The 57,671-nt window shown below is 35.1% G+C and carries 51 protein-coding genes (1 of these 51 running past the window's edge); 44 read left to right on the forward strand and 7 right to left on the reverse strand.

Features of this window, described 5'->3' with window-relative positions; genetic code table 11:
* The 29 genes from BLP68_RS15610 to BLP68_RS15750 form a co-directional block, all read left to right on the forward strand.
* The coding region (locus tag BLP68_RS15610) for a phosphopantetheine-binding protein (RefSeq protein ID WP_143003111.1) at positions 1-1,528 on the forward strand (1,528 nt) is incomplete at its 5' end.
* Between the two features lie 61 nt (positions 1,529-1,589).
* Positions 1,590-1,847 carry an acyl carrier protein gene (locus tag BLP68_RS15615; RefSeq protein ID WP_091545605.1) on the forward strand — a complete coding sequence of 86 codons (258 nt, stop codon included), beginning with the start codon at positions 1,590-1,592 and terminating at the stop codon, positions 1,845-1,847.
* Between the two features lie 24 nt (positions 1,848-1,871).
* Positions 1,872-3,482, forward strand: coding sequence for a B12-binding domain-containing radical SAM protein (locus tag BLP68_RS15620; RefSeq protein ID WP_091545606.1), 1,611 nt, complete (start codon positions 1,872-1,874; stop codon positions 3,480-3,482).
* 12 nt (positions 3,483-3,494) lie between these two features.
* A complete protein-coding gene (locus BLP68_RS15625) occupies positions 3,495-5,048 on the forward strand; it encodes an NHL domain-containing protein (RefSeq protein ID WP_176759067.1) in 1,554 nt (517 codons plus the stop codon).
* Between the two features lie 39 nt (positions 5,049-5,087).
* Complete coding sequence (locus BLP68_RS15630; RefSeq protein ID WP_091545609.1) at positions 5,088-5,339, forward strand: acyl carrier protein; 252 nt, start codon at positions 5,088-5,090, stop codon at positions 5,337-5,339.
* A 22-nt stretch (positions 5,340-5,361) separates the two neighbouring features.
* A complete protein-coding gene (locus BLP68_RS15635) occupies positions 5,362-6,276 on the forward strand; it encodes an SDR family NAD(P)-dependent oxidoreductase (RefSeq protein WP_091545611.1) in 915 nt (304 codons plus the stop codon).
* 52 nt (positions 6,277-6,328) lie between these two features.
* Positions 6,329-7,516 (forward strand): thiolase family protein, encoded by a 1,188-nt coding sequence (locus BLP68_RS15640; RefSeq protein ID WP_091545613.1) that lies wholly within the window; start codon positions 6,329-6,331, stop codon positions 7,514-7,516.
* Between the two features lie 14 nt (positions 7,517-7,530).
* Positions 7,531-8,865 (forward strand): coproporphyrinogen-III oxidase family protein, encoded by a 1,335-nt coding sequence (locus BLP68_RS15645; RefSeq protein WP_091545615.1) that lies wholly within the window; start codon positions 7,531-7,533, stop codon positions 8,863-8,865.
* Positions 8,866-8,891: 26 nt separating this feature from the next.
* Complete coding sequence (locus BLP68_RS15650; protein WP_091545617.1) at positions 8,892-9,884, forward strand: NHL repeat-containing protein; 993 nt, start codon at positions 8,892-8,894, stop codon at positions 9,882-9,884.
* Between the two features lie 21 nt (positions 9,885-9,905).
* Positions 9,906-10,889, forward strand: a complete 984-nt coding sequence (locus BLP68_RS15655; RefSeq protein ID WP_091545619.1) for a hypothetical protein — start codon at positions 9,906-9,908, stop codon at positions 10,887-10,889.
* Between the two features lie 24 nt (positions 10,890-10,913).
* On the forward strand, positions 10,914-11,201 hold the full coding sequence (locus BLP68_RS15660; RefSeq protein WP_091545621.1) for an acyl carrier protein: 288 nt from the start codon (positions 10,914-10,916) through the stop codon (positions 11,199-11,201).
* A complete protein-coding gene (locus BLP68_RS15665; RefSeq protein WP_091545622.1) occupies positions 11,198-12,835 on the forward strand; it encodes a B12-binding domain-containing radical SAM protein in 1,638 nt (545 codons plus the stop codon). The genes BLP68_RS15660 and BLP68_RS15665 overlap by 4 nt, the downstream gene beginning before the upstream one ends.
* Positions 12,836-12,912: 77 nt before the next feature.
* Positions 12,913-13,746 carry an O-methyltransferase gene (locus tag BLP68_RS15670; protein WP_176759068.1) on the forward strand — a complete coding sequence of 278 codons (834 nt, stop codon included), beginning with the start codon at positions 12,913-12,915 and terminating at the stop codon, positions 13,744-13,746.
* Between the two features lie 112 nt (positions 13,747-13,858).
* Positions 13,859-14,386 carry an O-methyltransferase gene (locus tag BLP68_RS15675; protein WP_242877005.1) on the forward strand — a complete coding sequence of 176 codons (528 nt, stop codon included), beginning with the start codon at positions 13,859-13,861 and terminating at the stop codon, positions 14,384-14,386.
* Between the two features lie 48 nt (positions 14,387-14,434).
* A complete protein-coding gene (locus BLP68_RS15680) occupies positions 14,435-16,054 on the forward strand; it encodes a B12-binding domain-containing radical SAM protein (protein ID WP_091545626.1) in 1,620 nt (539 codons plus the stop codon).
* Positions 16,055-16,172: 118 nt separating this feature from the next.
* Positions 16,173-16,682, forward strand: a complete 510-nt coding sequence (locus BLP68_RS15685) for a GyrI-like domain-containing protein (RefSeq protein ID WP_091545628.1) — start codon at positions 16,173-16,175, stop codon at positions 16,680-16,682.
* 63 nt (positions 16,683-16,745) lie between these two features.
* Positions 16,746-17,897, forward strand: coding sequence for a condensation domain-containing protein (locus BLP68_RS15690; protein ID WP_176759069.1), 1,152 nt, complete (start codon positions 16,746-16,748; stop codon positions 17,895-17,897).
* A gap of 29 nt (positions 17,898-17,926) precedes the next feature.
* The gene (locus BLP68_RS21840; protein WP_176759070.1) at positions 17,927-18,070 is read left to right on the forward strand and encodes a hypothetical protein; all 144 of its coding nucleotides are present in this window, start codon (positions 17,927-17,929) and stop codon (positions 18,068-18,070) included.
* A 67-nt stretch (positions 18,071-18,137) separates the two neighbouring features.
* On the forward strand, positions 18,138-19,250 hold the full coding sequence (locus BLP68_RS15700; RefSeq protein WP_091545633.1) for a U32 family peptidase: 1,113 nt from the start codon (positions 18,138-18,140) through the stop codon (positions 19,248-19,250).
* Between the two features lie 78 nt (positions 19,251-19,328).
* Positions 19,329-20,273: a phosphopantetheine-binding protein gene (locus BLP68_RS15705; RefSeq protein WP_091545635.1), complete on the forward strand. Its 945-nt coding sequence runs from the start codon at positions 19,329-19,331 to the stop codon at positions 20,271-20,273.
* A gap of 57 nt (positions 20,274-20,330) precedes the next feature.
* Positions 20,331-23,867 (forward strand): condensation domain-containing protein, encoded by a 3,537-nt coding sequence (locus BLP68_RS15710; RefSeq protein ID WP_091545637.1) that lies wholly within the window; start codon positions 20,331-20,333, stop codon positions 23,865-23,867.
* Between the two features lie 49 nt (positions 23,868-23,916).
* Positions 23,917-24,570, forward strand: coding sequence for a 5'-methylthioadenosine/S-adenosylhomocysteine nucleosidase (mtnN, locus tag BLP68_RS15715; protein WP_091545639.1), 654 nt, complete (start codon positions 23,917-23,919; stop codon positions 24,568-24,570).
* A gap of 28 nt (positions 24,571-24,598) precedes the next feature.
* Complete coding sequence (locus BLP68_RS15720; protein ID WP_091545640.1) at positions 24,599-25,522, forward strand: NHL repeat-containing protein; 924 nt, start codon at positions 24,599-24,601, stop codon at positions 25,520-25,522.
* 11 nt (positions 25,523-25,533) lie between these two features.
* Positions 25,534-26,844 carry a B12-binding domain-containing radical SAM protein gene (locus BLP68_RS15725; RefSeq protein WP_091545642.1) on the forward strand — a complete coding sequence of 437 codons (1,311 nt, stop codon included), beginning with the start codon at positions 25,534-25,536 and terminating at the stop codon, positions 26,842-26,844.
* Between the two features lie 132 nt (positions 26,845-26,976).
* A complete protein-coding gene (locus tag BLP68_RS15730; RefSeq protein ID WP_242877006.1) occupies positions 26,977-27,813 on the forward strand; it encodes a bifunctional 3-deoxy-7-phosphoheptulonate synthase/chorismate mutase in 837 nt (278 codons plus the stop codon).
* A gap of 105 nt (positions 27,814-27,918) precedes the next feature.
* Positions 27,919-29,013 (forward strand): DUF362 domain-containing protein, encoded by a 1,095-nt coding sequence (locus BLP68_RS15735; protein WP_091545644.1) that lies wholly within the window; start codon positions 27,919-27,921, stop codon positions 29,011-29,013.
* Positions 29,014-29,072: 59 nt separating this feature from the next.
* Positions 29,073-30,878: an ABC transporter ATP-binding protein gene (locus tag BLP68_RS15740; RefSeq protein ID WP_091545645.1), complete on the forward strand. Its 1,806-nt coding sequence runs from the start codon at positions 29,073-29,075 to the stop codon at positions 30,876-30,878.
* Positions 30,872-32,623 (forward strand): ABC transporter ATP-binding protein, encoded by a 1,752-nt coding sequence (locus BLP68_RS15745; protein WP_091545647.1) that lies wholly within the window; start codon positions 30,872-30,874, stop codon positions 32,621-32,623. Before BLP68_RS15740 ends, BLP68_RS15745 begins: the two co-directional genes overlap by 7 nt.
* Positions 32,624-32,885: 262 nt before the next feature.
* Positions 32,886-33,413, forward strand: a complete 528-nt coding sequence (locus BLP68_RS15750) for a hypothetical protein (RefSeq protein WP_091545648.1) — start codon at positions 32,886-32,888, stop codon at positions 33,411-33,413.
* A 95-nt stretch (positions 33,414-33,508) separates the two neighbouring features.
* On the opposite strand, the gene BLP68_RS15755 is transcribed toward BLP68_RS15750, so the two are convergent.
* From BLP68_RS15755 to BLP68_RS15775, 5 genes are all read right to left on the reverse strand, one after another.
* Positions 33,509-34,453, reverse strand: coding sequence for an ABC transporter ATP-binding protein (locus BLP68_RS15755; protein WP_091545650.1), 945 nt, complete (start codon positions 34,451-34,453; stop codon positions 33,509-33,511).
* A gap of 18 nt (positions 34,454-34,471) precedes the next feature.
* Entirely contained in the window at positions 34,472-35,260 is a 789-nt protein-coding gene (locus BLP68_RS15760) for an ABC transporter permease (protein ID WP_091545652.1), read from the reverse strand.
* A 225-nt stretch (positions 35,261-35,485) separates the two neighbouring features.
* Positions 35,486-35,701 carry a MerR family transcriptional regulator gene (locus BLP68_RS15765; protein ID WP_091545714.1) on the reverse strand — a complete coding sequence of 72 codons (216 nt, stop codon included), beginning with the start codon at positions 35,699-35,701 and terminating at the stop codon, positions 35,486-35,488.
* A 98-nt stretch (positions 35,702-35,799) separates the two neighbouring features.
* Positions 35,800-36,843 carry an oxidoreductase gene (locus tag BLP68_RS15770; RefSeq protein ID WP_091545654.1) on the reverse strand — a complete coding sequence of 348 codons (1,044 nt, stop codon included), beginning with the start codon at positions 36,841-36,843 and terminating at the stop codon, positions 35,800-35,802.
* Positions 36,844-36,987: 144 nt separating this feature from the next.
* Positions 36,988-37,896 (reverse strand): LysR family transcriptional regulator, encoded by a 909-nt coding sequence (locus BLP68_RS15775; protein ID WP_091545655.1) that lies wholly within the window; start codon positions 37,894-37,896, stop codon positions 36,988-36,990.
* Between the two features lie 267 nt (positions 37,897-38,163).
* Here BLP68_RS15775 and buk point away from each other — a divergent pair, with 267 nt between their 5' ends.
* From buk to BLP68_RS15835, 12 genes are all read left to right on the forward strand, one after another.
* Positions 38,164-39,240 (forward strand): butyrate kinase, encoded by a 1,077-nt coding sequence (gene buk, locus BLP68_RS15780; protein ID WP_091545657.1) that lies wholly within the window; start codon positions 38,164-38,166, stop codon positions 39,238-39,240.
* A gap of 266 nt (positions 39,241-39,506) precedes the next feature.
* A complete protein-coding gene (locus BLP68_RS15785; RefSeq protein WP_091545658.1) occupies positions 39,507-39,710 on the forward strand; it encodes an indolepyruvate ferredoxin oxidoreductase subunit alpha in 204 nt (67 codons plus the stop codon).
* Positions 39,711-39,735: 25 nt separating this feature from the next.
* The gene (gene vorB / locus BLP68_RS15790; protein WP_091545660.1) at positions 39,736-40,806 is read left to right on the forward strand and encodes a 3-methyl-2-oxobutanoate dehydrogenase subunit VorB; all 1,071 of its coding nucleotides are present in this window, start codon (positions 39,736-39,738) and stop codon (positions 40,804-40,806) included.
* 3 nt (positions 40,807-40,809) lie between these two features.
* A complete protein-coding gene (locus BLP68_RS15795) occupies positions 40,810-41,562 on the forward strand; it encodes a thiamine pyrophosphate-dependent enzyme (RefSeq protein WP_091545662.1) in 753 nt (250 codons plus the stop codon).
* Positions 41,559-42,098, forward strand: coding sequence for a 2-oxoacid:acceptor oxidoreductase family protein (locus BLP68_RS15800; protein ID WP_091545663.1), 540 nt, complete (start codon positions 41,559-41,561; stop codon positions 42,096-42,098). Before BLP68_RS15795 ends, BLP68_RS15800 begins: the two co-directional genes overlap by 4 nt.
* Before the next feature lie 146 nt (positions 42,099-42,244).
* On the forward strand, positions 42,245-43,507 hold the full coding sequence (locus BLP68_RS15805) for an MFS transporter (protein WP_091545665.1): 1,263 nt from the start codon (positions 42,245-42,247) through the stop codon (positions 43,505-43,507).
* A gap of 232 nt (positions 43,508-43,739) precedes the next feature.
* Positions 43,740-44,792 (forward strand): DNA polymerase IV, encoded by a 1,053-nt coding sequence (locus tag BLP68_RS15810; RefSeq protein ID WP_091545666.1) that lies wholly within the window; start codon positions 43,740-43,742, stop codon positions 44,790-44,792.
* A gap of 218 nt (positions 44,793-45,010) precedes the next feature.
* Positions 45,011-46,600 carry a DcuS/MalK family sensor histidine kinase gene (dcuS, locus tag BLP68_RS15815; protein ID WP_091545668.1) on the forward strand — a complete coding sequence of 530 codons (1,590 nt, stop codon included), beginning with the start codon at positions 45,011-45,013 and terminating at the stop codon, positions 46,598-46,600.
* Between the two features lie 11 nt (positions 46,601-46,611).
* Complete coding sequence (locus tag BLP68_RS15820) at positions 46,612-47,286, forward strand: response regulator (RefSeq protein ID WP_091545670.1); 675 nt, start codon at positions 46,612-46,614, stop codon at positions 47,284-47,286.
* 256 nt (positions 47,287-47,542) lie between these two features.
* Complete coding sequence (locus BLP68_RS15825) at positions 47,543-48,715, forward strand: NAD(P)-dependent malic enzyme (protein ID WP_091545671.1); 1,173 nt, start codon at positions 47,543-47,545, stop codon at positions 48,713-48,715.
* 139 nt (positions 48,716-48,854) lie between these two features.
* Entirely contained in the window at positions 48,855-50,162 is a 1,308-nt protein-coding gene (locus BLP68_RS15830) for a 2-hydroxycarboxylate transporter family protein (RefSeq protein WP_091545673.1), read from the forward strand.
* 448 nt (positions 50,163-50,610) lie between these two features.
* The gene (locus tag BLP68_RS15835; protein ID WP_091545675.1) at positions 50,611-52,059 is read left to right on the forward strand and encodes a flavocytochrome c; all 1,449 of its coding nucleotides are present in this window, start codon (positions 50,611-50,613) and stop codon (positions 52,057-52,059) included.
* Between the two features lie 51 nt (positions 52,060-52,110).
* Here the strand turns inward: BLP68_RS15835 and BLP68_RS15840 are convergent, their stop codons facing one another.
* Together BLP68_RS15840 and BLP68_RS15845 are read right to left on the reverse strand one after the other, a co-directional pair.
* Positions 52,111-52,767 carry a carbon-nitrogen hydrolase family protein gene (locus tag BLP68_RS15840; protein ID WP_091545676.1) on the reverse strand — a complete coding sequence of 219 codons (657 nt, stop codon included), beginning with the start codon at positions 52,765-52,767 and terminating at the stop codon, positions 52,111-52,113.
* Positions 52,768-52,922: 155 nt separating this feature from the next.
* Positions 52,923-53,858, reverse strand: coding sequence for a Na/Pi cotransporter family protein (locus BLP68_RS15845; RefSeq protein WP_091545678.1), 936 nt, complete (start codon positions 53,856-53,858; stop codon positions 52,923-52,925).
* 456 nt (positions 53,859-54,314) lie between these two features.
* On the opposite strand from BLP68_RS15845, the gene BLP68_RS15850 reads away from it, so the two are divergent.
* The 3 genes from BLP68_RS15850 to BLP68_RS15860 form a co-directional block, all read left to right on the forward strand.
* On the forward strand, positions 54,315-56,255 hold the full coding sequence (locus BLP68_RS15850; RefSeq protein ID WP_091545679.1) for an endonuclease MutS2: 1,941 nt from the start codon (positions 54,315-54,317) through the stop codon (positions 56,253-56,255).
* Between the two features lie 623 nt (positions 56,256-56,878).
* Entirely contained in the window at positions 56,879-57,217 is a 339-nt protein-coding gene (locus BLP68_RS15855; RefSeq protein WP_091545681.1) for a DUF4234 domain-containing protein, read from the forward strand.
* Between the two features lie 98 nt (positions 57,218-57,315).
* Positions 57,316-57,671 carry the 5' portion of a DUF2752 domain-containing protein gene (locus tag BLP68_RS15860; protein WP_091545682.1) on the forward strand. Its footprint extends 22 nt past the window's final position, so only the first 356 of its 378 coding nucleotides appear in the window; its start codon is at positions 57,316-57,318; its stop codon lies beyond the right edge, outside the window.

Below are 57,671 nucleotides of genomic sequence, written 5' to 3' on the forward strand. Positions count from 1 at the left end.
AACTGCGGCAGCAGTGGTGGATAAAGGAGAGGGAAGTGAAGAGAAGTACATCTGCGGATATATTGTATCAGAAATAGAAGAGGCGTCAGCAGAGGTAAGAAAATATCTGATGGAACACCTTCCCCACCATATGGTGCCGGCAAAAATTATACAGTTGAAGGAGCTTCCCACAACAGTCAATGGAAAAATAGATAGAAAAGCATTAAGAAGGCTGGAGGAAGAAAGAGAATATATAGCTCCACGAAATGAAATGGAAAGAAAAATAGCCCAAATATGGCGGGAGCAATTGAAGGTAGACAGAGTAGGAATAGATGAAAGCTTCTTCCAATTAGGGGGCAATTCCATAAGTGTTTTTAATTTCATCCTATGCTTAGAAGCCTACGATATAAAAATAAAAGCATCAGACCTATTTCAATATCCTACTGTCAGAGATTTAAGCCGTTTTATAATGGGAGATTTGAACATTAACAATTCCTCCCCTTCTAATTCTATAAATAAGATAGAGGAGATAAAGATTAAAAATAGTAACCTTCTGGGACAGATGGAGCCCTTTAACGATATATTTTATAAAAATTGCTTCTATAACTCCCTTTTCCCAGTTTTAAAATATTTTAATTTAAGCATAATGCCGGTGCTTATAAATGACATTATTGTTTACGACTTCCACAGAGAAAAAAGAGATGTTATCTCCTACTTACCAACCCAAAGTATAGAAGAGGTCATCAGGGACATGAATATTGAAGTGGGTTTTATGACAGACAGTGATGACATTGTTAAGGATATAATCAAGGCATTATCCAGCCATAAGCCTGTAATAATATGGATCGATTGCTATTATAGTCCCATAAGACATGATGAGTATAAAAAGAAGCATTTACCTCATACATTGCTTATTTATGACTATGATGAAGCTGAAAGGGTCTTTTATACCATTGAGCATACCAATCAGTATAGTTTCAACTATAAAAAGAGGACAATTAGCTATACAGCTGCTGCCAAAGGATTTTATGGCTATCAGAGGTACTATAACAGTGAAGGCTTTAATGCATATTACGACTTCTCCTATGGAGGGAAGGTCAATTTTATGCTTAATGCTGTTGACCAAAGCCATATAAGGAATACATTCAAAAGCAATTTTGACAAAAATAAAGAAAAAATTTACTCAGGACTAGATGGTATAAAAGAGTTTAGAGAATACTTTTTAAGCATTTGTAATTCAGAAGCAACTCTTTTTACTAATATTGATGAAACTATAGAAAAAATTAATAGTGTTATAAATGCAAAAAAGGTGGAGGAATATCGTAACAGAATATTATTTGATGATTTAAAAGGTCCTTTAAGGCTTATGGAAACTATACTTGAACAATGGACCTTAATCAGAATGATTTTATTAAAATCTAATTACCATAAAAACTATGATAAAACCCAGCTTGACTTATGTTCAAGGCAATTTAATCAAATATACAGCCTTGAATATATATACAATGATCTATTGGAGACAACCTTTAAGGGTATATTTTTTCCTTAATAGCCAATACAAGGGCTACTGAAACAGTACATTTCCTAAACATAAAAAAGGAGGTGAAACAGTGGAGATAAAACAGGTAATTCTCAAAATACTCAGTTCTAATACTGAAATAGGGGAAAAAATTCACAATATAAAAGAAGATGAAAGCTTACTGGATTATGGAATGGATTCATTACAGATGATGCGTACTGTGGTGGAAATAGAAAAAGCCTTAGATTTTAAATTCTGTGATGAAGATTTGCTTACTGCAAATTTCACCAGTATAGGCTCTATTTTAGCTTCAGTTAAATCTGTATTATCAGACACAGAAAATAATTAATTAATACTGAAGGAGGTATTGCTGTTGGATATTGTATTAGTATTTCCTCCTCTTGGCAATCATGAGCATGCACATATTGGGCTGCCCTTACTTAAAGCATACTTAAATAAGTATGGACACAGCTCGTCCATAATAAAGGATTATAATGTTGAGATAATGGACAAGCTCATACGAGATTTTATGTCGGGGGATACAAAAACACTGTTTAGTAAAAATAGTAAAAATGTTAGTAAAAACTATACATTAGCACAGGAGATTTTGCGGGGACGTAATCAGTCTGACAAGCTGAAGACCAGCTGGGCCACAGATATGATTTATAAGTATATGGCAGTTGCCGGAGACTGTATATCCACCGTTGGCTTTGATCCCATATCCTTTAAGGCAGTTGAAGAGGAATTTTTAAATGTTAATGAAGAAGCAGAAAATAATCCAGTATATAAATATATAAGAGAGGCTATAGTACCAGACATTATAGAAAAAAAACCTTCAATTGTAGGATTTTCTCTAACCTATGCCAGTCAGGTTTTATATACCATGAGTATATGTCGACAGGTGCGAAAAATTAATCCCAATATCAAATTCTTTTTTGGAGGGCCTATAGCATCAATATTTTGGCGTGCATTTATGAAGAGCTCAGCCTTTGCTCCATATTTTGATGGAATTATTAGAGAGCAGGGAGAAGTAGCAGTATTGAAGCTATGCGATTATTGGATAAAGAAAAAAGGTAGAATGGATGAAATTCCCAATTTAGCATATCGAGATGAAGAGGGCATAATAAAAGAAAATCCAATTGGAGAAAATTGCCCTATGGATGACATTCCAATGCCAGACTTTAGTGATATGCCGTTAGAGCTTTATGCATATCCCAAATTACCCTTTCAAATGACCCGGGGTTGTTATTGGGGAAGATGTGCTTTTTGTGGACATAGAGGATGCAATAGCAAATATATGGTGGCAAACAAGAAAAAAGTAGTAGATGAAATAAAAGCATTAAAGGAGCAACACGATATAAGGATGTTTCATTTTGCCGATGATGCTATTTTACCTAAGTATTTTGTTGACGTGGCTAAGCTGATAACAGATGAGGGATTGGATATAGTTTATTCTGTTTTCTTAAGAACAGAAAAGGGCTTTAGCAAGGAAAACTGCCAGATTCTTTTTAAGAGTGGATTACGTTCAGTGCTGTTCGGTATTGAATCTGCCAACACACGTATTTTGAATTTAATGGAAAAGGGTATGGATACCAACACCATGAAGCAGGTGCTGAGGAATTTTATGGAGGCAGGTATTTCTAACCATCTCAGCTGTATTATTGGTTTTCCAACAGAGGAAAAGCATGAAGCATATGAGACTTTACAATTTCTTTTAGATAATAAAGACATATATCACAAGGCATATATAACTCCCTTTGGGCTTTTTTCCGACATGGTTGATCAAACAGAAAGGTTTTCTATTGAGAAAGTTGATATCTACAATCCTTTACGTCATGATATAGATGGATATGTAGCCTTTGAGTATTCCTACAATAGAAATCAGGGAATGTCTGTTGAAGAATATCTTGAAGTCTTAAAGGAGGCTAGAAAGCTGATAGATTCAGTCCCTCCAGGGGCAAACTATTTCAGCAAAAGTCTTTAAGGGGGTATGACAATGATATGGCCCATAGATGAAATTACCAATATAGCAGTTAAAAGTGCACATAACAACAAGCCTTATGGTATTGCAGTAATAGATATTGATTATATGATAAGGTTTTGTCGGGCATTTACAAATGAAGAATTAAACATGATAAAAGAGAATTTTCTTTGTTTTTTTAAGGAGATGTTCCCTAATAATTCTAAAATATGGCAGTCCAGTGGAGATGAGTTTCTGATTCTCATTCCAAAGATAGCTAAGGCCGATGCATTTCAATTGACAGACAGAATAAGAAGGGTCTTTAAAAGAAATAAGTTCGCAGTTAACACCGACAGGGCCTTTAAAAATATTACCTTCTCCTTTAGTGCTGGAGTTGCAGCATATCCACAGGATGGAGACAATGTTGAAGAAATAATTAGAAGAGCTACAATAGCTCTTTTTCTGTCTAAGGCTTTTAGACGAAATAGGGTATACCCTGCCCCAGATGAAGGTCAACAGGGAGTGGATAGAATCCTTGCAATGCCCGATGGGAAAATTCATGTGCTGGCAGGTAAGTATGGAGAAATAGGAGATTTTAGTGTACCGATAAAATGCCAAGAAGCACGTTTTTGGGAGCCTCAGGCCATTGATATTGATGAGGAAGGAAACCTATATATCTTGGATCAGAATAATCATACTGTGCTTAAGTATAATGGAGAAAATGTATACAGAGTAGCAGGTGATGGCTATTATGGATATACTGGCGATGGTGGAGATGCTGCACTGGCAAGGCTTAATAAACCAACAGGATTAGCAATTTCTAAAAGAAGACTCTATATAACCGATACAGGAAACGATGCGGTGAGGGTGGTTGAGTTAGATAGTGGAATTATAAAAACAATAGCAGGTACAGGCGAAACCGGCTACTCAGGTGATGGGGCTGCTGGGTATTTAGCTACACTTAACAAGCCTGGCGGTGCTGCTGTTGATTTAGATGGCAATTTATATATAAATGATATCGCCAATAACGTAATAAGAAGGGTTGATAAAAAAGGAATCATTACCACCTATGCAGGCAGTGGTGAGTATGGTTTTAAGGATGAATGCAGGGCAATAGATGCAAGCTTTGCTGAGATTTATGGTATTTGTACCGATAAGACAAATTCTAATCTTTATATTGCAGATTATTTTAATCATTGTATAAGGGTGGTGGATTATAATACTGGCATAGTTGCAAGAGTAGCAGGTACAGGAGAATGTGGATATAAAGGTGATGGTGAAGATCCATTAAAGGCCTGCCTCAATCGCCCTGTGGCAGTAACATCGGATATCCATGGAAACCTGTTTATTGCAGAATCCGGAAACCATTGCATTCGGATGATAGCTGCAGCCACAGGTAAAATATATACCCTGGTGGGGGATGGTGTATATGGTATAGGAGAATCAGAAGAGGTATCAAAATTTCGGTTGGCAAACCCCAATGGATTAGCTGTGGATAACAGCTTCCATCTTTATATTCTTGATGGGGCAAACAACAGGATTTGTATGATGGACTACAGTCAAATAATTGCTTTTGGAAAGGTTTTGTAAATTAAAGATTACTTTTTAAATATAAGTAGGAGGGATATTATGAGCAGTAATTATGATATTGAAGAAAAAATCAAAAAAATTGTGGCATCACGTTTAAAAGACAAAGAAAAGATTGAGGGCCTCGATTATGACACACCTTTATTATCACTGGGAATTGATTCAATTCTTGCTTTGTCCATACTTGTGGAGATTGAGGATGAGTTTAATGTAGAAATTAATGATGGAGACCTTAACATGGATAGAATTAAAAATATTAGTAACTTTTCTGACCTTGTCAGGTCATATAATTAGCTGAAAAGTTAAGAGGTGTGATATGAGTAAAATTAGTTTTAACAATAAAGTGGCGGTAATAACAGGAGCAGCGCAGGGATTGGGAAGAGAGTATGCTAAGCTCCTGGCCTCCTTAGGTGCAATAACAATAATTAACGATATTGCAACCGATGAGGATGGAAATCCTCTGGCTAATAAGGTTGTAAATGAAATTATTAAAGGTGGGGGACATGCAATTGCCAATACCAATAATATTGCATGTAAAGAAGGAATCACTGGTCTGATAAAGGCAGTAGAAGAATCCTATGGAGCTATAGATATTCTGATTCATAACGCAGGTGTATTTGTAGACAAGCCATTTTTGCAGTTTGAAGATAGGGATTGGTATGATGTAATAAATATCCATCTCAATGGGTCTTATCATTTGCTGAAGGCAATTATTCCCTTGATGAGACAAAGGAACTATGGACGTATTATTATGATCACCTCATCTGTAGGTATGTACGGTATGGCCAACCATGCCAGCTATGGGGCAGCAAAAATGGGGGTTTATGGTCTTGTACAATCCTTAAAGCTGGAATTGGAGGATACAGAAATTAAGTGTAATTTAGTTTCCCCCTTGGCAGCTACAGGCCAGACCTCCTATGCATTAAACAAGGAGCTTCATAAACAGCTTGACGTAGAGATGGTTGCTCCTCTTGTTGCATATTTAGCTTCAGAGGAATGTACACACAATGGAAGCACCTTTGTTGCAGGAGGTGGGTACTTTTCCTCTGTGGGGATTTTTGAAGGAGGCGGTGTCTACATACCAAAGGAAAAGCTAAGCATAGAATCTATTTTTGGCAATATCAGTCAGATAACAGATTTGTCTATGGGTGTTCATATTTCTTCCACAGGACAATCGGCAAAAAAAATATTCAGAAAAATATTTTCCGGTAGAAGAGCAAATAAACAATAGAGGAAAAATCATGGATTTTCTTCAATAAACTATGTAAAAGGGTGTAATTTATATGTTGCAAAAACGCAGTTTAAACAGAGTGTATATAGTTTCGGCCTGTCGTACACCTATTGGAAAAACAGCAGGAAGTTTAAGTAATTTAAATGATGTTGCATTAATGTCCCTTACATTAAGGGAGGTAATAGGAAGATTAAATATTCAGCAGGGATGCTCCTTTGATGATGTCTTAGTGGGAAGTTGCTTTCCTAATGAGAACTATAATTTAGCGAGAAAAACCCTTCTTGCTGCAGACATATCATATTCAGTACCTGGGGCAACTATAAATCGTACATGCTGTTCCTCCATGGAGGCTTTAATACAAGGTGCCCGCCAAATTATGATAGGAGACGGAGATGCAGTTATAGTAGGGGGAGTAGAAAATATGAGTAAATCTCCCCATGTAATGAAAAATGCAATAAGGAGTCTACGAACCCGGACATCAGTAGGATTACCCTCCTTTGATGAAATAGGAGAAAATTTAATGGATGAGGTGGGGCTGTGTGCAGAAATATCAGCGCGAGAAAATAACATAACCAGAAAAAAACAAGACCAAGCAGCATATAACAGCTATCAAAGAGCAATAGAGGCAAAAAAGAAGGGCTTCTTTAAAGAAGAGACATTTCCTGTACATTCAGATTTAACCAGTCAGGACATTGCTTTGGATCACGATGAAAATATACCAGAGGGTATTACTATGGAAATGCTTCAAAAAGAAGAACCCATATTCCTTAGAGATGGTACAATAACCAAGCTTAATGCCACCTCAATAAACGATGGAGCAGCAGCCATGATACTTATGTCCGAGAGAATGGTGGATAAGCTGAGAATACAGCCATTGGTAGAATATGTAGATTCAAAAACAGTGGGGGTTCATTATAAAGATTTTTCTATTGCCCCAGCCCATGCAATTGATGGACTATTAAAGAAAAACCAATTAGATATAACAGAAGTAAATTTAATAGAATTAAACGAAGCATATGCATCACAGCTACTGCTGTGTAAAGAAAAGATGGGCTTGAATGATGAAAAAGTAAATATAAACGGAGGAAGCATAGCAATAGGACATCCTCTAGGGTGTACAGGCTTGAGAATTACTACTACATTAATATATTCAATGCTGCGGCTGAAGGCAAGTATAGGCGTGGCATCCATGTGCGCTGGTGGAGGTATGGGACAAAGCTTGCTATTTCGTGGGATATAAAGGAGAGGTAACCTATGATTGAGAGAAAATATAAAGTTGCCATTTTAAACTATCCATTAATGAACCCATATATCGACATTAAAAATCCAGTAGAATATTTTAGACTTAATGAAACAGCCACCTCCTCCGATGCTGTCCCCCTATATATACACATACCCTTCTGCGGTAAAATATGCAAATTTTGTGTATATAGCCGCCAGTTTTTGGGGGACAACGTCAATCTTCTTAAAGAATATATAAAAAGCCTAAAAAAAGAGATTAAATTATTAGGAGATACACCATATGTCAAGTCCCTGAAAATCGGGGCTATTTTCTTTGGCGGAGGAACACCCACCTGCCTTTCCTCAGAGGATTTAGAAGAGATTATTAAAATGTGCAGAAATAATCTTCCCTTGATACCAGATGTTGAAATTACAGTGGAATGTGATGTTAAAAATACCCCCAGAGAAAAGGTGCATAAAATGAGGGAGCTGGGAGTGAGCAGGATAAGTACAGGGGCCCAGACCTTAAATCCATATTTTAGAGAGCTGCTGGGTTTAAACTCCTCCACCCAGGAGGTGTTGGATTGGATAGAGATGGCAAGGGAATATCATTTTAATGTTATTTCCATAGATTTAATGTACGGACTTCCTGAACAAAGTCCAGCTCAATGGATAGAAGATATAAAGACAGCACTGCTCCTCCCCATTGACCATTTTTCCATATATGAGCTTTTAATATTAACCGGCTCCAGGCTGTATGAAGAGCACCGTAATAATCCAAAAGCATCCTTTGCAGAGCATGAATTGTACAATATGTACCTGGAGGCCGACAGGTTATTACAGAATAATGGATATCAGCATCATATTATACCTGAATATAATCTTCAAGGAAAACAGTCTAGCTTTTGGGAGCTGACTTATGATGGCTATGGAGATAACCTCTCTGTAGGAGCTTCAAGCTATGGGTTTATTAATGGCATAAACTATCAAAACACGGCAGATGTCAATCAATATATAAAACTATTGAAGGAAGACAGGCTGCCCCTGCAAATGGTAAGTGAAAGGGCAACCCCTCAGCAGATAATGGAAAGAACGGTTGTTTTAGCATTAAGAAGAAAATTTATAGAAAAAACAAAGTTTTCAAATGTATACGGCAGAAAAATTTCTGATGAATTTGGAGAAGTTTTGGCGGAGCTGAAGGAAGCAGGATTATTGGTGGAGGACTCAGATAACCTATTGTTGACTAAAAGGGGTGAGTACCTGCAGGGGGATATCAGCTCTATGTTTATGAAGTCCACCTTTAACAATGTGTCACCCTTTAAAAAGCAGCTTTCTATAGGTAATCACATTGTTCCAGAGGCTCTGTAAATAAAAGGATTAAGGAGGACAGAAAGATGACAAATTGGGAAATAGATAAAGTCTATAATTTCCGATGGAAAAATCCATGGAAGGATGGATATGCACATTTTGGTTTTCATGACAAAAAGGGTTGTCAATATATCATTAATACAGAATTTAACTGGGTGGGAGCCGTAGGCGACGATAACATGCTTGAATGGTCAGCAGGGCCTCAGGTTGTGGAAAATAGCAAGCATCACATTACCCTTGATATAAATGTACCTAATGCAGGGTGCGTTGCCAAGGACGACTCAGTGCTGATAGCAAGCGAAGCCAATAATATAATATACAAAATTGAACCAGATAAAGGTATTGGCTATGAATTTGTAGATGCTAAAAAAATGGGTCTGGGATATATAGGAAGCTGTGAATATGACTTAGATGGTAACATATGGGTGATAGAATTAACAGGATCAAGAATATGGAAATTAGATTCAGAAGGAAACCATATACTTACATTGGGTACAGGCTCAAAGGGATTCCAGAAGGGAACAGTATCCTTTGACGAGGCGGAGTTTAGCCTGATGTCCTGTTTAAAATGTGGGGCAGACGGAAACCTCTATATAGTTGACAGCGGTAATTACTCAGTAAGAATGTTAAATCCCTATGAGCGAACTGTAACCACACTTGTTGGAACCGGAGAAGCAGGCTACAGTGGTGATGGAGGAGATGCAGCAGAGGCAAAGCTTGGTAAAGGAGATTATATCATCAGCTTCTATGAAGGGCCATGGTATTTATCCTTGGATGAAGAGTGTAATATCTACATTGCAGATACAGGTAACAATGTACTCCGGAGGGTAGATAGAAAGACCAATATAATTACAACAATTGCAGGTAAGCACAAGGTGGACAGGACAAAACGGATTGATCCTAATGAAAAAGATCCATTCAAAATAGATATGCCATACCTTGTTAGCGTAGAGTATTTCCAGGGAAGGCTTTTTGTTTCAGACTGGAGAGGAGACCTGGTTATAATGAAGAGGCCGTAAAGATGAAAGAAGTGATAAAGAATGATTTTAAATATTAAACCGAAGCATGAGGATTTTAGAAGCTGTGTTGAAGATATAGTGGCTTCTGTGGCATCATGGTGGGATAGAAATCACCTATTGATGTATGCTGAAGCATGGAATTTTCAGTACATACCGTGGAATCCGTCTTTGCCTAATACTTTAGGAAGAAGGCTCTGGGAGGGTGAAGATAAGACGTGGTTAAATATTTCAAACTATCATGGAATTAAAATAAGCTTTCAAAAAGATATAATTTCTCCGCAGGATGCAATGATGCTTATTAAAAGTCAATTGTCGGAGCATCGTCCAATAATGGTCTATGTTAATGATTATTGGTGCCCCTGGCGGAAGTTATATCAAAAAGAACATCAGATACAGCCCTGCCTTGTGGTAGGGTTTGAAGAAGGGGATTCGGGCTTAATATGCATTGACCCCTATTCTACAAAAGAAATTAAGTATTTTCCAAAAGAAGAGTTTGAATATGCATATAAGAATTGTGTAACCTTCCAGAAGGTTGAAAACTACAACGAGTTATTAATAGTAGAAGATATTATAAGATTATCTCCGGAAAAACTATTTGATGAAAAGGCACATGGCAACAGCTTTCAAAGCATGAGAAATTTTGCCTATGATATGGAAAACACATTAGATATGAATTTAGAGATGGAGGGCAGTACATTTTCTGCCCCTAAATCTGAATTGTTAAATACCCTTAAATACATATCAAGAAGACGAAGGCAGTATTTTTTATTTCTGAAATATATAGGTGAAGGCTATGGCATAGATGTCTGTCGTTACTCTGAAGGTATGGATATGTCATGGGAGAAATGGAGCATAATCACCAATTTGTTTTTAAAGATGTATTATTTAGAGGATTGGAAATTAAATAAAAAGAGTATTGCAGGCAAAATCAGAGAAGCAGCTGATTTAGAAGAAGCTATTGCACTGGATATATTAAATAGCTTCAAGACAAGAAGTAAGAGATAAAAAATAATAATGAGGTGAGAAAATATGGCTAATGGTAATGAAAGGTTAAGCTATAAAGATATTGAAGATAAATTTAAGGAGTTAATGGTGGAATATGCCATAGTAACCGTACCCCCTGAAGAGATAAATATGGACGAAAAAATCGAAAATACCTTTGTAAACTCTATTCTTTTTATCAAAATTGTTGTTGCTCTGGAGACAGAATTCCAATTTGAATTTGAAGACGAGGATCTTAATGCTGATAGTTATACCACATTACATGATATTGTCAGATATGTGGAAAATAAAATAAAGTCTAAGGGTACCCTATGAAGAAGTTAAGAATTCTGCTATTTGCCCTATATTGTGATGGCATGTGGCAGATACATGAAGAAATCGGTATATGTTATATTGCCTCATACCTGAGAAAGTACGGGTATGAGGTGATATTAAAAAGTATTGAGGTAAATTCTATAAATTACTCCCAGCTTGCTGAGCTAAACCCAGATGTTATAGGTATACCAGTTTATGACGCCAATAAAAAGGGCGTATATGAGGCCTGCATACAGCTTAGAAGGCTTCTGCCAGAGACTGTTATATCTATAGGAGGAAGTGTACCCACCTGTTACGGTATTGATGTATTAAAGGAGTGCAGGGAAATTGACATTGCCATTAAAGGGGAGGGGGAGCTTACCTTCCTTGAGCTGCTTACTAAACTGGAAAGTAACAGCTCCCTTGATAAAGTAAAGGGCATTATTTATCGTGAAGGCAGCAATATAGTGGAAAATGAAACCCGACCATTAATAGATAATATGGATAATTTACCATTTCCTTCAAGGGATATATTAAAGGAAATGGACATAAAGGTGGCACAAATATCAACATCACGGGGTTGTACAGCCAATTGCAGCTTTTGTGCTTCTAAGCTGTATTGGACAAAATGGAGGGGGAGAAGTGTTGACAGTGTGGTGGATGAAATGCAATACATTGTCAATAATTATGGGATTAGAGCATTCAATATTATTGATGGCAGCTTCGAGGACCCGGGTAACGACTTTAATAGGATTTATAGCATTGCCCAGGGTATTTTAGATAGAGGATTAGTAATTACATATTATGTTCATATGAGGGCAGAATTTTTCAATAGGGCACCTGCAGATTTAATTCAGCTGCTGAAAAAATCGGGGTTAGTAACCGTATGTATTGGGTTAGAGTCAGCTGATGCAGAGGATTTAAAGCTTTATAATAAGAATGCAACCCTTAACGAGATAGAGAAGGCAATTGAAGTATTACAGCAGCATGATATAAATGTTGATCCAGGGTTTATAAATTTTAATCCCTACACTACTTTCCAAAAGCTCAAAAAGAATATCGATTTTCTTGAGAGGCATGGTTTTGCCTCCAATCCGGACTATATCATCAAAAGCAGCAGGATTTACAGAGGAACTACATTACATAAAAGGGCTTCTAGAGACAATTTATTGAGGGATGAAGAGGTTTATGAGTGTGGCTTCTATTTTGCTGATACAAGGATAAAGGACCTATATGAATATACATTCCTTCATCTAAAGGGAGTGGACCCTGTGGATGTATCCATTTTTAGGGGAATTTGCCATGGGTCAAGCTTTAACAATGTAGGAATCTCCTGTATGAAAAAGCTGCTTCTGAAATATTCCCTTAATGAAGCATATGAAATTGTTAAGGATTATGAAAATGAATGCAGGAATATAAGCTCCCATATAAATAAAAGTATAGCCTTATGGTTCAGAGAAATCATTAAGCTTGCTGAAGAGGGATGGGATAAAGGACAGGCAGAGGAAATATCCTTTAAATACCTTCCAAAACAGTATTTGAAGGACATCGTTCGAAGTTTTCAATATCAAAATGAAAGGTTAAGAAAACAGCTTTTTAAATTAGATATGGATAAGGGCTTTGTTGGTTTACTTAAATATATTTTACAATACTAGTACTAGGTGAGAATCCATTGCTGCCTAAGTTATGGAAAACTGTTAAACTATGAATTCATATGAATGAGGTGATAAATGTGGCCTACAATTTTAAAGTGAATAAGGAAATCATCGAAAATGTGATTGATGATCTAAAAAGTCAGTGCTTTATCCCGGAGGATTCTGTATTTTGCCATGAAACCGACAGCAATCCCCAAAAGGATATTTATTATAATGATTATAGCTTTCTGGATGCTTTAGGACATTACAGATCTATAGAAATAGTAGATAATGCACTGGATTTGCTAAAGGAAAGAAATATTGTCACTAATGATGCTGAATATCCTTTAACTATATTTGATGCTTTTGCCTACAAGGTAAAGAGTAATTTTATTGTTCCATGGAAATCCTTCACACCTACAATGGAGAGGCTTGTATATATGCTTTCATGGGTAAAGAAGCCCACAAAAGCCATTTTCATAGGAGTAAACTGTGGATATACCCTTGCATGGATGACAGGAGCATTCTGGAAAAATGATGCAAACAGTGAATCAGCAGAGGTTTATGGTGTAGATATAAATCCCACCCTGCTGAAAATTACAAAGCGTAACTTTGATTGTTTAGATATTGAAGCTTCCCTGGAATTTATAGCAGAGGATGGGTATACAGCATTGAATCAGTTTGAAGATGAATACTTTGACCTGGCATTTCTTGATACACGTAAAAGCTTTAGAACCTTAGAGAAGCTTTATAAAAAGATAAAGAAGGATGGATGGCTTTTAATGCATAATGCCTCAGATCGTCATTTTGAAAAGGAAATGAAACCATATGTTGAGTTTGTCAGGGATAAGCAGAATTTTTCAGAGAGTATATTGTTCAATATAGATACTAAAGGCCTTGAACTGTCGGTGAAGGGCTCTATGAATACCTAAATAATTTTATTATGGGGTGATCTCAATAGATAATATAACTAAATATATAAAAAACTTCTTATCCCTTGATAATCCTCATTTAGAAGCGATTTTACTTGAAGAAGAAAGAAGGGTGGGGATTAATCCCAGCATTGGAATTGAGGTTGGTAAGGTGGTGGGATTATTAACACGTTCCATTAATGCCAAGAGGGTTTTGGAATTTGGTACATGCTTAGGTTTCTCGACAATATGCATCGGAGAGGCCTTAAAGGAAACTGGTGGAAGGCTTATATCAGTAGAAAAAAACATCGACATGTATGAGGAGACAAAGAAAAATATCAAACTGGCGGGTGTATCGGAAGTAGTTGAGTTGATATGTGGAGATGCAGGGAAGGTTATTGAAGAAGTAAAAGGACCCTTCGACATTATTTTACAGGACTCCAGCAAGGAGCTGTATACAACTATGCTGGAAAACTGCATTGACATTACCAGAAAGGGTGGGCTTATTATTGCCGATGATACACTTTTTAAGCCAATGGGAATGCCAGCACAGTACAGTGTGCCTGTAGACAAATATAATGAAAAGGTTTTTGCTGATAAACGCCTTTACAGTATAATCCTGCCTATTGGAGACGGAGTCACCATTAGTATGAAGCTATAGGCCACAAAGGAAGGAGAACTGGCTTTAAACTGAGGGAGGGGGAAAACAGTGAAAAAGGCCAAGGTTCTATTATTAGCAGTATATAATAGTGAAATGAACGAGGTTATTGAAGAAATAGGAATTGCTTCTATAGCTGCATATCTGAGGGAAAATGGCTTTGAGGTTATGCTGATGGGAGCAAATGAAGCAAGGATTAACTATGATAAAATTTTAAGCTATAAACCCGATATTGTGGGTTTACCAACCTATACCGTTTCAAGAGAAGCGGTATATTCAGTTTGCAGCAAATTACGGAGCCTGCTGCCTCAGCTGCACATTTGCTTAGGTGGCTTGTTCCCCACCTATTATCATAGGGATATATTAAAGGATAATTCTGATATAGATTCCATTGCTAGAGGTGAAGGGGAGACGGTGCTTTTAAGCTTGGCAGAATCCATAAGTAATGGGGAGGATTTATCCAGTGTAAAGGGTCTGACCTACAGGAAAAAAAATAAAATAATTGAAAATGAGAAGCAGGATATTATTTGGGACCTGGATCAAATTCCTTTTCCCCATAAGGATATTGTTATAGATAATAAGCTAAAGCATGTATTGATTTCCACCTCCAGGGGATGTACAAGTAATTGCAGCTTTTGTGTGTCAAAGAACTACTGGGGAAAATGGCGTGGCAGAAGCACCGGCAGTATAGTCAGAGAAATTAAAAGTGTAGTAGAATCCTATAATATTACCAGCTTTGATTTTGTGGATAGCAGCTTTGAAGACCCAGACCCAGACTGCAAAAGAATGACAGATATTGCCATGGAAATCATAAATGAAGGACTTGTGATTTCATATTATGCTCAGATCCGGGCAGATTTTTGGAAAAAAGCCACCCCCCAGATGATGGAGCTATTAAAAAAGTCAGGGTTATGCGGCGTATTTCTTGGCATCGAGACAGCCAATGAAGCTGACAGGAAGATTTATAATAAAACAGCTACAATTAATGATAATTATAAAGCTATAGAATTGTTCAATAAATACAACATTGTGGTTAGTATAGGATTTATTAACTTTAACCCATACTCCAGCTTTGAATCGCTGTATAGCAATATAAAGTTTCTCGACAGGTATAACTATGCGAGATTCTTCGATAAGCTGGAAAGCAGATATATTATATATAATAATCAAACAAAATTATATGAAAGACTTGTAAGGGATAATTTAATAAAGCTTCAAGATGGTTGTTTCTGTTTTGAATATAAATTTGTTGATGAGAGAATAGAAAAGCTATCGAATTTCCTTACTAACTATTTTGAAAAAATGCGGTTGGACGGAAAAAATTATTATGGTAAATTAAATAACTTCAATTATATGCACTTAAGTCTAATACAGCAATTTTTGAGGATATTAACAACATTAGACCATAAAAGAGGTTATGAAGTGGTAAAGGATCACCAGTTAAAGGTGATGAATATCCTCTCCAGTTTAAACAAAGTAAACTGTGACTGGTTCTATAGTCTTTTATATCTGGCTGAATATGACTGGAATGAAGGTGTAGCCCTGGAAGTTATAGACAAATCCCTCAACAAGAGCTTTATGAATAATATTTTTAGTGACTTGAATGAGGCTAAGCATAAGCTATATGAAGATCTGCTGCTGATTGAGCCTAAATTTATAAATTATCTATGATTTAAGGGAATTGCATAATTACCTTTAGTTGATTCTTAAACCCAATATGTTGAGTTCACCGTGGGTCTATTATGCAATTTCTCCATTCAGCTAAAAAAACAAATAAGAGGTGTTAAATATGAATATTGAAGTAATTGAAAAGGATAATATTAAAGTTATGGGTTTTGCAATAAAGACAAAAATTTGGAAATCTGGCTTAGCCATTGCAAGACTTTTACGTAGAGTAGATAAAAAAGGGACATATGAACAGATTCCCAACAGGGTTGACACGGAAATTTTTTATGGAATAAGCATTGATTTTCTCAAAAATAAAGGAGTTTGTTCATATATGTTTGGGGCTGAAGTGAGTAGCTTTAGGAATGTTCCAGCCGATATGGAAACCAGAACTATTCCTGCAAGTAAATATGTTCAATTATTTATTAAGCCCAAGGATGAGAATCTGTGTAAAATACTAAAGGTAAAAAAGGGAAGCAATTATGGTGTCTTGACCAGAGCTGCCTATCTGTACTTACAAGAAAAATGGATTCCAGAGTCTGGATATGAAAGGGCTGATATGTCTGAAGTTTTTGAGCTATATAATTTGAAAAATATAGAAGACGGTATTTATGTATGTATTCCTATCAAATAGTATAACAGGCCTTTTCATGTCCTTTAGTAGAAAGGAAGTTTTTATATGGGGGGAGGAATGGTATTGGACAGAAATATAAAGATAATGTCTGAAAATGTAGAAGATATTTTACCCTTAACTCCTATGCAGAAATCCATGTTATTTATGCTGCTATTGAACCCTTCAGGAGAATTTTATTTTGAGCAGCAGAGGTATAGACTTACAGGGTGTGTAAGGCCTGAGTTGGTGGAAAAAGCATGGAATATCGTTGCTAATAACAATGAAATCCTCAGGACAGTTTTCAGATGGAAGGGACTTGAAAATCCAGTTCAAATTCTACTGAAGGAGAAGAAAATCCCAGTAAAGCATTTTGATCTTTCTCAAGAGAAAGACTGTATTAAATTATCAGATAATATAGAGCTTGAGGAGTGGAGAAATAAAGTAGATATATCAACAAGCCCTTTCAGAGTAGCCATATGCAAGCTATCGGAAGAGGAATATCATATGATTTTAAGCACTCATCATATCATTCTTGACGGCTGGAGCAATGCAATACTGCTGAAGGAATTTTATGAAGTATATAACTGTTTCCATAATGGCAGAGGGCTAATCAAGAAAACAAAAATAAAATATAAAGAATACATTAGATGGATGGTGAAGCAGGATAAAAGCAAAGCCATAGATAAATGGAGAGAATATTTAAAAGGCTATGTACCCTTCAAGTCTGTTTCGCCTTCCAATGTAACTCTTCAAGAAAACTATAAAACAGGTATTTACCCTTATCGGTTTAACAAAGATTTTATTGGAGAATTAAAATCCTTTACCAAGAAGCAGGGAATTACTTTGGCAGCACTTTTTTATAGTATATGGGGAATACTGCAAATGCAGACCTATGGAGTTGAGGATGTGGTTTTTGGAATAACAGTATCCGGTAGAGACCCTGAAATAATAGGAATAGATGATTTGGTAGGTATGTTTATTAAAACCCTCCCAATGAGAATAAGGGCAGAGAAGGGTGAAAAGATTATTAATCTTGTTAAACAGGTAAGCTTAGACCTTGTGACTATTGAAGGCAATCAAATTGTTGAATTATCCGATATATTACATTACCAGGGTAGTCCTGGTGAGAATATACTAAATACTGCAGTGGTAATACAAAACTACCCATTGGAAAAAAACTATCCAGCAGCCATGATGGTATTTTCAAGCTTGATTTGGTTTCATCTCGATATGTAACAAATTTTGATGTTGTTCTTGGAATAAAATTGTTTCCAGCTTATATTGAGCTGGAATTCAGCTACAATTGCAATGTTTATAATTCACAGCAAATTGAAAAGCTGTGCAACAACTATGTTTCAATTACAGAAGAGGCTATTAGAGCCTTCAACGGAGAAGAGGATGCTAATTAAATTAAAGGCTAAACCGAAAGCAGCTCCACAATTAAAATAAAAGCTAAGATATGCGAGGTGAAGATAAATGAAATACTTTAATGTACCGGCAGATTTTAAAAATAGCACTATTGATCAGTATCATAGGCTGAATAATACATATGATGATTCCAGAGTATCAGAAATATATGGGCAAATTACTGTTGGAAATCTTTATGGTTCAGGAAGACCCTGTGATATGATTCCTAAGATTGACATGAATACTCTAGAAAAGCATATTGCTTATGGGAGACAAAAAAATATTGATTTTAGTTATACACTTAACGCTACTTGTCTTGGGAACAAAGAATTTACTGAAGCAGGTATGGCGGAAATAGCAGGTTTTTTAGATCAACTATATGAAATAGGTGTTGAATCCTTAACAATTGCTATTCCACCATTAATAGAGTTTGTTAAACAATCCAAGTATAAATTTACAATAAAGGCATCTACTTTATGTGATATTTTGAATGCAAATAAAGCAATTGGCTACAAAAATCTTGGAGCCGACAGAATTGTTGTACATGAGTCAATAAACAGAGATTTTTCCACATTAAAGAGTATAAGAGAGGCCTTCGGAAGTAATGTAGAAATGATTGTTAATGTTATATGTCATAAAAATTGCATATATCGACCATTCCATCAAAATCAAGGCTCCCATGACTTGGATATTGATGCTACCAGCACAAGATATTATCCCCACAGATGTATGATGAAGAGGATAGAGGGGATAGATAACTATTTAAAAATGAACTGGATTAGACCTGAAGATATTAAATATTACACCAGTATAGGCATAAACTACTTTAAAATTCAAGGCAGACACACAGTAGAAAATGGTAACCCAGCTAAAACAGTAGAGTGCTATATGAAGGAAAGCTTTGATGGAAACCTGTTGGATTTACTGGACAACTTTTCTACAACTACTGCATTTAAAATATACATTGATAATAAAAAATTGGATGGATACATTAATGCATTCCAACAAAGGCCTAATTTTTGTAAAAATCATTGTTTACAATGTGGCTATTGTCTGCAATATGCAAAGAAAAGTATTGATATAGTCAAGGCTGAAGAGATATTCCAGGGAGCAAGAGAATTTTATAATCAGTTTGATCAGTATAACAAAATGATAGAAAATAATAACAGTACAAGAAAGTAGATATAAAAAATTATTAGTTTAAGTTTAAAAGATAGACATTAATTAAAAGAAATTTAATTTTTCTGATGAGGGTGAAGTATGATGAAAAAAGCAGATATTTATTTAAATGATAAGGAAGAGTACAGTGAAGCTAAAATAAAGTCAACGGTGGTAAATCAATTGTGTCAAGAAGCAGGTACTTCTGAAGCAGAAGGTGATACAAAAGGAAAAATTCTAAAGCTTTGGAAGGATGTATTAAGTAATGACAAAATAGGAGTAGATGACAGCTTTTTTAAATTAGGGGGAAATTCTATACTATTGATGCAGTTTCATGCCCGTTTGGATAAGTATTTTCCTGGTGTAGTTACTATACCAGACTTGTTTGCATATTCAACTGTTGGCAAACTGTCTGATTTTATAGATAGTAAATCCCCAGGCCAGCCCCCAGCTTTATCTTTAAAAAATATTAATTTACCTGCAGAGTACCTTCAAAGTGGCTTCGATAATTGTGGATTTTTACATTTTAACTTTCAAATTAGGGGAGATTTGTTTAATAGACTTAGTATAATTGCAGAAAAAGAAAATGCTTCATTGAAAGATATTTTGATTACAGTTTTCCTTTATTTATTTTCAAATATTGGAGTAGTAAGGGAGATAGAAATGCTGGCGGCTTTAGATAACCCAGATTATATTACGAAGTTAAATGCTGACTTTACTAATTCTGATGACTTTTCACAAGTTATTGGACAGGTCAGGGCACAGGTGGAAAAAAGTTGGCAGCATCCTTCCTATATGCTGTCGGATATAGAAAGGATGGAGGTATATAGAGGAAAAGACTCTGTAATACCTCTTATTTTATTAAAGGAGTTAAATATAAATAAGACAAAATTACTTGATAGCTTTGATATTATATTTGAAATTGAAATTGAAACCAATAGGATATGTCTTATGTTTAGCTTTAATGCAGATAGATTAGATGAGGTAAGGATGGAAGAGTTGACGGAAAAATACATCCAGCTGATTGAACATATAGTAAACCAGTAGAGCTCCGTCAGTGGATGAAGGCTATATAGAAGGTAGAGGAAGGGGGGAAGTGGTATTATGGAAGGGAAAAATATATCTATGGAAATGGTCTCTTCAAAGGATATTGCAATTGTTGGAATGGCAGGTAGGTTTCCATTGGCTGATGGCATAGAGGAATTTTGGAGTAATATAAAAAACAAGGTTGATGGTGTAAGGAAGATACCTAATGGAAGAAGAAGGGACATAGAGGATTATTTGAGCTTTAAAGGCATTGATCCAGAAGGCGTAGCCTTTTGTAACGCTGGATATTTAGAAAAAATCGATGAATTCGATTATGAGTTTTTTGATATTTCCCCTAGAGAAGCAGGCTTGATGGATCCAAATCAAAGACTGTTCCTGGAAACAGCATGGGCAGCCATTGAGGATGCAGGGTATCCCGAGAACAAAATTAGAGGCTCCAATGTGGGGGTTTATGTAGGGTTTGTGGGGGAGAGTCAATATATAAATCTTATAGAAGATTGTCAGCCTTCATTTTTATCAATTTCAGTGACCGGTAATTGTACTCCAATCGTTGCCAGCAGAATATCCTATATTCTCGACTTGAAGGGACCTAATATGGTAATTAACACATCCTGTTCATCTTCTCTAGTGGCTATACATCTGGCCTGTAAAAGTATTCTTGCTGGAGAGTGTGAAGCTGCCATTGCAGGTGGTGTTCAGACCCATACTATACCCATAAGAAAAGTTACTATTGGAATAGAATCCTCAGACGGTCGATCAAAATCCTTTGATGACAACTCCAATGGGACAGGCCTAGGTGAAGGAGTTGGAGCAATTTTTTTAAAGCCATTAAATAAAGCATTAAGGGATAGGGATAATATTTATGCAGTTATTAAAGGGAGTGCTGCCAATCAGGATGGTAGTTCCATAGGGATATCTGCACCTAATCCAGTTGCTCAAGAGGAAGTAATTATAAAAGCATGGAGAGATGCAGATATAAATCCAGAAACAGTAACCTATATTGAAACCCATGGAACTGGTACAAAGCTGGGGGACCCAGTGGAAATCAATGGAATCACCAGGGCCTTTGCCAATTTCACAGATAGAAAACAGTTTTGTGCCATAGGAGCAGTAAAATCCAATATAGGGCATCTGGATAGTGCAGCAGGAATTGCTGGATTTATTAAGGCAGTTCTTGCACTTAAAAATAAAAAGTTGCCGCCATCTATCCATTTTGAAAACCCCAACAGAAATATTAACTTCTGTAATTCTCCTATCTACTATAATGATAGATTAAGAAAATGGGATATACAGCAGCCCCCCAGGAGATGTGGAGTAAGCTCCTTTGGAATAAGTGGAACGAATTGCCATATTATTTTAGAAGAAGCTCCAAGGGAAAAAGCTGCAAAAGTAAAACAGTCTACAGAAATGAAATATATGGTGCTTACCATTTCTGCAAGAAGCAAAAAATCTTTAAAGAAGCTGGTTAAGGAATATATAACCTTTCTTAAAATACAAGAAGAATCCAGCCTAAGGAATATATGCTATACATCAAATATAGTAAAGGGACAGTACAGCCATAGACTGGCTGTTGTTGCTGATGATATTGACAGTATGGTAAAAAAACTGGAAATTGTCAATGCAAAAGGGATAGATAGCTATAAGACCAATGGTGTTTACTATGGATGTGTCGATAATGCTGAAAAATTAATTGAAGCTTTAGATGCTGATATAAAGGATTATTCAAAAAGATCAATGGTGGCAGAAAATATATTGGAGAATATCATCCTTCATTACTGCAGGGGGTATGATGTAGATTGGGAAGCATTATACGATAACAATAGGAAAAAGGTCAGCTTACCTCAGTATACCTTTGAGAGAAAGAGATGTTGGATTGAAGTGCCTCAGCATACAAAATATAAAGCTGATAATTGTAATATAAATAATAGTGATAGGGTAAAAAACGACATCGATATTATCATCAAGAAAGAAAAGACACTTGAAGCTTCAGAAATAGAGAGTAAAATAGGGAAAATTTTAACTGAAGTTCTTGGCCATAAAGATATAGATAATTTGGATAATTTCTTTACTATGGGGGGTGACTCCATCTATGCTCTAGCTGTAGTAAATCTAGCAAGCAAAGAGTTTGAAATTGATATAACAATAAGGGAGTTTATGGAAAAACCTACTATAAGAGATTTTGCACAGAAGGTTGTAGAAAAGCTCCAGTCAAAAACCAGTGGCAAAAAATTAATGGAGAAAATAGAAAGAGCAGATGAGAAGGAATATTATCCTGTATCATCGGCACAGAAAAGAATGTATGTTTTAAAGGAGCTAAAGGATCAGAACACAGGCTACAATATAACATCTGCCATGAAGATTAAGGGTAATCTGGATATACAGCGGCTGGAGGAAGCATTAAAGAAGCTGATACAGAGGCATGAATCACTAAGGACATCATTTCAAATTATTGAAGGAGAAATTGTCCAGAAAATAAATCCTGAGGTAAATTTCTCCTTGAAATATATAGAAGGCAATGAGAATTTAGACATAGATACAGCAGTAAAAAATCTTATAGAACCCTTTAATCTCAATAAAGCTCCTCTTTTTAAAGTTAACATTGTAAAAATGCCTAATAATTCATATATACTGGTTACTGATATGCACCATATAATATCCGACGGAACATCAGCAAATATACTGATCAGAGACTTAATATACTTATATGACAATAGACAGTTAAAGAAGAATCCACTTCAATATAGGGATTTTTCCCAATGGCAAAACCGCCTTATGGAAACCGATTATATAAAATCTCAGGAGGACTATTGGTTAAATAAATTTATTAATAAAACTTCAGTCCAGGATATTCCTACAGATTTTCCCAGACACGAAAATTTAAGCTTTAAGGGAGAAACTCTATACTATGAAATTGATAAAGCTTTAAACAATAGCCTCTTAAAGCTAACTATGGAAACAGAAACTACTATGTTTATGGTATTGTTTGCAGCCTATAATGTATTGCTTTATAGATATACCGGAAATACTGACATTATTGTTGGTATTGCAGTATCAGGCAGAAGCCATGCAGATTTGGATGACACAGTGGGAATGTTTGTAAATACCCTTCCATTAATAAATCACATTAAAGGTGAAGATACTTTTATAGGCTTTCTGGCAGATGTAAAGAAAAATACATTAGAAGCCTATTCCAATCAGGAATTTCCCTTTGATATGCTGGTGGAAAAGCTTAATTTGAAAGGGAATAGTGATAAAAATCCTTTATTTAACACAATGTTTATAATGCAGAATACCAAAAAAGCTAATGTGAAATTAGAAGACATTGAAATCTATCCCTATAAGGTTAAGGAAGAGGTATGTAAATTCGATATAATGATGAATTGCTTTGAAGAGGAGAGTAGAATTAATTTTGGTATTAACTACTGTGTAGAATTATTTAAACATGAGACAATTAAAAAATTTTGGGCTGATTATATCACAATATTGAGGAATGTTACTAAAAATCCATCCACTAAAGTCAGTAATATATGTCTAGACAAGGATATATTAATTCCCAAGTACAATGCAGTTGATGTAGAGTTTAAATTGTCTTAGTACTCCATATAAATACTTCTATTATAATCTAAAAGAAGGGATATAAAACATGAAAAAAATAGGCATTGTTTGTGCTTTAGTTGATGAGGCTAAAAATATTATTGAGAGTATTTCATCAGTAAAGGAAGAGAAGTATCTATTTGCACATTTTTTTTCGGGTGCTGTTAATGATATTGATATAACTGTATTATGCTGTGGTATTGGAGGAATATATTCAGATATTGCTACCCGCATTTTAATTACTAAATATAAAATAGACCACGTGATTATATTAGGATCAGCAGGAGCTATTTCACCACAGGTTAAAATAGGTGATGCAGTTATAGCCAAAGATATTATTTTGTACAACACTGAGCAATCTTTTTCCAGTTGTACTTCTTTATTAGAAAAAGCTAAAGCTGTATGTTCCTCAACAGTGTCAGCAGATAGCTTTGTTATAGGAAGAATCGCAACAGTGGATTCATTTGTTAATACCAGCTGCATAAAAGAGGATATTTACGAAAGTTGTCAGGCAGATTGCACCGAAATGGAAAGTGCCTATATTGCTAAGGTATGTACTGATTATCATATTCCATTTATTGCAATACGTATAATATCTGATTTGGCAGATGACAATGCAGCAGCTTCCTTTAAAGCTACTATCGACAGTATAGCAGTAAATCTAAAGGAAATAACCTTAAGATTTTTAAGCCAGTACACTTAAAAATATATAACATGTCAGGGTGATAATAATGAAAATAAATTCAGTTAGAAAAATCAGCATCCAGAATGAAAGATTCAATTATCCTTCCGGTATCTGCTTTGATAAGTTAAAGGGAGTCTTTTCTATTGCAGATATGCACAACCACAGAGTATGCCTGCTGGATATAGAAACCGGGAAGGTTAAAATACTTTCTGGTGAAACATCTAACAACAAGCCATTCCAATTGCCTTTGGCCTTGACCTTATCAGATTCATACGGTTATGTTGTAGCTGATGCTGGTAACAACGATATTTACTATAAACCTTATGGAGAGAAAACCTGGATTTCCATGATGGATAGGTATAGAAAAAATCATTTAATTAATAATTTGATAAACCATGAAAATGATAATCCATTAAATCTTCCAGCAGGAGTTGCAGTGGATTCTGATGGGAATGTATATGTTAATGATTTTTTAAATAACAGAATTAGCAAAATTGACTTAAGCTTTAATATTTCCGTGATAACAGGAGGAAGCACTGCTGGAATGAAGGATGGACCATGCAGCACTGCCAAAATAAATCGACCCTATGGACTATTTTGTTTCGACAGGCAGCTATATTTTGCTGATGAGGGAAATAATGCAATTCGGTATATAGATCTGGACACTATGAAGGTCTTTACCATCAGAGTAAAGAATTGGGAGCATAAAATACTTAACCCTATAGCACTGACTCTAGACCCTGAAGGTAACATAATTATATGTGAAAAAAGAAGACTTTTATGTATTAATAGAAAAACCAGAAAACTCCATTTAATTCTTGACAGCAGTGTTTGGAGTGAGTTAAAAAGAAATTTTAAACTTAATCAAAAAATATGTCACATAGGTTCCGTGACAGCACCGGAAAAGGGTTGTATTTACTGGATGGATACAATTCTTGGATTACTGTATGAAGTGAAGGTTTCCTTTTAGGAGGTGCAACATTGAAAGTAGCTCTTATAGTACCCAGCAATGAAATTGTATCAACAGAAAAATTAGAAATGTATCAGTGGGAGGAAATGTGGGAGTATAAGGCCCGTAAAAAATTATGGTCAACACCTGACCTGGGTTTACTGACAATTGCAGGTATGCTGCCAAAGGATTTTACTTTGGAGTATATTGATTTAAACTATGTAAAAAAAGATAAATGGGAATGTGATTGGGCATTCTTTTCTCCTACCACCAGTCAGATTAATCAAGCCTATAAGCTGGCTAAGGACTTAAGGGCTGTAGGCGTAAAAGTTGCCATGGGGGGTGTCCATGTTTCTGTACTGCCAGGTGAAGCATTAAAGCATGCAGATACTGTTATTATAGGAGAGGCAGAAGGTATATTTAATGAATTTATAGATGACATGAGGGCTCAAAGGACCAAAGGGGTTTATATAAGTAAATCATCCCCAGATTTATCAGAAACACCAATACCTAGATATGATTTGATTAAAAACTATCCCTATAATAGTATCCCCCTACAAACCTCTAGAGGTTGCCCCCATCAATGTAGTTTTTGTATATCTTCAAAATTATATGGTAAAAAAATACGAAGAAAGTCAATATCACAGGTAAGTAACGAGTTGGAAAGCATTTTAAAAGTATACAAAAATCCACTAATATTCTTTACCGACGACAATATTTTTGTAAATAATAAATATGGCTTAGAGCTGGTAAAGCTTATTGGCAGCTTTGATATAAGATGGTATGCCTTTAGTGATGCCAGCATTGCTTATAAGGAGGAATTGCTGGAGGAAATATCTAAAGCGGGATGCATGCAGCTGCTTATCGGATTTGAGAGCCTAGAGGAGGAAAGCCTTATTCAGATGAACCGATCCCAGTGGAAAAGAGATAAATTACAGCAATATGAATATGTTATATCTAAAATACAGAGCTTGGGAGTAGGGGTTGTTGGCAGCTTTGTTTTAGGTATGGATGATAACACCCATGAGTATTTCCAAAAACTATACAATTTTATAATGAAAACCAACATATATGCAACAAATATTACTGTATTGACACCCTTTCCCGGAACAGAGATATTTGATAACTTAAACAATCAAAATAGAATATTTACTAATGATTGGTCGAGATATAACGGCTTTGAACTTACCTTTCAACCAAGGCGGATGAGTATTAAGGACTTTGAGAAGGAATATACCAGACTCAATAAACGTATCAACTCTGTTGAAAGGCGAATTAAAGTTAGTGAATATTTTATAAATATTTACAAAGAAAAAAACAGATTTTCCAGTAATAGACCCTAATATTATAGCAATGAGTAATTAAAAAGCAATGCCAAAATTGAAGGGTAAAGGTTCATCTCTATGAATCAATATCGTTAAAAACAATTATGAGACCTATATACAAAACAGTTAATTATACATAGGAGGAAAATTATGGACACGGAAGTTTCAAGGGATAAATTGAAAATGTATACACCAAGTATAATTGCCCCTGAACCCAGGAGCAAGAGAATGGGTCTGGCAGAAATGCTTGGACTAAAATCAAATGTGATTCCAATAATAGCAGGACCTTGCGGAATAGAAAGCAAAGAGCAGTTAAAATCTGTTGGTAACTATCTCAAAAGTAAATCAATGAAGCTGATGAGGGGGGGAGCTTATAAACCAAGGACATCTCCATATTCATTCCAGGGCTTGGGGGAAGAGGGCCTAGAAATTCTTCGAGAAGTGGGTGAAATGTATGATTTAATTACAGTGACAGAAGTACTTGATGTACGAGATGTAGATATAGTAGCTAAATACGCTGATGTATTGCAGATTGGTGCAAGAAATATGTTTAACTACCAGCTGCTTAAGGAAGTGGGTAGGCAAAACAAGCCAGTGCTTTTAAAGCGGGGAGTATGTGCTACAGTAATGGAATTTCTCTATGCTGCAGAATACATCGCAGCCGAAGGCAATAAAAAAATAATACTATGCGAAAGAGGTATTAGAACATATGAAACCAGCACCCGCTATACTTTAGATATAAGCAGTATACCTATAATAAAAAAGGAAATAGACCTCCCTATAATTGCTGACATAAGTCATTCACTGGGACGAAAGGATATCATAAGTCCTGTGGCAAAGGCGGTTTTTGCAGCTGGTGCAGATGGAATTATGGTTGAAGTGCACCCCAACCCTAAGGAAGCATTGAGTGATGGCTTTCAACAGCTGGACTTTATGGAATTTACCAGCCTATTAGAAGGTATATCCAGCTACTTAAAGGCATATTAAGGCGGAAAATAACACCATAAGAAAAAAACTAATGGTGTTATTTTTTCGCCTTTATATTACATTTTAAAGCTTTAACACTTCATTCATAATAAGGAGATTACTATAATGTATAAAGTAAGTATAGTTAAATGCAACGACTATCAATATAAAAAAGTTGAAGAAGCTGTATTTCAGTGTCTAAATTCTATACCAGAAATAAAAAGTAAAATATGGCCTCATGCTAAGGTTCTAATTAAAGCTAATCTTGCAAGGGCCGACAAGCCAGAAGAGGCCATAACTACTCATCCAAGTGTTATACAGGCAATCGTCCGATACTTTCAAATAATCCAGTGCAGAGTAGTTATTGGTGACAGTCCTGGAGCTCCACTGGGATATACAAAAAAGACACTAGAGAGAGTTTATAAGGAAACCGGCATGATGGATGTGGCCAATAATACAGGATGTGAATTAAATTACGACACTTCTGTAATTGAAGTTATCAACCAAGAGGCGGTATGCCTTAAAAAAATGACCATAATTAAAATAGTTGAAGACGCTGATTTCGTCATATCGGCAGCTAAATTGAAAACCCACACAATGATGATGTACACAGGAGCAGTAAAAAATCTTTTTGGAGTAATTCCAGGACGCTTGAAGATGAATTACCATTTAATGATGCTTAGTGTTGAACGTTTTTCTGAGCATTTAGTGGATATTTGTCAGTATGTCAAGCCAGTGCTTTCAATTATAGATGCAATTGAATGTATGGAAGGGAATGGACCCTCAGCGGGAGATAAAAGACATGCAGGCTTGATAATGGCATCAGAAAATCCATATGCACTGGATATGACAGCAACCCATATTGTAGGAATTAATCCATTGGAGGTTCCAGCAATTGCTGCAGCTGTAAAAAGAAACATCTTTTCTGGAAATATTAAAAATGTGGTCACTCCTGGTGTAGGATTAAAAGATATTAAAATAAGCCCATTCCAACAGCCTGATACTTCAAAGATTGGAGGTGGAATACCCAGCTTTAAATATGAGGTATGTACATCCTGTGGAGTTTGTGTAGAAAGCTGTCCACCTAGGGTTATAGATATTAGCAGTGGAAGGCCAGTAATAAATTTGGACGAATGTATCAAATGTTTTTGCTGTCACGAGCTATGCCCCAATAAGGCCGTAGACATTAAAAACGAAAATAATATATATTTAGGTTTTTAGTAATTCAAAATCCTAAAACATAATAATTTAATAAAAAATATCTTCTTGGAGGAGAGAAAATGAAAAAAAATAGAAATGATGAAGGGTCAGTACTGAAAAGGTGCATGTTATATACAAAGCCCTATACAGGCATAATATCATTATGCACCATTGTATCTGTAGGAAATGTTGCTTTAGATGTTTTTGTAGCATATCTATTAAGAAGACTGGTAAGCTCATCACTTGCCAGCATGTATAAAGAGCTTTCAATAGTTGTATTGCTTATGATACTAACAATTACTGCCGGAATCATATTTAAATACTTAAAAAGATATTTAGCAGGATCCATAAGCACATATATTATGAGGGATATGAAGGAAAATATATCTTCTCATTTAGAAAATATAAAGGCCCTAAAGGTGGATTCAAATCATTCTGGAGAAATAACATCACGTATGACAAATAGTGTTGCTTCTCTTCAGCGGTTTTTCGAATTAGACTTAAGTGACTTCATATATCAACCCCTTATATTAATAGCTGTTCTTATCTATATGATATTCATTAATTGGAAAATACTCCTAGTTAATATTATATTAATACTTCTAATTTCCTTTATAGCTATGGTATTAAGTAAACCTATAAGCAAATACACTCAAGAAGCACAGCTGCATCTGGGAAAAGCCAACTCAATTGCGCAGGATACAATAGACGGTATACATATGGTTAAGGCATTAAATCTTTACGATACTCTGGGAAAGAAGTTTGGTAAAGAGGTATTAAAAGTATTAGAAAAAAACCTTAAAATTGAGAAACGTTACTCTATTGTAATATCCATTCAGATGATTATGTTAATAGTCCCCATTAGCCTTTGTACATTATACGGAGGCTATCTTGCTGTAAAAGGGGATATGGACCCAGGGAGCTTGATTACCTTTGTATTTCTACTGAATCTAATGTCCACACCAGCCTTCATAATACCACAGATGATAACCAGCCTTAAATCTGCAACTGGGACAGCATCCCATCTATTTGAGATTCTTGATTGGGAGCAGGAACGAAAAGACGGTGACACCTTAGAGAAGTTAAAAAGTAGCTTAGAGAATAAAGAAATATCTCCTGTAGAGCTATCAAACGTAAATTTTTCCTATGATGGGACGTCAAAGGTTTTGGCGGGATTAGATCTTAAGCTGGAAAATGGTAAGACTACAGCAATTGTTGGTGCCAGTGGCAGTGGTAAAAGCACAATCTTAAAACTGATTTGTGGCTTCTATGAGCCAACTGAAGGATATATAAATTTATTTGGCAACAGATTAAGCACCTGGTCATTGACAGAGGCCCGATCACTTTTTTCAATTGTATCTCAGGATACATACCTTTTTCCTGCTACTATAGCCGAAAACATTTCCTTTGGAAAGCCAGGAGCTTCATTAAATGAGATTATTGAGGCAGCAATGACTGCAAATGCCCATGAATTTATAGTTGAGCTTCCTGAGGGTTATAATACTCTTGTTGGAGAACAAGGTTCAAGATTATCAGGTGGGCAAAGACAACGAATTGCAATTGCCAGGGCAGTTCTAAAGAATGCCCCTATACTTCTGCTGGATGAGCCCACATCCTCTCTTGATATTATATCGGAGGCACTTGTGCAGGATGCCCTAGAAAAAATTATTGTAGGTAAAACTGTATTGGTCATTGCCCACAGATTATTTACCATAAAAAAAGCCGACGACATTATGGTTTTAAATCAGGGGCGGATAGTGGAAAAGGGTACACACGAATCACTAATAAAAAAAGATGGACTTTATAGTAAGTTATATTTTAAACAATTCTTAACCCAAGAAGGGGCCAGTTCAAATGCTGCCAGGGAGGTTAGTGGAGTATGCTAAAAAGAAAAGGTTATGAGGATTTTATCAGGCTTATGTCATTTATGAAACCTCGAATATTCAATTATATATTAGGTATAATGGGAATGGGTTTTGCTGGCACAGCACTTGTTATTGTAGTTGCTTTTACTTTAAAATATATGATTGATGCACCTGTCAAGGGTGAAATGATGCTGCTTCAAAAAGCTGCCTTTCTTATTGGTATTACAGTAATTACTGCTGTAACAGTTGTCCCGTTTTTTCATTACACCTATAAGAGTGCCATAAAGAAGACCATGGTGGATGTGAGGAAAAAAGCATATGGACATATACAAAGGCTCCCTATAGCTTTTTATGATAAGAATCATAGTGGTGATGTAATATCTAGGTTAACCAATGATATCCAAATGATTGAACAGGCATACTCCGATCAAATACAGACAATAAGTGGAACAGCACTATTAGGTGTGGGCTCAGCTGTATTTATGTTTATACTGGATTGGAGAATTTCATTAATACTTATATTTACCAGTATTCTTTTAATTGCAGTTAACGCATGGTTTTCTGGAAAAATTAGAATCTTGAGTGATGAAATTCAGAAGCAGCTGGGGGTTTTTACAGGATGTATCACCGATCTAATTTCGGGCTTTTATGTAATGAAGATGTTTCATAATGAAGGTGACATAAGCACCAGACTGAAAAAGAGCAATAATGATGTTGCAGAACTAACAATAAAAAGGGTAAATAACAGTGCAGTCCTCGACAGCAGTAATTATTTTCTTAGTATGATAAACTTTGCAGGGGTAATGTGTATTGGTGCCTTTTTAACTATAAGAAATTTAACGGATTTCGGAACCATTACTGCATTGGTACAGCTTCAAATGAATGTTAATCAAGCTTTTTTAAGTCTTGGTACTTCTGTAGCTCAACTACAGACATATCTTGCAGGTGCAGGACGAGTGTTTGAGCTTCTTAACGAGAATATTGAGGTTGAAAGATTAGAGAAAGCTAATTTAGAGGCCATTGATGAGATGGTGTATATGAAGGATGTAAGGTTTGGGTATAATGATAATAAGGTGCTTAAAGGATTAAGTATTTCAGTAGATAAAGGTCAAATTGCAGCACTTGTGGGCCCCAGTGGCGGTGGAAAGAGTACAATACTTAAGCTGTTAATGGGCTTTTATTCTGCAGAAAAGTCCTTGATAGCATTAGATGGTAAATCTGTAGGTCACTATTCACTTGAAGAAGTCAGAAAAAAGATTGCATATGTCCCACAGGACAGCAATCTTTTTGACGGTACCATTAGACAAAATATTCAGTACGGATGTACAACAGCTTCTAATGAGGAAGTAGTAGCTGCTGCAAAGGCTGCTTTTGCCCATGACTTTATTATGGAGTTTCCTGAAGGGTACGATAAAATGGTGGGGGAGAAGGGATCAAATCTTTCTGTAGGACAAAGACAACGAATTGCAATTGCAAGAGCGCTATTAATGGATGCACCTGTACTGCTATTAGATGAGGCTACTTCTGCCCTGGATTCTGAAAGTGAGCAGCAGGTTCAGGAAGCATTAAAGGTACTTATGAAGGGAAGAACTGTGGTTGTAGTAGCCCATCGCCTTGCCACCATTGAAAATGCAGATATTATTTTTGTCATTGATGAAGGAAAGGTGATGGAAATGGGCAGCCATATAGAATTGCTTGAAAAGAAAGGCTTTTATTACTCTTTTTATAAAACAAGCTTTGAGAATGAGGCTAATACTACAGGATAATAATCTTATCCAATCTATCATCCTAATATTACTATAAAAGTAAAATAAATAATTAAATACCATAAAAAGGTTGACAAGACTTTTCATCAATATTATCATTATGTTGTGAGAGTTATTCTGTAATGGAATAAATTAAAGGTGGTGATATAAAATAAATACCTCTTTAATTATAAATGAAATTTCTCAAAAGAATTTTAATCGGCCTAAGTATGTAGAATTAGTTAAAGAAGATGAGGAATTACGTGACTTTATAGTCAATGAAATGCTGTCAAATAAACATATAATGGTTTACTATCACTGCTATTATATTGTGGAGGATGCCAGTGAAGGCTCACCAGAATTATTTTATCAATATTGGGATGAAATAAGAAAACTGTTAAAGCATAGTAATTCATATCATAGAGATATAGGTCTTACGGTGCTGGCTAATCTCACTAAGGTTGATGTGGAAAACAAAATGGCGGATACTATAGAGTCATATTTGCAGATTTTAAATGATAAAAAATTCATGACAGCAGTCTATTGTGTAAAAAGCTGCGGAAAAATTATGGTAAATAAGCCTGAGCTTATGGATTTAATTATAGAAAGACTGCTGGAGCTTTATGAAAGCTGTAGATATTCAGAAAAGCAGCAGGCTCTAATGATGAGTGATATCATTGAAACCTTTAATATGATATTTGATAAATACCATAATCTCAATTTATTGTTTGATTTCGCAAGGAAAAACTTAAACAGTATTAGCCCCAAAACAAGAAAGATAGCCAAAGAGTTTTTATCAAAGCAAAAATAAGAAACCTCCTTATAGTAGAGTGGATAATTAAGAGTCATATAACTATAAGGAGGTTTTTTTATTTCTAGAAATTTAAAATTCCTTGGGGCTGATTCTTAAATATCAGACAATAAAGCTTTGGGTGAGATAATTTTCACCAGTACATCTTCAATTGAAAGATCTAATAGCTTAATCATTTTAACTTTATAGGCTCCCTCTGCCAAAAATTTGGAAATTAGTAATAAGTAACTACAGTCATAACCATTGGTGATTATTTTTACTTTATCGTTAAATACATTTGCAGATTTTATAAAGTCTATGTTGAGTTTTGCGATTTCATTTAAGAAACTCAAAGCTTCATTGTTGTCTATTAGGGTTACTTCTAAACCATTTTCTTCATTATATAGCTTCTTAATTTCATCCTTTGTACCTGAAGTCACTATACTACCATTATCAATAATGGCAATTTTGTCACTCAATATTTCTGCTTCATCAATGTAATGGGTTGATATAATGGCACTTATGCCCAGCTCCTTCAAGCTGTAGATATATTTCCAAATATCCCTTCGTACAATAGGATCCAGTCCAACAGTAGGTTCATCCATAATTACCAGCTTAGGCTTATGCATTATTGAAAGCATAATATGCAGCTTTCTTAAATTTCCACCTGAAAGAGTAGACAAATATTGATTATAGTATTCTGTCAAACCCGAAATTTCAATCAGACCATTTAAAACCTTAATATCTGCATTTCGTAATCTTCCTTGAAATCTAACATACTCTTGAACAGTAAGACTATCCGGCAGACCCTTCGATTGCTGTACAATTCCTATTAGTTTATTTACCTTACTACTTTTCTCAACAGGTATTCCATCAATTAACACCTTGCCAGTATCATATCGAAGAAGTCCTGAAATTATACGTAGTAGAGTAGTTTTACCTGCTCCATTTTTACCAATCAGTGCTAAAAAATCGCCTGACTCAATATTAAGATTGATGTTTTTAAGACTAAATTTATCAGAAACCTTTTTATATAACTCACAAGTTTGTAGAATATCCATAATACTTCCTTTAAAAATTTATTTTTTTATGCTGGACTTTAAAGCATGACCTGGTAACACAATCATTAATATAGATAGCAATATAGTAAGTGTAAAAACCAGTAGTAGATTATCAGGTCTTATACCTATGATTGAGTACCTTAATATAGAGAGCTGCATTGATGATGGCAAATACTGAACAACATTACCTAAAGCTCCAAAATTTTCTATTGGAAAAAATATACCAGAAAAATAGAATAAAGGTATCAATAATAAATTACTTAAACCAGCAAAGGTTATTTCATCAGTAAAGGCTGCTAACCATACTCCAACACCTGTAAAGAATATTACTGCAGCAGAAGCTGCTACTAGAAGCATAGCTATGTTTTCTACTCTGAGTTTAAAGAATAACATTGCTGTAATTAAGATTACGAGAAACTGAAGCAAAGATTTTAATAACATACTTAAATATCTGCTAATTATGAATGCACTATAGGGCATGGAGGAGGTAATAACATCTTCAGTAATACGCTTCCTCTTATCCAGTAAAATACTGTTACCTATTCCCATAGTAGTACCAAACATTATTCCTATCAACATAATTCCAGGTGCAACAAACTCAAAATATGAATTTACATTTAAGCCTGGGTTCATACCTACACTTGTGGGTATGCTGGTTCCTATACCAAACGAGGTAATCATGATAATAGGTGCCATCAAAGTACCAATTATCTGAGCAGGAGAACGGAGAAATTCTAGTAGATCCATCAGTATAAAGTTCCAAACCCCCTTAAGCCATACTAAAAAATTGTTTGTTCTTTCCATCATTAACTTCCTCCTAAAGCTTTTTTATTTTTTTAGTTGTTATAGATTATAACCTTTTTAATTTAATAGGAAAGTTCGGTTATAACTTCCTATGTAATACGGGGTTGTTAAGGGGACATTCCCCCTTATGTATCAATGAGGAGGATACAGCGTAGCGTCTTAAGGAACTCAGGGGTTCCTTTGGAAAACAAAAGCATTTTATCCATAAATTTTATCTATGAAATGCTTTTATTCTGCAAACTTATAATATATAGTTTCCTTATATACTTGTATGTATAACAGCTGAACTAATGCATGAATAGCTTCCAATTGTTTTTCTGAATAATACCTGTATCCATTGCACTTATCTACAGTAGGAGGCTTCAGTAATTCAATATCATCATAAAACCTTAACCCAGATGTGAAAACCATGCCTATTATAGATAATTGCCATATTGTGTACACAATAATCATTCCTACTTCGGCCTACTTAAATTATAAAACTTCAAGCTACTTTAAGGTCAATAGCAATTTTTTAAAATTTTAATTTCTGTTTTAGTTTTTTATTCCTTACCATACCAGGGACAATTTCTTCCATCAATAATATACATGCATAAACGGGGGCATTGACAGCAGACATTAACAGCATCTCCCTGTATAGCTTTATTTGTCCACTCTGGATCTGCCAACTGGCCTCTACCAACAGCCACCATGTCAATCATATTGTGTTTAAGTAGATATTCAGCTTGGTTAGGCTCTCTTATGCCAAAAACACAAGCTACAGGTATATTTACTTTTTTATATAATTCTGTACCCATGTATGTAATCTTTGAGAAGGGAAAATCATCTGGAACTATTATGTTATTTGATCCTATTCCTGCTGATACATTAAGGATATCAACACCAGCATCCTCTAGCTTCCTTGCAAGATAGTTATCTTCTTGGAGGGATGGATCATTAACGCCCAATCTATAGCTAATAATAAAAGCATCTCCTGCTGCAGCTCTAATTTCATCAACTATTTCTAGTGGTAAGCGAAGTCTATTTTCTAATGTACCACCGTACATATCAGTTCTTTGATTGATTTCCTTTGAAGTAAATTGATTAAGAAGATAACCATGGGCACCATGAATTTCAACTCCATCAAGGCCAGCTTTTTTAGCCCTTAATGCAGCAGAAACAAAATCTTTTTTTGTTTTTTGCATTTCTTCTAATGACATCTCAAAACATTCTTTACCTTTAACTTTCACTGGTGATGAAGAAAGTACAGGTGTTCCCGTTCCATTCATTCCAGCATGAACTAACTGTACTATTACCAGGGAATCTTCATTGTGACAGCTTTTGGCTATTCTATTAAACTGTGGTATGTGTTCATCCTTCCATAAGCCAAGCTCTGTTTCATTAATACGAGCATCCTTAGAAATAGCACTTGCTTCAATAATTATTAAACCTGTTCCACCCCGCGCTCTTTTACCATAATGTACAGATCTATCGTAAATTTCAAATCCGTCTTCATCAGCCCAATTAAAGCACAGTAGTGGGGCCATTATAATTCTGTTTTTCACCATAAACTTATTTACTTTTATGCTTTTGTTTATTAAACTCATGTAATCACTCCTCGTATTCTTTTATCAATTATACATTATTGATTGGAAACTTTTGAACATACAAAAATAAGTAGTCTTTACAAAAAACTACTTAGTACTGTCATTTAACAATCTATATTATTCTAGTAGTAGAGCATGCTCATATTAAGACATTTCCTCATGATACTTTAATTTAACTGATTCCACCTCATCAAGAAACAATGGGATAGAAGGGTTGGTATTGGACTTTTTCCATGCCACCACAAGCTCATCCTTAGCCCTCTCGCCTTCAATGTCTATAAAATGAAGGCTGGAGCTTGCCTGAAGCTTTAGGCTATTGGGCAGTATAGCTATACCCATTCCTGAATCCACCAGCAATAATACAGTCTGAATAAGCTTTGGTTCGCTGACAATATTTGGAGAAAAGCCACTATTAGCACACATAAGCAGAGTTTTATTATAGCCTTGAGGTGACTCATGCCTGTTTAAAGCAATGAAATTCTCATCAGATAATCTTGATAAATTAATACTATCTTCATTTGCAAGTGGATGGTCACAATGCATCACAATAGAAATAGTTTCAGTGAAGATATGTTTACTTTCTAATCCACCAATATTATCAACACCAAAGAAAAGGGTAAATCCGATATCCAGTTCTCCATTTTTCAAGCCTTCAATCAGCATTCCATGATTTAGTTGATTCAGCTGCAGCTCTACCTTAGGGTAATTCCGTCGAAAATGTCTTATTAAATAAGGAAGAAAGTTTTTTTCAGTGTAGCCGATAAAGCCAACCTTCAGGTTTCCCACAATACCTAGATCTGCTTGTCGGGTTTTTTCTATGGCCTCTTCAGTTTTATTAACTAGATTAACAGCTTCCTTAAACAGTACAGTGCCAGCGTTGGTTAACCTTACCGAACGTTTATTTCGAATAAATAATTGTACACCAATTTTTTTCTCTAAGTCTGCTATCTGTTGGCTAACTGCAGATTGAGCTACAAATAGTTGTTTTGAAGCTTCTGTAAAACTAAGGTGCTCAGCAACGGAAATAAAATATCGGAGCTGCCTTATATCCATATAATCCCTCCAATTTCAATAGTTATCATTTGTTTTATATTAAAATAATATCATTTACATCTGTTTAAATCAATATAAATCACTTTTACTTATTACTGAAATATTAATATTGTATTTCACAATGGCTTAAATATTCTGTATTCTATAGTTAGGAATAAATTTTATTAGTTCTAATATTTTTTTAATTTGTAAAATATTACCATGACTATTTTGAAGAAATTTAAATTTTATATCTTATTGCATCAAATAAAGGAGGTATAGGTGGTTATGTCCCTAACAAAAAGTAGGATATTAGCAATTAATCCAGGCGCAACCTCGACTAAGATTGCAGTTTATGAAGCCGATACAGTATTATTCACTAAGACGGTGGAGCACTCAGTAAAAGACCTTGAAAGCTTCGATAAAATATTCGATCAATATCAATACAGATTAGATTTAGTATTACAAGTTTTAAAGGAAAAAAACATAGAATTGGAATCATTAGCTGCTATTGTTGGCCGTGGCGGTTTGTTGAAGCCTTTGGCTGGTGGTACCTATAGGGTTAATGAAAAAATGGTTAATGACTTAAAAATGGCTGAAAGAGGAGAGCATGCCTCTAACTTAGGAGCAGTTATGGCATCCAATCTGGCAAACCAACTAAATATTTCTGCATTCATTGTGGACCCAGTTTCAGTAGATGAAATGGAGCCAGTAGCAAGGGTTTCTGGCTTAGCTGACATTCAGCGAGTAAGCTTGTCCCATGCACTAAACATGAAGGCTGTTGCACGTAAGGTTGCTAAATCAATGGGTAAAAAATATGAAGAGGCCAAGCTTATTGTCGTTCATTTAGGCACTGGTGTGTCGGTTACACCCCATAAAAATGGGAAAATGATAGACGTAAATAATGCTAAAGCAGAGGGTCCATTTTCCCCAGATAGATGTGGTGGATTGCCTGCAGATCAGCTAGTTAAGCTATGTTTTTCAGGTAAGTATACCTATGATGAGCTAAAGGAGATATTAGGAAGTAAAGGTGGCTTTTACTCATACTTTGGTACAAAGGATGCCCGAGAGGTAGAAGGGATGGCTGAAGCTGGTAATAAAGAAGCTGAAATTGTATTGGATGCTTTAGCCTATCAGGTAGCAAAGGAAATAGGGGCCATGGCTACAGTTTTAATGGGTGAAGTAGATAGAATTGTTCTAACTGGTGGGATTGCCCATTCAAAAAGGATTGTTGATGATATAGTTAAGCGGGTTAAATTTATTGCACCTGTAGAAATAATTCCTGGAGAGGAAGAGTTAGAATCTCTGGCTTTAGGGGCTTTAAGAATTATCAATGGTGATGAGGAAGCAGCAATATACAGTTAAAATGAGCAGTGAAAAACTAAATTGAAAATTGAAAATGGAAAATTAAAATATTGAGAAAAATGTTGAATGAAAAAGAAAAGAAGTAAAATTGAAAAATGGAAGATTGAAAAAGAAAAGAAGTAAAATTGAAAATGGAAATGAAAAATAGAATAGCAATTGGAATGAAAAGAACATAGATAGATGTTCTTGAAAATTAAAATCAGAGTTTATTAAATTATTTTAGTAAGCTTTAAATAATAAAAGGAATCTAAAAAGGAGGTATTTTCATGGCTAAGGTAGAGGTATTAAATGAATATTGTAAAAGTTGTGGGCTTTGTATTGACATTTGTCCTAAAAAAATCCTTGTTATTGGAGACAAGGCCAATAAAAAAGGATACTTTACAGTGAAATGTGAAGATCAAGAAAAATGTATCGGATGTGCTCTATGTGCAACGGTTTGTCCTGATGTAGCAATTGAGGTTTATAAATAAGGATTAGGAAGGGAGCTGAATATAGATGGAAAAAGTATTATTGAAGGGTAATGAAATCATTGGCGAAGCTGCCATTCGGTCAGGCTGTAAATTATTCTTTGGGTATCCCATTACTCCATCAACAGAGGTAGTAGAATATTTATCTAAACATTTACCAAAGCAAGGCGGAACAGTACTACAAGCAGAGGATGAAATTGGTGCAATAAACATGTGCTATGGTGCTGCCTGTACAGGTTCAAGAGTTATGACAGCATCATCAAGTCCAGGAGTAAGCCTTAAGCAGGAGGGAATTTCCTATAGTGCAGCAGTTGGCCTACCCATGGTTATTGTAAACGTTAACAGATGCGGCCCAGGCCTGGGTGGATTAGGTCCGGCACAATCAGATTATTTTCAATCAACAAGAGGTGGAGGACACGGTGACTATAGAACTATTGTTTTAGCTCCATCAAAGGCTCAAGAGCTTTATGATTATACAATGGAAGCATTTGATTTGGCTGACAAATATCGTAACCCAGTATTGCTTTTAACAGATGGGTTTTTAGGCCAAACTATGGAACCTGTTGTTTTAAAGGAAAGACCAGAGGCTCCTGAGGTAGATAGAGAATGGATTGTAAATGGGAGCAAAGGTAGAAAAAAGCGTATTTTAGCAAGCTATTCCTTAACTAATGAAATTGGTGAAGCTAATAATCTACGTTGGGAAGCAAAATATAAAGATATTCAAGAGAAGGAGCAACGCTGGGAAGAATTCTACACAGAGGATGCAGAATATCTACTGGTTAGCTACGGAACTACTGGAAGAATATGCAAGAGTACAGTGTTAGATGCAAGAAAGAAGGGTATTAAGCTAGGCTTAATCCGTCCTATTACTCTTTGGCCATTCCCGGAAAAGGCATTCCTTCCCCATATGGAACGAGTCAAAGGCATCGTAACAGTTGAGTTAAACACAGGACAAATGATCGAAGATGTTAAGCTTGCTGTTGAATGTAAGGTACCAGTACACCTTTATAGAAGACAGGGTGGTATGCTACCAACAGAAAATGAAATATTAAGATATGTTGAAGACACATTTACTTTATCTGGAACAAAGGAGGTGTAGGCCATGGAAAAAGTATTTGCTAAAACTAAAGGTTTAACTGATGTTCCATTTTCCTTCTGTCCAGGCTGTACACATGGAATTATCATGAGGTTAATAGCAGAAGTTATGGAAGAATTAGAAATAATTGAAGATACAATTGGAATTTCTCCTGTAGGATGTGCGGGCTTTTGTCAGGACTTTTTTAGCTGTGATTTTGTAGGGGCTGCCCATGGTAGAGCTCAAGCAGTAGGAACAGGTGTTAAAAGAGCATTGCCTGATAAAGTTGTATTCACATATCAAGGAGATGGAGATATTGCAGCTATTGGTACACAGCATGCAATTCATTCGGCTGCAAGAGGTGAAAAAATAACATCAATTATGGTAAATAATGCAATTTTCGGAATGACCGGAGGACAAATGGCACCTACAACCCTAGAGGGAATGAAGACATCCACTAGTCCTTTTGGTAGAGATACTGCTTTAAATGGTTACCCAATAGACTTACCAAAGGTAGTTGCAAACCTACCAGGTGCTGTTTATGTTGCTTCTGTATCTGTAGATTCACCTAAGAATATTATCCAAGCAAAAAAAGCCATTAAGAAAGCCTTTAAGGTTCAACTGGCTGGATTAGGATTCTCATTTGTAAGTGTTTTATCAACCTGCCCAACCAACTGGGGATTATCACCTGTTGAAAGCTTAAAATGGCTAAGAGAGAATATGATGCCAGTTTACGAAATGGGTGAACTTAAGGTGACAGAGGAGGTAGAAAGCTTATGATGGATAAGGTAATCATTGCTGGATTTGGTGGTCAAGGAGTTATGTTTTTGGGTAAGGTTATGGCTTATGCCGGAATGGGCTCAGACCTAGAACTTTGTTGGATACCATCCTATGGACCAGAAATGCGTGGAGGTACTGCCAACTGTTCGGTAATACTTTCAGATGAAGAAATCAATTCGCCAGTTATAGACTATGCTGATGCAGCTATTGTGCTTAATAAGCCAGCTTATGATAAGTTTGCACCACGTGTTAAACCAGGCGGAGTATTAGTAGTTAATTCTTCCTTAGCTCAATTGGAAGACCCTCGAAAAGATATTACCATAATAGAAATTCCTGCAACTGATATGGCTAATGAAATTGGAACTACCAGTATTGCCAACATGGTTTGTTTAGGAGCATTACTACCTAATCTTAAACTAATTGATCTTGCTAAAGTTGAAAAGGCTTTGGATGAGTTGGTAGCAAAGAAAAGACCAGAATTACTGGAAACTAATTTAACAGCCATTAAAATGGGTATTGATTTTATTAAAGGCTAAAAATTCTTATATATTTGGGGTATAAAGCCCATGATGAGTATTTTTATCATTATGGGCTTTCTTTTTTATTGATTGAAATGTCTTTTTCTATAATAAGAAAGTTATAATTTTGCTAAGGTATTAAGTTTTTTTGAGGAGGTTTGATAATGGATCAAAGTATTGGTGGCACCACTGGTTTAGATAAAAGACAAGTAAGAGCTAATCTTGCAGTTATAGGGAGCACCTTTGCCATCTTTCTCCCAGGATCATTGGTTTTTGGATTTCCCGGGTTAATGGGATCTGTATGGAGAGATATGCTGCAAATTCAATCAGGAGCCCTAAGCTATGTAATGTTTTTTATGCTGGCCTCGTTAGGTATCTTCATGTTTTTTGTAGGGAAATGGACAGCAACTATCGGAGTTAGAAAATTGATGATGATAGGAACAGTCATGACAAGCTTAGCAACATTAATGATTGCCTTCGTGGCAAATATTTGGATGATTTATTTATGGGCCTTCATGATTGGAGGAGCCTCCTGCTTTATTTATTCACCTGGGATAAATAGTGTTCAAAGATGGTTCCCAGAAAAACGCGGCCTGGTTTCTGGTATAGTAAATTTGACATTTGGAATATCTGCTGCAATTATGGTACCCATTTTTAGAATTATGCTTGATGTTATAGGTTATCAAACATTGTGTATTCTAATGGCTATACTTACTTTAATAGTTGGGTTAATAGCATCTCAATATACCGAGATACCAGAAAAGGTTAAGGGGATGCAAGTATCAGATAACAAAGCTGTTAAAATATCAAATATGAATGATCAAAATGATTTCTCACCGAAGGAAGCAATGAAAACAAGAAGCTTTTGGCTTATTTGGAGTGTATGGGCATTAATGGGGGCTGCCGGAGTAACAATGGTGACGCTATCAGTTAATTTAGGCCTTTCAAGAGGATTTAATTTGACTGCTGCTGCTACCATATTGACGGCATATAATATAACAAATGGGGTTAGTAGACTAGTATCAGGAGCTATTTCTGATGTAATAGGAAGAAAAGTAACCCTTGCCATAACCTTTATTGGAGCTGGTATAGCTTATGTTTTACTTCCCCATGCATCAAGCTTAGTAATGATATCATTACTTGCTGCCATGATTGGGTTTGGCTATGGGACATTATTTTCCTGCTCTGCACCGATGATATCAGATTGCTTCGGATTGAAGAACTTTGGGATAATTCTGGGGCTAGTATTTACTGCATATGGATTCATTGCAAGTATAATTGGTCCTGCGGTTAGCGGATATATACTGACAATAACTGATGGCAATTACCAAATTGTCTTTAACTACCTGGCAGTATTTTGTTTAGTTTCTGCAATTTTAATAATGTTAGTTAAAACTCCTATTAAGGAAAATGGAAAAATGGCATAATTAATATACAATAAGTTACCCCCTATAATAGATAAATATATCTATTATAGGGGCAATTTTTTGCAAAAAAGACACTATATAACTTTAGCTACTTGACCTGGGAACAAACGTTCTGTAAAATTAGATTAGTAGCATTAACATGATTAAGGAAAAATACTAGAGTGGCAAAAGAGTTTATACATAAGTATAGTTTGAAAAGTAATTACAATATAAAAATAAACTGGTGATAAATATGAGAAGAATTTTACATGTTGATATTGATGCCTTTTTTGCTTCTGTTGAGGAAATCGATGATCCCACCCTTAAGGGGAAGCCTATTATAGTCGGTGGAACAGGAGAAAGAGGCGTAGTGGCTACAGCAAGCTATGAAGCCAGAAAATATGGGGTACATAGTGCTATGAGCACTCAGATGGCCCGAAATCTATGTCCTAAGGGTATTTTTTTGAAGGGTCGCCATGACAGATATTCAGAAGTTTCAAGACAAGTATTTGATATTCTTGAAACCGTAACAGAATCAATTGAAAAAGTGTCTATTGATGAAGCATATTTAGATATTACTAATAAAGAGGAATCCTCAGTGTATATTGCCATGGAAGTTAAAAAACAAGTAAAGAAGTACACTGGTCTCACCATAAGTATAGGGATATCCTATAATAAATTTTTAGCTAAGCTAGCTTCCGACTGGAATAAACCAAATGGTATCTTTGAAATACAAGAAACAGACATTCCACAATTACTGAAACCCTTATCCATACTTAAGGTTCATGGGTTAGGTAAGAAAACAGCCCTAAAGCTTAATAGAATCGGTATCTTTACAATTGAAGACTTGCTGAAATATCCTTTAGATAACTTAAGGCCTTTACTTGGAGAATTACGAGCAATAGAGATATATGATAAAATTAGAGGAATAGATAATAGAGAAATATCAACAAATAGGGAGCGTAAGTCCTATGGTAAAGAAACCACCTTTTCAATGGACCTGCAAGATAAAGGCTATATAATGGAGATACTAAAAGAGTTTAGCTGTGAGATTGTTGAACATTTGAAGGAACAAGGCAAAAGTGCAAGAACAGTTACAGTGAAAATAAAATATGAAGACTTTGAACAGATAACTAGAAGTCATAGCCTTGAATATCATACCAGTGATATAAGAACCATATTTGATATAATAAATAAAATTGTAAACAGTATTGATTTATCCAAAAAGGTGAGACTAGCAGGAATCTCCCTGTCTAACATTACACACCATCAGCAAATGCAGCTAGATTTATTTAATTACTTTTAAAATTACGATTCTTTAATTAAAAAGTTTACACTCTTAACGATTAGAGGGAAGAATGTTTTGTAGTGGTTGAAGACCTTCTCCCAATAGATTTGGGTCTACTTCCCATAATATGATGAGGTTCATATGCGATAGATAATTATGATATAATACGGGAAAGAGATATATGAGGATACCATATCAGAAATAAGTTTAATCCTGAGTATAATAGGAGGATCTATATGATCGACTTAGTAAAGAGTAAGATAAGCCTAATGACAAAAATTATGCTGTTAACACTGGCAATTGTCATTTTATCGATATCAATATCCAGTATATTAATTTCAAAAGCTGTAGAATCTAATATTCAAAATGAAGTTGAATCTAATGTTTTAAATATGGCAAGGGTTGTTGCTGAAATACCAACTATTATAGACGCATTTGAGGATGAGGAGCCATCTTTAATAATTCAGCCATTAATAGAAGGAATTCGTACGTCCACTGAGGGTATAGAATATATTGTAGTTACTGATTTAAACGGAGTTAGATATTCTCATCCTAATCCTCAAAGAATAGGAGCTAAATTTGTTGGGGGGGACGAAGGCCCAGCACTATTAGAAGGAAAAGAATATGTCTCTACTGCAATGGGAACATTAGGACTATCCACCAGGGCCTTTGTGCCCATCTACAGTTTTGACGGTAAGAGAATAGGAATGGTTTCAGTAGGGGTATTAAATCAAAGTATAAAGCAAATAAAAAATCAAATCCAAATTAAAGTATATGTGGCTGCTTTGTTTGGAATTTTTATTGGTTTATTAGGATCATTTTATCTTGCTAAAAACATAAAAAATACTTTAATGGGGTTAGAGCCAGATCAAATTTCTGCATTGCTCAAAGAACGAAATGCCATCATTGAAGCTGTCAAAGAGGGTATTTGTGTAATAGATAATAAAGGAATAGTTTATCTTGTTAATCAAGCTGCAAGAAAACAACTAAAGCTTGAAGGCAAAGATTTAATTGGAAAACCCATTGAATCAATTATACCAGAATCAAAATTGACAAGAACACTGAAAACTGGGATTCCAGAATATGATCAATACCATATGGTAAATGGTATTGAAATTATGGTAAATAGAATTCCAATATTCAATAAAGGAAAAATAATAGGAGTTATTGCAAGCTTTAGAACAAAAACTGAAATGACAAAGCTGGCAGAGGAGTTAACTGGAGTTAAGATGATGGTAGACTCATTAAGGGCTAATACCCATGAATTTATGAATAAAATGCATGTTATTCTAGGACTAATTCAATTAAAAGAGTATGATACTGCCGAAAAGTATATCATGGATATCAGCAAAAGTCAGCAGAAAATCATCAGCTTTATAATAAAGAATGTAAAGGAGCATAGCGTTGCTGCCCTTCTACTGGGAAAACATACTGCCAGCAGAGAATTAAATATCCACTTGGAAATAGAGGCCTCCACTCATCTTGAAAGATTAACTGGTAGAATTACCAGCAGTGCTATGATTACTATTGTGGGAAACCTAATAGAAAATGCCTTTGATGCTCTGCGTCTACAAAGCGGGGAAAAATATGTTAAAATATGTATAAGAGAAGGTAAGAAGAATGTCCTTATCAGTGTAAAGGATAATGGACCTGGTATTAGACCAGATACTATTAAAAAAATATTCATAAAGGGTTATACAACGAAAGAAGATGGTAGAGGAATTGGGCTTTATTTGGTGAAGCAAAATGTAGATGTATTAGGTGGAAAGATGAGGTTTGGGAATAATAAAGGGGCATATTTCATAATTAGAATTCCCAAAAAATAGGAGGCAACGTAATGATTAAAGTTTTAATAATAGAAGATGACCCAATGGTGGCTGAAATAAATAAAAAGTATGTAGAAACAGTTGATAATTATAAGGTTATTGGTGTTGCAAATGACGGAGAGACTGGCTATAAAATGCTTAAGGAATTAAAGCCGGATTTACTTATATTGGATATTTATATGCCGAAGTATAATGGATTAAGATTATTAAAAAGAATTAGAACTGAAGGTATACATGTGGATGCAATAATGGTAACGGCAGCCAAGGAGGCAGCAGATATAGATGAGGTTCTAAAGTTGGGAGCCTTTGACTATCTGGTGAAGCCCTTTGAATTTCACCGATTCAAATTAACCTTAGAGGGATATAAAGATAGAATTTCTAATTTAACATCAAGGGAGAATCTTACTCAGGAGGATATTGATCAATTAACCATGGGAAAACGAAATAAGTGTTATATTGGAGAGTTGGATAAGGGCATCCATCAAAAAACCATGGATACAATTCGCAATTACTTATGTAAAGCTACAAAATCAAAATCTGCATCGGCTGTTGCTAAGGACCTAGGAATTTCGAGAGTTACTGCCCGCAGATATTTAGAATATTTAACTGAAAATGGAGAAGTAGAGCTAGAAATATCCTATGGAACCATTGGAAGACCCCAGCACCTTTATATTTACAGAAGATAGTTTAGGAAAAAGCAATGTTGAATGTTTAATGTTGAATTGTTTTTCACTCTTCACTCTTCACTCTTAATTCTTAACTCTTCATTGTTAGTTGTTAACCCTACTCTTATTTGATGATATTTTTTTAACACAAATAACATTATGAACATTATAAATTAGTTATGTACTAAAGCTTCACAATTTTCTGAATTTAACCTAACATGTTAAATATAGAGAATTGTTAAGCTTTTTTTTATTGACACTGGAAGGAGAGATAAAGTTGAGTACTGCAGAAAGAAGTTTAGAACTACATGAAAAAGCAATTGGAAAAATTAGTGTTAATTCAAAGGTAAAGGTGGTGACAAGGGAGGATTTAAGCTTAGCATATACACCAGGGGTTGCAGAGCCGTGTAAAGAAATACATCAAGATAAGGAAAAGGTTTATAAATATACAGCTAAGGGGAATCTGGTGGCTATTGTATCTGATGGCAGTGCAGTATTAGGCTTAGGAGACATTGGGCCAGAGGCTGCTATGCCTGTTATGGAAGGTAAAGCAATACTTTTTAAAAGCTTTGCTGATGTAGATGCCTTTCCCATTTGCCTAGATACAAAGGATGTAAATGAAATCGTTAACACAGTAAAATATTTAGCACCTACCTTTGGGGGAATAAACCTGGAGGATATTTCAGCACCTCGATGCTTTGAAATTGAAGAAAGACTGAAAAATGAATTAGATATACCAGTTTTCCACGATGACCAGCATGGAACAGCTGTTGTAGTACTATCTGGATTAATAAATGCATTAAAATTGGTAAACAAAAAATTTGAAGTTATTAAAGTTGTGATTAACGGTGCCGGCTCAGCAGGAATCGCAATTGCAAAGCTACTACTAAATGCTGGAGTAAATGAAATGCTTCTTGTAAATCGAGAGGGAATTATCTATGAAGGTGCTCCTTTTAACAACCCATACCAAGAGGAAATGGCTAAAATAACAAATCGTGGTATGCTTCAGGGAACAGTGGAAGATGCAATGATGGGAGCAGATGTATTTATTGGTGTTTCTGCTCCTAATGTTATTTCCAAGGAAATGATTTCGTCGATGAATAAGAACTCTATAGTTTTTGCAATGGCTAATCCAGTTCCTGAGATTATGCCAGATTTAGCTAAAGAAGGTGGAGCAAAAGTCATTGGAACGGGGAGATCAGATTTTCCAAATCAAATAAACAACGTACTGGCTTTTCCAGGGATATTCCGTGGTGCATTAGATGTTAGAGCAACGGACATAAATGAAGAAATGAAGGTAGCCGCTGCCTATGCAATTGCAAGCATTATTGAAGAAAGTGAATTGACACCAGAGTATGTTATTCCTGATCCCTTCGATCGACGTGTAGTAGAGAGTGTAGCCAAGGCGGTTTCTCTAGCAGCAGTTGAAACAGGAATATCTAGAAAATAATGCCAAATACCACACCTCTGGGATAAAAATTTTATTATCAAGAATTATTTTTTAATCTATCTTCTAGATGGTGTGGTGTTTTTTTGTCCTTGTACTAACATTATGTAAACCCCAAAATTACAAAAGGAGTGTGTAAAAAATGGCTATTAAGGTTGAAAAGAGTAACGGTTCTACGTTGGGAAAGTACAAAGTTATAGGGTTTCCACTGCCAATCTTTCTTATTTTAGCAATCATAACTACTTTTGCAGTGTATTTAGGTGTACTACCTGGCGGTATGATTGGTGCCTTTGCTTCTATGATTTTACTGGGAGCAGTTTTAAATGAAATAGGAAATAAAACTCCTATTATAAAGGATTATCTAGGTGGAGGGGCAATTGTTATCATATTTGCCAGTGCAGCCCTTGCCACATACGGTATTCTTCCAGAGAAGACTGTAGGAACAATGGAGACCTTCATGAAGGGGGGCGGTTTCTTAGATTTTTATATCGCAGCCCTTATTACAGGAAGCATACTTGGGATGAATAGAAGGCTGTTAGTTAAAGCAGCGATACGTTATTTACCAGCAATTATTGGAGGGGTAGTAACAGCTATTGCTTTAGTTGCAGTAGTAGGACAGTTAATTGGTTTTGGTGCTAAGGAAGCAATCCTTTTCATTGCTATCCCCATTATGGGTGGCGGTATGGGAGCAGGAGCTCTCCCACTGGCACAAATATTTTCAGGTCCCTTTAATATGGAGGCTGAAAACGTTTTATCAATCATGGTGCCAGCTGTTGCTATGGGAAATGCCTGTGCTATTGTTTTGGGGGGGCTATTAAACAGATTAGGTAAAGCAAAGCCTTCATTAACTGGAAAGGGAGAGCTTCTTGTAGAAAAAACAGAAGACGATAACCATCAAGAAGAGAAGTTCAGTATTGATTTCAATCTAATGGGAATGGGATTATTATTATCAACTGTTTTCTTTACATTTGGAAATATTCTTGGGAATTTTATTCCAGCTGTTCACCCATATGCATTAATGATTATTTCTGTAGCCATTGTAAAAGCTCTTGGAATCATGCCTAGAAGATTTGAAGTTGGTGCAAGTCAATGGTTCCAATTTGTTATGACATATTTAACAGGAGCATTATTGGTAGGAATAGGTATAGCATATACAAACTTAAATCAAATTATTGATGCATTTACATGGCAATATATTGTTCTGGTAATGGTAACGGTAATTGGTGCCATACTAGGATCTGGATTTATAGGTAAGTTAGTTGGATTTTATCCAATTGAATCTGCTATAACAGCAGGGTTATGTATGGCAAATATGGGTGGAACCGGCGATGTTGCAGTACTGTCTGCTTCTGATCGTATGAAGCTTATGCCCTTTGCACAAATTTCATCAAGAATTGGTGGAGCTTTTATGCTGATATTAGCAAGTCTATTAATAAATCTGTTTCTATAGAAGTTTTAACATTACTAAAGGGAATAATAAAGATCATGAAGCCAAGGAATTATATTCTTCTTCATAAGGCTCTTAATGTGTCCCCTACTGGCCTTAATCTTAATTACCCGGATTTTGCATCTCAGGCGGTAATGACCTCTACTATACTCAGTGCATAATTAGTATAAAAAGATTCCAGAGATATACACTTTGGAATCTTTTTTAAGTGAGGAAATTGCATGAATAAGATTTTAATTCTTTATACACAATATGTATCCTATATAAAACCACAGGAACCAACACATTGTGTTTAAGAACAACTAAAGGTAATTAGGCAATTACCTAAAATAAGAAATAGTTAAGAACAAAATGAACATTATTAACAGTATTAACAAAAAGTTAACATAAAACGACGGATGTGATAGACTCAACTTGTTAACTATTGAAATTATCAAGGAGGAGGAATACAATGAATAAAAGTAAAAGAATTATAATTTTAGCATTAGTTGTTATTATGACGGTGATTGCCTTTACTGGCTGTAACAGTAATACTAGTGAAGAGGTAGATAATAAAGTTGTTAATTTAACAACAGATGTGGTTATTATTGGATCAGGAGGAGCTGGTTTGGCGGCTGCAATTGAGGCAAAGGATGGCGGTAAAGAGGTTATTATTGTAGAAAAAATGCCTTTAGTAGGAGGAAATACATTACGTGCTACTGGGGGGTTAAATGCAGCAGAAACCAGTGTACAAAAAGAACAAGGTATCGAAGATAGTATAGCATCCCATTATGAAGATACAATGAAGGGTGGATACGAAAAAAATATTCAAGAGCTAGTTACAGTGTTAACAGAGAATGCAGCAGATGCTGTTGAGTGGCTGATTAATCTTGGTGCAGATTTAAATGATGTTGGCAGAATGGCAGGGGCAAGTCAAAATAGATCCCACAGACCAACTGGAGGAGCACCTGTTGGATCACATATAGTTAAGGTATTAAAGGATAATGCTGAAGCAAGGGATATTAAAATTTTAACAGAGACAACTGCAACAGAAATTTTAACAGAAGAGGGTAAAATAACAGGTATTATTGTAACCGACAAAAACAGTAATGAGTTCATTATTGAAGCAAAGGCGGTTATTGTTGCAACTGGAGGATTTGGAGCTAATACTACAATGTTTGCTGATTTAGATAATTCCTTAAGTGGATTTGGTACTACCAATCATCCAGGAGCAACAGGTGACGGAATAACTATGGCTGCTGCAGTTGGTGCAGGGCTGGTGGATATGGAAGAAATTCAAACTCATCCAACTGTTGTACCTTCAAATGGATATATGATTACTGAAGCTGTAAGAGGAAATGGTGCAATATTAATTAATAGTGAAGGAAAAAGATTTGTTAACGAATTACAAACTAGAGATGTAGTATCTGAAGCTATACTTGAACAAGATGGAAAAACCTCATTTCTATTATTTGATGAAGGTGTTAGAGAAAGTCTGAGTGCAATTGAAGGCTATGTGAGACAAGGTTTAACAAAGGAAGGCGAAACAATTGAAGAATTAGCTGAGGTATTAGGGATTGATTCAGAGATTTTAATGGCAACTCTAGAAACCTATAATGGAGCAGTTACTGATGGAGAAGATAAAGAATTTGGCAGAGATGATATGCCTAGATCATTAGAAAACAGTAAATATTATGTGATTGAAGTGGGGCCAGCTGTACACCATACAATGGGTGGATTAAAGATAAATACACTGGCTCAGGTACTGGATGAAAATGGACAGGTGATTTCTGGTTTGTATGCAGTTGGTGAAGTGACTGGAGGAATCCACGGAGGAAACCGACTAGGAGGAAATGCATTAACTGACTTAATTGTATTTGGTAGACTTGCGGGACAGACTGCTGCGAAGGATTTACAATAAAACATGAAAGCGTAAAAGGAGTAGACAATTAGACTACTCCTTTTTCCTATATTAATCAATTTCTATCTCTATAATCCCCTCAAAACCAGATAAAGAAACGATGGTGTTTTGATTTACATAAGAACTAAATCCAATATTTTTATCACTTACCAAACTACTGATTATTATTGGGATTTTTCTCTCAATGGATATATTCTTGACATCCTGCATAGCCTTTTCAAAATTGTGATCAGTAAAATGAAAAATGAAAAATAAGAAATCAAGATTATCAGTGGAAATTTCATTGATATATCGTAAATCAGTACAAATAATTGTTTTAAATTTTTTGTTGCTCAATTCAAAAACCTTTTGTTCTTTTCCAGGGGTAATACCTGCATTTAATTCTTGTTCATCTGGAAATAACTTAAATTGAATATTATTTGAAGGTAATAGCTCACAAACATTATATATATGATTATCTAATTTTATAAGGGTATTAATTAAAACCTGTTTATTTTTAGGAATTTCAAGCTGTGATTTAGCCAAATTACTTTTAGTTACCCATGAATTAATATCAGCATTTACATCAAGAACAAGTGACCCAGTTAATGAATACTCAGGAAGTATTAAAAGCTCTCCCCTACTTCCTCTTATCAAATCTTGAATTACTTTTCCATTATAATCTATATCTCCCCTTATAATTTTAGGTTGTAAAACTGATATTTTCATATTTACTATCATCCCTTTCATTTACTTTTGGCCTAAATCAGTTAAAGAACAGGGGAACACATCCCCGAAAATTGAATCCATGATTTAATTATATCAGAAATATAAGTTAAACTAGCTTCTGAAATACAGGTAAATGTATTTAATTACTTTTAAAATTACGATTCTTTAATTAAAAAGTTTACACTCTTAACGATTAGAGGGAAGAAGGGTAATAGGAAAAAGGTAGTGATTACATTAAATAATGTATGGCAATGGGCCAGCTGGCGGGCAGGATTATAGGGAGCAATAAAAATGGCCACATTATATAGCTGTTGTAAAAAGGGATATACTAATATAACTCCTAATGTATTAAAAATCAAATGGACTAAAGCAGTTTTTTTACCAGCCTTACCCAAATGAAGACTTGCTATGAGGGTTGTAACACAGGTACCTATATTTAAGCCTAATAGAATCGATATAGCAGCTGATACAGATATAGTGTTACCTATAGCCATTGATTGTAGAATAGCAATTCCTGAACTACTGCTTTGAATAATGGCAGCAGTAGAAAACCCCATTAATATACCTAATACAGGTTTATTACCCAGTTCTGAAATAACATTTTGGAAGGGAAGAATACTTTGTAGCGGTTGAAGACCTTGTCCCAATAGATTAATGCCAATAAATAATAGCCCTATACCAATCATAGTCTCACCCAATAGATTAAATTTACTATAGGGAGTCTTAATGATTGAAAATATTATCCCAATAATTAATATTATTGGAGCCAGTGGACCAACATTAAAGGCTATTAATTGAGCAGTAATAGTGGTACCAATATTTGCTCCCATGATCATTGGAGTAACCTGGTAAATTGATAGTATACCAGCCTCCACCAACCCCACCATAATAATAGTAGCTCCACTACTAGACTGTAGTATTAAAGTTGTTATTGTACCAATAAGAAGCCCAATAAGAGGATTAATTTTCATCCCTTTAAGCTTATGCTTGATTTGTGTTGAAACAAGGTATTTAAGCCCGACTGTTAGAAATTTCATTCCCAGTAAAAAGAGTGCCAATCCCGTAACAGATGTATATATAATATAAGTCAAGTAACATCCCTCCTTCATAAAATATACTAGAGAATTCTATTAATAATAACCTTACCGATATAAAAAGCATATAAAAATTAAGGACTATATAGTTGACTTATTTATATTAATAACATATAATAACAGTGAAATTCGAAATAAAGGAGTTTGTTTTATGTTGGTGAAGGTTCTTAACAAGTAATTGAATATTGGTATAAGAGAGAATCATGAAATCTGGTGCTTACATCAGGTCTTATTTGTGTATTCTTTCGTGACCAATGATTGTTAAGAACACAGGCTCTATTAATTTTCATTAAAACATGCCGTGTTAACCACGGTTTTTTTATGTTTTTGTGTTGGGAAAAATTTACATTTTTCCAATTGGTTGTTGTATAATTTATTACAATAATTAAAAGCCGTAGATGAGAGTGTTCATTTATGGCTTTTTTATTTTTTGAAAAATAGGAGGCGTTAAAATTGAATCAAACAGCAATAGAATTATTAGAATTTGAAAAAGTTAAACAAATGCTTATGGACCTTACACTTTCAGGACTAGGAGGTGATCTGGTGACAAAAATTAAGCCTGTCGATAATCAAAGCATTATTGAAACTTGGTTAAGGGAAACAACGGAGTCAAAAGTCATTATAAATATGGCCTCTGCAGTACCTATCCATAGCCTGCAGGGGATTGATAAAATAACAGATAAATTTGGTAAAGGAATTGTACTTCAACCAGGAGATTTGTCATCCTTAGCTGATTTTTTAGAAAATAGCAATAGAATGAAAAAATTCATGGAAAATGCATCAGCATCAGCACCTTTGGTTGCAAGCTATGGTTTATCTATTTATCATCTGGAGGAGCTGATAGATGAAATTAACAGATGCATCAGGGGAAGTCGAATCAATGATAAGGCTTCATCTACATTGGCAAAAACTAGAAAAAAAATTACTATTCTTGAAGATCGAATGAAGAATAAGCTTGATAATCTTGTTAAATCATTGGGAAATAATGCGTATTTACAGGACAATGTAATCTCAGTAAGGGATGGAAGATATGTAATTCCCATTAAGCGAGAACACTCAAAAAACATAGATGGAGATGTATTAGATCACTCAAATAGTGGATCAACAGTGTTTATTGAGCCAAAGGAGATAAAGGCTCTTCAACAGCAATTAAATCAATTGAAAGCTGAAGAAGAAAAGGAAGTATATAAAATATTATCGCAGCTTACAGCTATTGCTGAGGGATACTCCAAAGAAATCTCAGTTAATATTGAGATAATGGCAAACTATGACTTTATTTTTGCTAAGGGTAAGCTAAGCCGACAAATGAAAGGAAATCCAGTGATCTTGAATCAGCAACAATATATCAACATTAAAGAAGGTAGACATCCACTACTGGGTAATGATGCAGTTCCATTAAACTTCAATATAGGTAAAGGCTATCGAAGTCTTGTTATTACTGGTCCTAATACTGGTGGTAAAACAGTTGCTCTCAAAACTGTAGGCTTAATGAGCATGATGGTACAATCCGGGTTACATGTACCAGTTAAGGAGGGAAGTGAGTTCTCCATCTTTAAGGATGTTTTGGTTGATATCGGAGACGGTCAAAGTATAGAACAATCTTTAAGTACCTTTTCTTCTCATTTGAAGAATATTATTTATATTCTAGAAAGAGTATCTCCTAAGACATTGGTAATTGTAGATGAACTTGGTGCAGGAACGGATCCAGGAGAAGGAATGGGTCTTGCGGTTGCAATACTAGAGACCCTACATCAAAGTGGGGCCACCACCTTAGCGACAACTCATTATAGCGAGATCAAAGAGTTTGCCCGTAAATCTAATGGCTTTGAAAATGGATGTATGGAGTTTGACATTAACTCCCTTAAGCCAACATATCAGTTAATTATAGGTAAGGCGGGTGAAAGCAACGGATTCTTAATCGCACTGCGACTAGGGATGAATCCAGAAATAATTAAGCGCTCCCATGAGATAACCTATAAGGAAATAAAAGAATATAAAACCTATGAATTACCAGCTGAAACTAATTCTACTAATGAAATGCAGATATCAACTGTAAAAGAGGATAAAGAAATGTTAAACGAGATAAGGGCAAATATGGAAGTAAAAAGAAAAATAACTAACAAATTCAAGGTAGGAGATTGTGTATTTATTAGTAGCCTCAACAGAACAGGAATTGTTTGTGAACAGGCAAATCAAAAGGGTGAGGTTGGTGTAATGGTAATGAAGAAAAAGCTTAAAATTAATCACAAAAGACTAGCACTTTATATAGAAGGAGGAGAGCTTTACCCAGAGAACTATGATATGGATATTGTTCTGGATAGTAAAGAAAACCGCAAAAAGAAAAACACTATGGAGCGTAAATTTGTAAAGGGTCTTAAAATTGATTTGGAATAAATTTTAAATACCTAAATTTGAAACACATTAGAAATTTAATAATATAGTCGACAACAGAAATCGAGTAATTTAAGAAAAATATATAGAGACTATCAGAACTGTACTAATATTTTTTTCTTTGATATGAATCTCTTAGTATAATTGTAAATATACAAAATTATGCAACATAACTTCTTTTCATATAAATTAAAAAGAAGAAATTACACCAAAAGCTTGATATGTTAAATATTTATCATTATTTACGAAAAAAGAGTAGTATTCGACAAATATCTACACTGAATATTATTAATAATTGTTATTATAGGATTTAATAGAGGAGATTATCGTCTCATACTTAAATGAGGGGTTAGATTCTTCTAACTTAATATGAGGAAATTGCATAATTCCCTTTGAGTGATTCTTTATCAAATATATTGGGTTTACGTGGGTCTATAGGAGATAGGTTGGTGGTTGCTTTGCTTCGCTGCTGGCCCATGTATTCTGTATTATAAAGAATGATAATCTGAAATTATGTAATCTCCTAGTCTAGTAGAGAGGGGGCTAAGAATAAAAATAAGTAACTAAACATTTTGAAGTAGTAATAATATACTTTTAGATCAAAAAAATTGAGTTGGAGGGTTTTTATGGAAAAGAGAAATATTGGGTTAGCTATTTTATTTACTTTTATAACATTTGGTATTTATGGGCTGTTTTGGTTTGTAAAACTAACAAATGAGGTTAGTGATCTAAGTGGTGATACTTCAATGTCAGGAGGTAAAGCTTTATTATTTACAATTTTGACATGCGGTATATATAGTATCTACTGGGCTTATCAAATGGGAAAGTTAACGTGTAAAGCACAAGAAAATAAAAAAGAAGTAGGAAAAGATAATTCTGTTCTATACCTGATCTTATCAATTTTCGGTTTATCTATAATAGTTTTTGCGTTGGTTCAGTCAGATATAAACAACATGATTGGTTAGCAAATACCTAATAATTTAACTAGTATAAGGTGCACGATACAAGTATTTGTCAGGTCCATGATAATTATTTTAGCAGTTGTAGAGAGGATAGGCGTAAAATGAGGATTAGGAAGAACTTATGGTTTGTGCTTACTCTAGGAATATGTGGCTTAGTATTCGTATATTTTAGCGAATCAAAAACAGGAGCAATATTTCCTTGTGTATTTAATAAATTAACAGGACTATATTGTTCAGGTTGTGGTATGACCAGAGCTGTGCATTCTATTTTACATTTTAAGCTCTATCAAGCCTTTAGATTTAATATGTTGTTGTTTATATTTAGTCCTTTTTTATTGTTATACTTTTTTCATTACATAAATGGAGAGAAATCATTTGGCGATAAAATTATTTATGCAATGTTAATAGTAACATTAATATTTGGTATTTTAAGAAATATACCAGCGTTTAGTTGGCT

This window comes from Alkaliphilus peptidifermentans DSM 18978, assembly GCF_900101495.1.
GTDB classification, from domain to species: Bacteria; Bacillota; Clostridia; order Peptostreptococcales; family Natronincolaceae; genus Alkaliphilus_C; species Alkaliphilus_C peptidifermentans.

What these genes read in the sequence shown, in the direction of transcription:
- BLP68_RS15625 (WP_176759067.1), top strand. Translation starts at nt 3,495, where the DNA reads ATGATATGGCCCATAGATGAAATTACCAATATAGCAGTTAAAAGTGCA.
- BLP68_RS15630 (WP_091545609.1), top strand. Translation starts at nt 5,088, where the DNA reads ATGAGCAGTAATTATGATATTGAAGAAAAAATCAAAAAAATTGTGGCA.
- BLP68_RS15635 (WP_091545611.1), top strand. Translation starts at nt 5,362, where the DNA reads ATGAGTAAAATTAGTTTTAACAATAAAGTGGCGGTAATAACAGGAGCA.
- BLP68_RS15640 (WP_091545613.1), top strand. Translation starts at nt 6,329, where the DNA reads ATGTTGCAAAAACGCAGTTTAAACAGAGTGTATATAGTTTCGGCCTGT.
- BLP68_RS15645 (WP_091545615.1), top strand. Translation starts at nt 7,531, where the DNA reads ATGATTGAGAGAAAATATAAAGTTGCCATTTTAAACTATCCATTAATG.
- BLP68_RS15650 (WP_091545617.1), top strand. Translation starts at nt 8,892, where the DNA reads ATGACAAATTGGGAAATAGATAAAGTCTATAATTTCCGATGGAAAAAT.
- BLP68_RS15655 (WP_091545619.1), top strand. Translation starts at nt 9,906, where the DNA reads ATGATTTTAAATATTAAACCGAAGCATGAGGATTTTAGAAGCTGTGTT.
- BLP68_RS15660 (WP_091545621.1), top strand. Translation starts at nt 10,914, where the DNA reads ATGGCTAATGGTAATGAAAGGTTAAGCTATAAAGATATTGAAGATAAA.
- BLP68_RS15665 (WP_091545622.1), top strand. Translation starts at nt 11,198, where the DNA reads ATGAAGAAGTTAAGAATTCTGCTATTTGCCCTATATTGTGATGGCATG.
- BLP68_RS15685 (WP_091545628.1), top strand. Translation starts at nt 16,173, where the DNA reads ATGAATATTGAAGTAATTGAAAAGGATAATATTAAAGTTATGGGTTTT.
- BLP68_RS15700 (WP_091545633.1), top strand. Translation starts at nt 18,138, where the DNA reads ATGAAATACTTTAATGTACCGGCAGATTTTAAAAATAGCACTATTGAT.
- BLP68_RS15705 (WP_091545635.1), top strand. Translation starts at nt 19,329, where the DNA reads ATGATGAAAAAAGCAGATATTTATTTAAATGATAAGGAAGAGTACAGT.
- BLP68_RS15710 (WP_091545637.1), top strand. Translation starts at nt 20,331, where the DNA reads ATGGAAGGGAAAAATATATCTATGGAAATGGTCTCTTCAAAGGATATT.
- mtnN (WP_091545639.1), top strand. Translation starts at nt 23,917, where the DNA reads ATGAAAAAAATAGGCATTGTTTGTGCTTTAGTTGATGAGGCTAAAAAT.
- BLP68_RS15720 (WP_091545640.1), top strand. Translation starts at nt 24,599, where the DNA reads ATGAAAATAAATTCAGTTAGAAAAATCAGCATCCAGAATGAAAGATTC.
- BLP68_RS15730 (WP_242877006.1), top strand. Translation starts at nt 26,977, where the DNA reads ATGGACACGGAAGTTTCAAGGGATAAATTGAAAATGTATACACCAAGT.
- BLP68_RS15735 (WP_091545644.1), top strand. Translation starts at nt 27,919, where the DNA reads ATGTATAAAGTAAGTATAGTTAAATGCAACGACTATCAATATAAAAAA.
- BLP68_RS15740 (WP_091545645.1), top strand. Translation starts at nt 29,073, where the DNA reads ATGAAAAAAAATAGAAATGATGAAGGGTCAGTACTGAAAAGGTGCATG.
- BLP68_RS15745 (WP_091545647.1), top strand. Translation starts at nt 30,872, where the DNA reads ATGCTAAAAAGAAAAGGTTATGAGGATTTTATCAGGCTTATGTCATTT.
- BLP68_RS15750 (WP_091545648.1), top strand. Translation starts at nt 32,886, where the DNA reads ATGCTGTCAAATAAACATATAATGGTTTACTATCACTGCTATTATATT.
- BLP68_RS15755 (WP_091545650.1), bottom strand. Translation starts at nt 34,453, where the DNA reads ATGGATATTCTACAAACTTGTGAGTTATATAAAAAGGTTTCTGATAAA.
- BLP68_RS15760 (WP_091545652.1), bottom strand. Translation starts at nt 35,260, where the DNA reads ATGATGGAAAGAACAAACAATTTTTTAGTATGGCTTAAGGGGGTTTGG.
- BLP68_RS15770 (WP_091545654.1), bottom strand. Translation starts at nt 36,843, where the DNA reads ATGAGTTTAATAAACAAAAGCATAAAAGTAAATAAGTTTATGGTGAAA.
- BLP68_RS15775 (WP_091545655.1), bottom strand. Translation starts at nt 37,896, where the DNA reads ATGGATATAAGGCAGCTCCGATATTTTATTTCCGTTGCTGAGCACCTT.
- buk (WP_091545657.1), top strand. Translation starts at nt 38,164, where the DNA reads ATGTCCCTAACAAAAAGTAGGATATTAGCAATTAATCCAGGCGCAACC.
- BLP68_RS15785 (WP_091545658.1), top strand. Translation starts at nt 39,507, where the DNA reads ATGGCTAAGGTAGAGGTATTAAATGAATATTGTAAAAGTTGTGGGCTT.
- vorB (WP_091545660.1), top strand. Translation starts at nt 39,736, where the DNA reads ATGGAAAAAGTATTATTGAAGGGTAATGAAATCATTGGCGAAGCTGCC.
- BLP68_RS15795 (WP_091545662.1), top strand. Translation starts at nt 40,810, where the DNA reads ATGGAAAAAGTATTTGCTAAAACTAAAGGTTTAACTGATGTTCCATTT.
- BLP68_RS15800 (WP_091545663.1), top strand. Translation starts at nt 41,559, where the DNA reads ATGATGGATAAGGTAATCATTGCTGGATTTGGTGGTCAAGGAGTTATG.
- BLP68_RS15805 (WP_091545665.1), top strand. Translation starts at nt 42,245, where the DNA reads ATGGATCAAAGTATTGGTGGCACCACTGGTTTAGATAAAAGACAAGTA.
- BLP68_RS15810 (WP_091545666.1), top strand. Translation starts at nt 43,740, where the DNA reads ATGAGAAGAATTTTACATGTTGATATTGATGCCTTTTTTGCTTCTGTT.
- dcuS (WP_091545668.1), top strand. Translation starts at nt 45,011, where the DNA reads ATGATCGACTTAGTAAAGAGTAAGATAAGCCTAATGACAAAAATTATG.
- BLP68_RS15820 (WP_091545670.1), top strand. Translation starts at nt 46,612, where the DNA reads ATGATTAAAGTTTTAATAATAGAAGATGACCCAATGGTGGCTGAAATA.
- BLP68_RS15830 (WP_091545673.1), top strand. Translation starts at nt 48,855, where the DNA reads ATGGCTATTAAGGTTGAAAAGAGTAACGGTTCTACGTTGGGAAAGTAC.
- BLP68_RS15835 (WP_091545675.1), top strand. Translation starts at nt 50,611, where the DNA reads ATGAATAAAAGTAAAAGAATTATAATTTTAGCATTAGTTGTTATTATG.
- BLP68_RS15840 (WP_091545676.1), bottom strand. Translation starts at nt 52,767, where the DNA reads ATGAAAATATCAGTTTTACAACCTAAAATTATAAGGGGAGATATAGAT.
- BLP68_RS15855 (WP_091545681.1), top strand. Translation starts at nt 56,879, where the DNA reads ATGGAAAAGAGAAATATTGGGTTAGCTATTTTATTTACTTTTATAACA.